Origin of the sequence: Microbacterium sp. KUDC0406, assembly GCF_021582875.1 — a bacterium.
In the GTDB taxonomy this organism is placed as follows: Bacteria; Actinomycetota; Actinomycetes; order Actinomycetales; family Microbacteriaceae; genus Microbacterium.
The window spans coordinates 3,122,642-3,178,935 of sequence record NZ_CP091138.1; the positions used below are offsets into that span (position 1 = coordinate 3,122,642).

Sequence of the window (56,294 nt, forward strand, 5' to 3'; positions counted from 1 at the left end):
GTCGCCGTCGAAGCCGGCACGCTGCCAGGCCGCCATCATCGCGGCGAGCTCGGGACGCCGCGCGGATTCGAGCCGCAGCTCGAACAGCGCGAGGGTCACCTCCCGCTCGGTGGAGAGGCGCCGCACGATATCGCGCACGTAGTCGGCGAACAGTGCGCGGCTGGGCGTCTCGGATACCCGGCGGGCCAGGTCATCGGGGGTCGGGGCCAGCCGTGCGCCGATGCGCTCGAACAGCCCGGCGATCAGGGCGTCGCGGCTGCGGAAGTAGTTGGACGTGGTGCCGATCGGCACGCCGGCGCGTTCGTCGACGGCGCGATGGGTGAGCCCGCGAGATCCCTCGGCCGCCAGCAGGGCGATGCCGGCATCGGCGAGGGCGTTGCGTCGTGACTCGTTCTTGGCCATGGGAAAAGGGTAGCTGAACCACTGCACCTGTTGTACTCTTGAACCACTGCACCTGTCGTGAATGGAGAACGAGATGCGTGAACTCACCTATTACGTCGCCGTCAGCCTCGATGGTTTCATCGCCGGACCTGGGGGCGAGTTCGACTTCTTCCTCGCGGAAGGCGACCACCGGGACACGATCAACGAGCGTTTCAATCAGACGATCCCCACACAGATCAACGAGGCGCTGGGCATCCCGACCGACGGAGAGCTGTTCGACACGGTCCTGATGGGCTGGAACACCTACGCCGTCGGGCTGCCGACGGTGCCCAGCCCGTACCGGCACCTGCGGCAGGTGGTCTTCACCAGTCGCACGCCCGACCCCGTGGACGGTGTCGAGTTCACCGATCGCGACCCGGTCGAGGTCGTGTGCGAGCTGAAGTCCGAGCCGGGAAAGGGCATCTGGCTGTGCGGCGGCGGCGCGCTCGCCGCGGCGCTGGCCGAAGAGATCGATCGCCTGGTGCTGAAGATCAACCCGGTGCTCGCCGGCGCGGGCATCCCGCTGTTCGGCGAGCGGCGCTACGCCCCGAAAGCCCTCGCGCGCACGGCGACGACGGCGTTCGAGTCCGGCGTCGTGCTGGCCGAGTACGAGCGGGCGGCCTGACGGCATCCTCGGAGGTGCTTTTCGCTGCCCCGCCGGCGTCGCGGCGCCGAAAAGCATCCCTGGCTCGGAGGGGCGGACCGGAGAACATCAGGTCGGCGGCAGTCGCAGCACCTGCGATTCGCCGCCGGTCACGTCATCGGCGATGCGCAGGCTGCGGGCGAGATCGTCGAGCGCACTCTCGAGCGTGCCGAAGCGCTCCCGGTCGCCGCACACCGCGTTCAGTGTGATCAGGTGCGTCCCGGTGTCCCAGGTGTAGGTCGCGAACGGGGGAGTGCCCGGCTTCGGCGGCAGCGGCATCGTCAGCTTCTCTCCGACGCCCAGCGGGGTGGCGAAACTCACGGTGTCGTCGTACTCCATCGGCATCATCGCCCGCGCGGTGCGCAGCTGCGGCGTGAGCTCCTGCGTGGTCGCGATGGCGACCACGAGATCCGGATCGGCCCTCCACGTCCACGCCAGCACCCGGCCGTCGGCCTTCCGCATCGCGAACGGCACCGCCTGGCTGGCCAGCCAGGATCCGAACGCCGAGCCGGGACGGGCCTCCGCGCCGAAGGCCGCGTTACCCTGGCCCAGCAGCATCCGGATGGCCGCCTTGCGATGGCGCCGTCCCTTCCAGCCCAGCGAGCCGGTGACGGGGATCCAGAGCCCGGGGTCGGCGGAGGAGACGAGGCGCATGACACGAGGGTAGAGGATGCCCCTCGGTGCTGGCTCCGAGCGAGCTAGGCGTCGTACGGCTGCGCGCGCACCCAGGGGATTGGGAGCAGGTCGGCCGGTGAGACCACGCCGATCTCGCCCCCGTGATCGACGATCACACGGAGGCGCTCGCCGTAGCGCGGCACGAGCTCTCGGCACACCCCGCACGGGTTGATCACGCGAGGCGTGCCGGCGGAGTCCATCCCCACGGCGACGATCGTGTGCAGCGCGTCTTCACCGGCGATGGCGGCGTTCGCGATCGCGCTCGGCTCTGCGCAGATGTTCACACGATCCGAGGCGAGGTGCAGCCCGAGATGCACGTCCCCCGAACCGCCGCGGACCGCGGCGGCCACCCGGTGGTCTCGCTCGTCGTAGGCGCGTAGCAGGAGCTCGGATGCCGCGCGCACGAGCTCCTCATCATCGGTCGTCAGCGATTCCACCGCGTTCACTCCACTCCGGTGTAGGTGGTCTTCTCCCAGGTGTAGAACTGGGTGGCGGTGTGCCCCTGCTCGCGGAACGTGTTCGAGGAAGACTCCTTGACGCCGCCGAAGGGCACGTGAAGGTCGAGCCCGGATGTCGGACGGTTCACCTTCACGACTCCGGCCTGCACACGATCCGCGAAATCGCTCGCGTGCTTCAGAGAGGTCGTGCAGATGCCGGCGGTGAGGCCATAGGGCGAGTCGTTCAGCGCGGCGAGGCCGGCCTCGTAGTCGGGGACGTCGATCACGGCGACGACGGGCCCGAAGATCTCGTCCGTGGCGATGGGCGCGGAGTGGTCGACGTCGACGGCGACGACGGGAGCGAAGTTCAGGCCGTCGGCATCCGCTGCCCCGGTGAGCAGACGCGCGCCGCCGTCCAGCGCCCCCTGCACGGCCGAGACATCGTTCCTCAGCTGGTCTTCGCTCACCACCGGGCCCATCGTGGTCGCCGCGTCCAGCCCGTCACCCGGCGCGTAGCCGCCCGCCAGATCCACGAGCTCATGCAGGAAGGCCTCGCGGATGCCCGGGGTCACGTAGACGCGCGACGTCGCAGTGCAGGCCTGGCCGGTCAGCGAGAAGCCACCCGCCGCCACCACCTGCGCGGCACGGCGGGCGTCGGCGTCGTCGACCACGAGCACTCCGTTCTTCCCGCCCATCTCCAGCTGGACGCGGGCGCGGCGCGCCTGCAGCGTCTTCTCCAACCCGAGTCCCACCGCGGTGGAACCCGTGAACGACAGCGCACCGATGCGGGGGTCGCGCGCGATGGCGTCGCCGACGATGCGCCCGCTGCCGTGCACGACGTTGAACACCCCGTCCGGCAGGCCCGCCTCGTGCAGCGCGACCGCGAGATGCGTCGCAGACATGGGGGTCAGCTCGGCGGGCTTCATGACGACGGCATTCCCGCTGATCAGCGCGGGAGCCGTCTTCCAGGCCGGGATCGCGATCGGGAAGTTCCACGGCGTGATGAGGCCGACGACGCCGATCGGCTCGCGGCGCGTCGTCACCGTCGTGCCCGGGATGGCGCTGCCGAAGATGCTCCCGGTGGACGCCCATCCGAGCGAGCCGAAGAACTGCAGCACGCCGATCGCTCGCCCGACCTCGCCGGTCGCCTCGGCGATCGTCTTGCCCTCTTCGCGCACGAGATCGGCGGCGACCTGCGGCGTCCTCTCCCGGAGGATCTCCGCCGCCTTGAGCAGGATCGCACCGCGCGCGGGGAGGGGCATCCGGGCCCAGGCGGGCTGCGCGGCGACGGCCGCGCTGATCGCGGTGTCGACCTCGGCTGCGGAACCCGACGGCGAGAGCACCGCCACTTCGCCGGGATGCGCCGGGTTCCTGCGCTCCTTCTCCGGGTCGCCGAGGAGCGATCCGCCGATGAGGTGCTTCGCGAGTGCGGGAGTGGTCATGAGAGTCCTTTCGAGGTCACAGCGAACGGACGAGTCCGCCGTCGCATCGCAGGGCGATGCCGGTGATATAGGAGGCCGGGGCGCTGCACAGGAACGCACCAGCCGCGCCGAACTCGGCGGGGTCGCCGTACCGCCCGGCAGGGATGCTCTGCTCCGAGCGCTGCCGGACCTCGTCGACGTCCAGGCCCATGCGGGCCGCGGTCGCCGTGTCGAGCGCTGCGACCCGGTCGGTGGCCATCCTGCCGGGGAGCAGCAGGTTCACGGTGACGCCGTCGCCGGCGACTTCGCCGGCCAGGGTCTTGAGGTAGCCGGCGAGCGCGGCCCGGCCGAGGTTCGAGGAGGCGAGGTTGTCCAGCGGCGCCGCGACCCCGCTGGAGCCGATCGCGAGGATCCGTCCCCATCGCCGGGCCCGCATCGCGGGAAGCGTGCGGGCCACCAGGTCCTGCCCCGGAGCGACCAGCTGGGCGAAGGCGGTCTCGACGTCCGCCGCGGTGAGGCCGGCGGCCGGTGAGGCCTTCGGTCCTGGACCGTTGATGACCAGGATGTCGATGGGGCCGAACGCCTGCTCGGCGGCCGCGATCGCCGCACCGCGGGAGTTCCGATCGAGCAGGTCGACCTCCAGGCCGATCGCAGAGGGAAGGTCGGCGGCGATGGCGACGGCCTGCGCTCCCCGTCGGCCGGTGATGACGACATTCGCGCCCTCCCGGCCGAGGGCCTCCGCGACGGCGCGACCGAGGCCGGCCGTCGAGGCGCCGACGAACGCCGTGCGACCGCGCAGTCCGAGGTCCATGTCAGCCCACCTTCTCGCCGAGCAGCGACTCCGCACGCACGAGATGCGCGGAGGCGAGCGGACCGAGTTGCTCCGGGAACGGCGAACCGGGAGCGCGCACGGTGCGCTCGGTGAAGAAGCCTCGTCGTGCGAACAGATCCTTGCGCAGCGCGAGAGCGATCCGCGGCTGCTGTTCGTAGTTGACCAGGGGCAGGAAGGGGGCGAAGGCACGGTACGCATCGTCAGCATGCCCGGCGAACCACGCGTCGACGCAGGCGACCAGCGCCTCGGGAACGGAGAATCCCGTCATCGCACCCGCGGAACCTGCCGCGAGTTCGTCGAGCAGACTCTGTCCGCCGAGCCCGCCGAACACGGATGCCGACGTGACCGCGGAGATCTTCGCGATCGCCGCGGCCGTCGGCGGCGCCTCGGCCTTGACTGCACTGATGAACGGGCAGCTCTCGACGACGCGCAGCAGGTCCTCCGTCGTGATCGTCACGCCGCTGGCGACGGGGTAGTCCTGCAGCACCACCGGAACGCCGGTGCTCTCGTGGATCCGACGGAGGTGTTGCACGACCGGTTCCGGTCGGGGCGAATTCACCTGCACCATGGCGGCGACCATCCTCGAGCCGATCGCCTGACGGGCCGCCTCGATCTCGTCGATCGCGGGCGCCGTCGCCAGCGAGGTCACCCCGACGACGATGGGCAGCGACGTGTGCTCGGCCGCTGCGCGCAGGACGACTGCGCGCTCCCGGGCGGTGAGGGTGCTCGCCTCGCCGAACACTCCGAGCACGGTGAGGCCAGTGGCGCCCACGCTCTCGTAGTGCCGGACGAGCCTGGCGAGGCTCTCGACGTCGACTGCGCTGTCCTCGCCGAGGAAGGGGTCGCGACGACGCCCCAGACGCCACGGGCGAGCGGTGCAGCGGCCGTCATGAGGTGGCCGCCCATGACGGAAGACGCTTCTCCTGGAATGCCCGAACGCCCTCGTCCTGCTCCGAGGAAGCGAGCGAGGTCATCAGCGCGGGCAGCCGGGCGTCCCGTGCTTCGGCCGCCGTGAGGTGGGCGGTGCGGTTGACCATCTGCTTGACCGCGCGGACCGAGGTCGGTGCGCAGAGGAGGATCTGCGCGACCCAGCGCTCCACGGCATCGGACAGCTCGTCGTGGGGAGCGATCTCGTTCACCAGCCCGAACTGCGCCATCTCCGCCGCGGGCGCCTTGCGGCCGGTGAGCAGCATGCCCATGGCCTGGGTATGGGGGATGCGGCGCACCAGCTTCGGTATCCCGCCGTCCAGCGCCAGCCGGCCGACTCGTGGCTCCGGCAGAGCGAACTGCGCGTTCTCGGAGGCGACGACGATGTCGGCGCCCAGCACGATCTCCATGCCGCCGCCGAGTGCGTACCCGTTGACCTTGGCGATGACGGGCACGTCGAGCGTGCTCCGAAGACTGAGGCCGCCGAAGCCGTTCGGGTCGTAGTCCGCCCAGTACTCCACACCGGTCTTCTCGACGCTGCTCGCCGTCATGTCGGCACCGGCGCAGAACGCACGATCGCCCGCGCCGGTGATGACCACCGCGCGGATCGACTCGTCGGATTCCAGCTGCGTCCAGATCTCGTTGAGACGTGCGAGGGTGCGGCCGTCCACCGCATTGAGCACGTGCTGGCGGTCGATCGTGACCGTCGCCACCCGCCGCTCGTCGATCGTCAGGCGGACCTCGTCGATCCGTTCCGTGTTCTCGGTCATCGCAGCACTCCCAGCTCCTGCAGTCGTGAGATCGTGTCGTCGTCGAAGCCGTTCTCGCGCAGCACCTCGACGTTGTGCTCGCCCAGGCGCGGTGCGACCCGCCGGACTGCGGCCGGCGTCCCGGACAGGTGGATCGGCGCATCCAGCATCCGGAACGTCCCGCGGTCGGGTGCTCCGCCTCCAGGATCATGCCGTTCGCACTGGTCTGCGCGTCATCCAGCGTCTCGGCCAAGGTGCGCACGGGGGCGTTGAGCACCCCCTCGGCCTCGAGCCGTGCCGTCCAATGCGCAGTGGTGTCGGTCGCGACCTGCGCCGCGAGCACCTCGTGCAGTCGGACACGATTGGCCATCTGGTCGTCGAACGTGGCGAACTCCGGGCGGTCGGTGAGGTCCTCGTCGAACTCGAGCGCACGGGAGATGTGGGTGAGGGGGTCGGGCGTGAAACCGCCCACCATGCAGACCGCTCCGTCGGTCGTCGCGAACACCGCCGAGAGCGGCATCCGTCCCCAGTTGACCTCGTATCCGCGGTTGAGCTGCATGCACGCCTCCTGCATCTGCATATGCAGCATGGAGTCGTACATCGTCACCTCGACCTTCTGCCCTTCGCCGGTCGCTTCGCGGGCGCGCAGCGCGAGCAGGATCCCCTGGAAGAGGTGCATGCCCGTCGTGTAGTCGCAGAGCGTCGTCGGGTAGATGGACAGCGGATCGTCGGTGCCGCTGCGGCGCCACATCACTCCGGAGTACGCCTGATTCACGACATCCTGTCCACCGAGGCCGGCGTAGGGGCCGGATGTGCCGAACCCCGTTCCCGACGCCCAGACGAGCCCGGGGTTGGTCGCGCGGAGCTCCTCGTATCCGAAGCCCATGCGCTCCATGACGCCGGCCCGGAAGTTGCTCACCACCACATCCGCATCGGCGATGATGCGGCGCAGGACGTCCCGCCCCTCCTCGCTCTTGGTGTCGATCGACAGCCCGCGCTTGTTGCGGTTGATCGACTGGAAGATCGGGTTGTCCTGGCCATCCCGGTCGGGATAGGAGTTGCGCGAGGTGTCGCCCGTCCCCGGCTTCTCGATCTTGATGACGTCGGCGCCGAAGTCCCCGAGCAGCTGCGTGCAGCTGGGGCCCATGAAGACCTGGGTGAAGTCCACGACGGTGATGCCGTCGAGGGGGAGGGCGGCCGTCATACCAGGGCCTCCTCGATGATCGTCGCGTTGGCAGAGGGACGATCGCCGGGATCGGCGTTGTGCCGGCGCATGCCCGCCTGGATCTCGACGGCGTCGACGTCGCGGACGAGCCTGCCCTGCGACAGCGCCAGCGCTGCGGCGACGCCCGTCGCCTGTCCCATCGCCATGCACGGCGGGATCTCGCGGGACGACTTCTGCGCCTCCGACGTCGCCGAGTAGTGGCGGCCGGCGACCAGCAGCTGATCCACGTTCTTCGGCAGCAGCGAGCGGTAGGGGTAGTAGTAGTCGCGGCCGCGGGCGACGCTGTCCGCGAAGTGGCGGCGCTGCACGACGTCATCCTTGGTCATCACGTACTCACCCTGCAGCAGACGGGTCTGCCGCACGCCCATCTGCGGCGCGGTGTCGAGGACATAGGCGTTCTCGAAGCCGGGCAGGTTCTCGCGGACGTAGTCCACGGCCTCGGCGATGCGGTCGCGTGCGGTGAACTCCGCCTCGGTCAGCGAGATCGGATCGGTGCCGTCGAATCCCCGCATGTGCGGGGCGTTGCACCAGACGACGCCCGGAAGCGGGGTCTTCAGCCACCACAGCTCCCATGCTCCGCCGAGGATGCGCTTGGCCTTGCGGTTGATCGCCCGCGCCGCCTTCGGGTCCTGCTGCTCGAACTCCTCTGCGCGCGCCGTGTCGACACCGCCGAGTCGGAAGACGAGGGTCGTGAGATAGCTGCCCTGGGTGTAGTCCGCACCGGCTCTGGATGCCACGTCGATGTCGCCGGTGGTGTCGATGACGATGTCGGCGAGGTAGGCCTGCGGCCCTGCCTTCGTCTCCACGATCACGCCCTTCATGACGCCGCCGTCGACGATGGGGCGGGAGAACACCGAGTGCAGCGCGAGTTTCACCCCTGCCTCACGGACGAGGTCGTTCGAGACCCGCTTCCAGCCGTCCGGGTCGAACGCCGCGGCGTAGCAGACGGGCTTGGGCTGGGTGTGGCTGTGGAAGTCGAAGGTGCCCCAGCGGCCCCACTTGTTCCACAGCTCCTGCGACTGCCGGCGATCCTCCTTGGGCGGGACGACGGCGAGACCGAGCTTCTGAAGGCGCTCGATGTACTCGGACACGATGCCGGTGACGGTGATCTCCTGGCCGTTGATCATGTCGTCGAGGACGAGGACCATGCCCCCGGCGGCGAGCCCGCCGAGGGAGGGATAGCGCTCGATGAGGGTGACGGACACGCCGGAGCGGGCGGCGGTGACGGCCGCGGCGACTCCGGCCGGGCCTCCGCCCACGACGACGACGTCGGAGCGGGAGACGATCGGCGCCTGCAGGTCGTCGGTGGTGACGGCGAGTTCGGTGCTGTTCAACATTGCGGGGATCACTTTCCGAGGTGGATGCCGTTGACACGGCGGGCGACGAGGTAGAGGACGACGCTGAGGGCGCAGAGCACCGCGACGTAGGTGGGGAACAGCCAGTACAGGCCCAGGGTCTGGAACCAGACGAGCAGGTAGGAGGCGGTGCCGCCGAAGATCGCGACGCCGAGACCGTATCCGAGGGATGCGCCCGCTCCGCCGGTAGACCTTCGGCATGAGGGATGCGGAGACGACGTTGTAGAGCGTCATGTTGAGCACCAGCACCACGGACCCGCCCAGCAGCACCGCGGCGAAGCCGCCCAGTCCTGGCTGCACGTAGAGGAGCATGATGAACACCGAGGGGATCGCCAGCAGACGGGTCACGATGAACCAGCGCGACAGCGAGCGCCCATCGGTGAGCCTGCCGACGATGAGGCTGCCGAAGACCATGACGAGCCCGAGCAGCGTGGTGAACCCGAAGACGGCGCTGGAGTCCTCGTGCATGGTGGTGCGCGCGGCGTTCGGGAGTCCGACGTTCCAGGCGTAGTTGTAGGCCTGGACGGCGCCGACCACGAAGACGATCGCCAGGACGCTCAGCCAGCTCCGCCGGACGCCCGTCCACACGGATCCGGTCGAGGTGTCGGTCAGCTCCTCCTTCGTCATCGTCTCAGGCAGGGTGCGACGCAGATAGATGATGACCACGCTCAGCAGGGCGCCGACGAAGAACGGGATCCGCCAGCCCCACTCGGACATCTGCGGTTCGGCGACGGCGAGGGTGACCAGCCATGTCACCAGCGGCGCGCCCACGATGCCGATGTTCACGAAGAAGGAGATGATGCCGGCGACGAATCCCTCGCGCCCTTCCGAGACGAGCTCGACGGCGTGCGCGGTCGACAGCGGCGCTTCCACTCCGGTGGAGATGCCCTGCACGACGCGGCAGAGCAGCAGGATGATCCCGGCCCAGGCCCCGATGACCTCGTAGGTCGGGACGACGGCGATCACGAGCGTGCTGATCGCCATCAGGACGATCGAGAGCATCATCACCTTGCGACGGCCGATGCGGTCGGCGGCCGTGCCGAGGACGATGCCGCCGAGCGGGCGGAAGAAGAATCCGACGGCGAACACCGCGAGGGCGTTCATGGTCGCGGCGACGGGGTCCTCGGACGGGAAGAACTTCGGGCCGAGGTATGTGGACAGGAGTCCGAAGATCATCCAGTCGTACCACTCGAGGGTGTTGCCGAGGCCCAGGCCGAGAAGACCTCTCTTCGCCTCGGGCGTCAAGCGATGGATCGTGCGGGAGGGGGCGACGGTTGTGTCTGTCATGATGCTCCTTGCCAAGCGGCTCTGCTTGCAGGGCTCTCCGGGCATGCCGAAGGGTCCGGGTATGAACGAATGAGACGGTGAGTGCTCAGGCAGCAGCGACGTCAGCGCGGCTGCGGTGTTCGAGTGAGGCTCCGGATGCCTCAGTGCGGTGATTTCAGCTTACTGAAGAAATTTGAAATATCAAACAAGATCTTCACTGAATCGACTTGTCTGTCTTCATGGTGCTGATTCTGGCGTCGTCGTACCCGAGTTCTCGGAGGATCTCCTCCGAGTGCTCGCCGAGCCTCGGCGGTGCGTGGCGGACGAGTGCCGGCACATCCGACAGGGTGATCGGCGGTGCGATCGTGCGGACGGTGCGACCGTCCTGATCCTCGAACTCGAGGATCATCCCGTTGTGCGCGGTCTGCGGATCCTGGAGCGCCTCGGTCAGTGTGCGGACGGGGCCGCACAGGACGTCTTCGCGTTCCAGGGCGGCGAGCCAGTGCGCGGCGGTGTCCTCTCGCAGGCGATCGCCGATGATGCCGCGGATCTCCCGGCGGTTCTGCTTGAGCTCGTCGAGCGTGCCGAAGCGCTCCTCGGCGGAGAGGTCCGGGAGGTCGAGCGCTCGACAGATGTCCGCCAGCGGGTTCTCTTTGAAGGCGCCGATGATGACGATCTCCGCATCGCTGGTCGGAAAGCAGCCGCTCAGGGGCATCAGCGCCCAATTGAGCTCCTGGTCGAACATCAATCGTGTGGTGGCTTCCTGCATCTGCATGGCCAGCATCGAGTTGTACAGGCTCACCTCGACACTCTGGCCGACGCCCGTGCGCTCGCGGTGCAGCAGCGCGAGCAGGATGCCCTGAACGAGATGGAGTCCGGCGGTGTAATCGGCGATGGGTGTCGCATAGATGGTCACCGGGTACGAGGGATCCGCGAGGCGCTTCATGACTCCTGAATAGGACTGCCCGAGGATGTCCTGCCCGCCCTTGTGCGCGTAGGGACCGGACGAGCCGAATCCGGATCCGCACGCCCAGATCGCCCGAGGGTTCAGCTCGGCGACGGCGTCCGCCCCGAAGCCGAGACGCTCCATGACGCCCGGGCGGAAATTGCTCACCACGACATCCGCGCTCCGGATGAGGTCGGTGACCGCCTCCCGCCCCGCGGTGGTGGTGAGGTCCACGACGATCCCCCGCTTGTTGCGGTTGAGGGCGAGGAAGACGGGATTGTCGCCACCCGTGTCCGCGAGGACTCCTGTTCGGGACAGGTCTCCGCCCCGGGGCGCTCCACCTTGATCACGTCGGCGCCGAAATCGCCCAGCATCTGGGTGCAGGACGGGCCGAGCATGACCTGTGTGAAGTCGACGACGCGGATGCCGTCCAGGGGGCGGGTGGAGTCGGGCATGGTCACCAGGTCGGAGGCGTGTTGACCCAGACGGCGACGCACTGCTCGGACGAGGTGTTGCGGAACCAGTGCGGCTTGGTGGAGTCGAAGCGGATGGAATCGCCGGCGTTGAGCAGGAAGAGCTCTCCGTCGACGCAGACCTCCTTCTGCCCCGAGATGATGAGGCCGAACTCCTCGCCGCCGTGGGTGAACGGCGTTGCGCTGGTGTCGTGCCCCGGGCCGGAGACGACCCAGTGGGCTTCGAGCGCTCCGTTGAGGTCTGGCACGAGGAGCTCGTACACCGCGCTGCCCATCCCTTCCGGAGTCGCTCCGCGCAGATCGCGCCGCTCCTCCCGGCGCACCACCGGCGATTTCGTCGACTGGTGCGATGGCAGCAGTCGGCCCACCGGGATGTCCAGGCCGTGCGCCAGCTGCGCGAGTGTGGTGAACGACGGGTTCGCCAGGCCGCGTTCGAGCTGACTGATGATCGCGGGGCTCAGCCCCGTGGCGTCGGCGAGCTCCGCGAGCGTGAGCTTCTTCTTCTTGCGCAGCGAGCGGACCGTGTCGCCGATGCCCTCGAGGAGGTCGGCGACCGCCGGCCCGGACGATGTGGACGTCGTACCCATGACGCAATTATAGTGAATCTTTTACTGAGGCCCACGATCGTGAGGATGCCGTTCGGTGCGGGCTCCACGGTCGCTGCAGGCCCCTCGGGTAGGGTGGGGTGCGCCCGACCGGGCATCCATCCGGCCGCACTGGGAGCGACTACTCCGTGACATCCTCCGACGATCATCGCGTGGAGCCGGCGACCCCGGCAGCCCGCCCGCTGACCATCCTCATCGGCTGCGACACGTTCTATCCCGACATCAACGGGGCCGCCCGCTTCGCCGAACGGCTCGCCGCCGGCCTGGTCGAGCGCGGGCACGACGTGCACGTCGTCGCGCCGAACACCCGCTACCGCCGCTCCGAGGCCCGCACCGAGGTCATCGAGGGGCAGCCCCTGACCATGCACCGGCTGCCGTCGGTGCGCTGGCTGCCGCACGACTGGCTGCGGTTCGTCTGGCCGTGGCGCTCGAAGCACTACGCCCGCAAGGTGCTCAGCGAAGTGCAGCCCGACGTGGTGCACATCCAGTCGCACATCGTGATCGGCCGCGGGCTCGCCCGCATCGCTCGGCAGCGCGGCATCCCGATCGTCGCGACCAATCACGTCATGGCCGAGAACATCCTCGACCACACGACCATGCCGGACTTCGTCAACCGCCCGGTGCTGAAGCTGGCCTGGGACGACGCCGAGCGCACGCTGCACATGGCTCGCGCGGTGACGACGCCCACGCGCAAGGCCGCGGACTTCCTCGAGAAGACGATCGACGTCACCGGCGTGGTGCCGGTCTCGTGCGGCATCGACCGGCGCAACTACACTCCTGTGCTCGCTCCGCGCACGAAGAACCGGATGCTGTTCGTGGGCCGGCTCACCGGTGAGAAGCAGGTCGACGTGGTGCTGCGCGCGATGGCGCAGCTCGACCCCGCGCTCGACGTGCACTTCGACATCGCCGGAGGCGGCGACCAGCGCAAGAACCTCGAGCACCTCGCCGAGAAGCTCGGCCTGTCCGAGCGCGTCACCTTCCACGGCCGGGTGAGCGATGAGGAGCTGCGCGACCTCTACTCCCGGGCATCCGTCTTCGTGATCGCGTCGATCGCCGAACTGCAGTCGATCGTCACGATGGAGGCGATGGCCTCGGCACTGCCGGTGGTCGGGGCGGATGCCGTGGCGCTGCCGCACCTGGTGCACGACGGCGAGAACGGGTACCTGTTCGAGCCCGGGAACGTCGACGACCTCGCCGAGAAGATCACGCGCGTGCTCACCGCGACTCCGGAGGAGTACGAGCGGCTGCAGCGCGCGTCGCTCGACGGCGTCGCGGTGCACGACATCAACCGCACTCTCGACACCTTCGAGGCGCTCTACCGCGACGAGCCGCTCCCCGCGTAGCCGCGCACCGGTCGTTGAGCGAGGCAGCCTGCGACCGAGACGAAACGCGTCACGTCCGCCAGGCACGTCACGGCGTTTCGTCTCACTCGTTCCTCGCTCGCTCAACGACCGAGGTGAACACGAACGGGGCGGGAGGGCCGAAGCCCTCCCGCCCCGTTCGGCGTGCGGATGCCGGCTACTCGCGCGCGAGCGCGGCGAGAGCCTCGAGTTCGAGGTCGAGGTACTGCTCCTCGCTGACGTCCACGCCCACGCCGAGCAGCTTGCCGCCGGTGAACGGGAAGCCGTCGCTGTACTGTCCGCTGACCGCATCGCCGCTGTCGTAGCCGATGCACAGTCCGTCGCCGGCCAGCGTGAACTTGCCGACCTGGGCGCGCATCGGGCCCGAGGCTGCGACCTGGTCGTCGACGTAGAGCTTCGCGGTGCCGATCGACTCGCCGTGCTCGCCCGCGCTCTCACGGATGAACTCCACGCCCAGCGCGTGCTTGCCCGGGGCCAGGGGCTCCGACGTGAACGTCTGCTCCGGCGGGATGCCGAGGAAGTTGTACACGTAGTTCAGCCTGTTGTCCTTGATGAACAGCGAGTGGCCGCCGAACCGGGAGCCGTGTGCGAACAGCACGCCCTCGGCGCCCTCCTCGAGCACGACGTCGGCGATGATCTTGTAGGACCGGCCGCGCACGTTCACCGCGACGCTCTCGGCCACCGCCGTGGTATCGGGGTAGTAGATGTACCGGGTGCGCGGCGGCTCGGCCTGCGGGCGCTCGATGGTGAGCTGGTCGCGGGCTGAGCGGTCGTCCAGCGGCAGCACGTTGTTCTTCTCGGCCTCCTCGAACCAGGCGTCGATCAGCTCCTGCAGCTTCTCCGGATGCTCGGCGGCGAGATCCTTCGACTCGGATCGGTCCTCGGCCACGTGGTAGAGCTCCCAGCGGTCCTCGTCGAACCGGCCGTGGCCGGTGAGCGGCGCGTGGATGGCGGCGGCCTTCCAGCCGTCCTTCCAGATCCGGCGGGTGCCGAGCATCGCGTAGTACTGCACCTTCTTCTCGGTCGGAGCGTCCGGCGTCGCGTCGAACGAGTACCGCATCGAGACGCCGTCCAGCGGGCGCTGCTCGACACCGCGGAACACGTCGGGCATCTCGACGCCGATCACATCCAGCACGGTCGCGACGATGTCGGTGGAGTGGTGGTACTGGTGCCTGATCTCGCCCTTGGCCGTGATGCCGGCGGGCCAGTGGATGATCATCGGATCGCACGTGCCGCCCGAGAACTGCGAGTACCGCTTGAACATCTGGAACGGGGTCGAGAACGCCGTCGCCCACCCGGTGGGGTAGTGGTTGTACGTCTCGGGGCCGCCCAGCACGCCGATCTTGTCGAGGTTCTCCTTCAGGTCGTCGGGGAACCCGTTGAAGAACTTGTTCTCGTTGACCGAGCCGTCGGGTGAGCCCTCGCCGGAGGCTCCGTTGTCGGCGCAGTAGAAGATCAGCGTGTTGTCGAGCTGACCGGACTCCTCCAGGTAGTCGATGATGCGGCCGATCTGCACGTCGGTGTACTCGCTGAAGCCGGCGAAGACCTCGGCCATGCGGGCGAACAGGCGCTTCTCGTCATCCGAGAGCGTGTCCCACGGCTTGACGAAGTCGGCCGCGTTCGCCTGGTCCTCCGGCATCGGGTTGATCGGCGTCAGCGCCGTGTCGGCCGGCAGGATGCCGCGTTCGACCATGCGGCCGAGCACCCACTCCCGATAGGCGTCGTAGCCGTCGTCGAAGACGCCCTTGTACTTGTCGATGTAGTCCTTGGGCGCGTGGTGCGGCGCGTGGTTCGCGCCGGGGCAGAACCAGGTGTACCAGGGCTTGGACGGGTTCGAAGCGTTCTGGTCGCGGATCAGGCGGATCGTCTGGTCGGCGAGATCCTTCGAGAGGTGGTAGCCCTCCTCGGGCGTGTACGGCGGCTCGATGAAGTGGTTGTCCTCGACGAGGTCGGGGTACCAGTTGTTCGTCTCGCCGCCGATGAAGCCGTAGAAGCGGTCGAAGCCCTGCGCGAGCGGCCACTGCTCCTTGCTGCCGCCGGTGGAGATGTCCTCTTCGGGCACGTTGTGATTCTTGCCGACCCAGAACGTGGAGTAGCCGTTCTTCTGCAGCACCTGTCCGATCGTGGCGCACGACGCCGGGATGTGGCCGGAGAGCCCCGGGAATCCGTTCGTGCCCTCCATGATGTTGCCCATGCCGTTGACGTGGTGGTTGCGTCCGGTGAGGAAGGTCGACCGCGTCGGCGAGCACAGCGCGGTGGTGTGCCACTGGGTGTAGGTCAGCCCGTTCGCCGCCAGGCGGTCGAGGGTGGGCATGTTGATCCGACCGCCGTAGGGCGACCACGATGCCATGCCGGTGTCGTCGTAGAGGATGACGAGGATATTGGGCGAGCCCTCCGGTGCGCGGGTGGGTTCGTAGGGTGCCCAGTCCGCGACGGAGTCGCGGACGTCGAGCTCGATCTTCCCCTGGAATTCCTTGGTCATGGTGCTCCCTTCCCTGGCGGATGCAGCCCCGACGGGCATCCGTCGGTGTCACGCTATCCGCAGCGGCATATCGAGCGATAGTCCCTCACCCGAGCCGGGTGAAGATCAGCCCCGCTCCTGTGCCTTGATCGCCTCGAGATGCTCCCGGTGCGCCGGCACGACGTGAGGGTCGTACTCCGGATGCTTCGGCAGCCACGCCTTCACGTAGGGACAGACCGGCACGATCGTCGCGCCGGAGGCGACGACGTCGTCCACGGCCGCGCGGACCAGCACCGAGGCGAGGCCTCTGCCGGAGTACTCCTCCGAGACGCCGGTGTGGAACAGCACGCGCTGCGTGCCGCCGTCCACAGCGACGTCGACGTAGGACTCCTCGCCGATCTCCTTGTCACCGGCGCCGTCCTCGCCGCGGTCGAGCAGCACGTACCGCGACTCCTCGGGGCGGTGCTGCACGATGTAGCGGTCCTGGGTCATCGGTTCTTCTCCTCGATCTACTGGCGCGGCCGCAGCCGGACGGTGGGCATGGGCGGTGCGGGCAGCGGAGCGCGCTGCCCGGGCGGGAATTCTCCGAACAGCGCCGGCTTCCCGGCATCCCGCGGATCGGCGGGGTCGAAGCCGAGCTCGGCCTGATAGCGGCGCCGGTACTCGACGATCTCGTCGTGGCTGCGGCCGACGAAGTTCCACCACATCACGATCTGCTCGCCCAGCGGGATCCCGCCGAGCAGGATCACCCGAGCGCCGTCCGGCCCGGCGGTGACATGCAGGGTGTCGGACCCGGTCGGCACGTAGCCGAGCTCGCGGTGCGCGACCGGAGTGCCGTTCACGTCGATCTCACCGGTCTCGGTCAGCAGCGCGTGCTCGAAGTCGGCGCGCACCGTCAGGGTCGCCGAGGCGCCCGGCTCGAGGATCAACTCGGCGCCGAGCAGATCGGGCGTGCGGGTCTCGACCGGCGAGGCGGAGCCGAGCAGCGAGCCGATGAACACCCGCGCGGTCATCCCCGGCACGACCACCGGCTCCGGGGCGTAGTGGTCGAAGTGGTTCGCGGTGAACCGGGTGCTCTCCGGCAATGCGTACCAGAGCTGCACGCCGTGCAGCGTGCGCGTGTCGGGCGTGCTGATCTCGGAGTGCGTGATGCCGCTGCCCGCGATCATCAGGTTCAGCTCGCCGGGCCGCACGGCGGCGGCGTTGCCGCCCGAGTCGAGGTGGTCGATCTCGCCGGTGAACAGCCAGCTCACCGTCGCGAGGCCGGTGTGCGGATGCCGCCGGCACCTCCATGCCGCCGGACACCGCGACGTCGTCGGGACCGTAGTGATCGAGGAAGCACCACGCGCCCACCAGGGAGCGACGCTTCTGCGGCAGCGTGCGGTACACCGTCATCGCGCGCGGGCCGCCGAGCGGCACCTCTCGCGGCTCGAGCACCTCGACGCCGATGCACGGCTGCCCGGGCTCGAGCACCTCGAGCTGTGGGTTCTTCTCGAGGTCGCTCACCTGATCACGTTCCCCTCCGCATCCCGAGGCCGCACCGGATGCTCGCTGAGGATCGAGACCCGGTTGAACAGGTTGATGGCGACCGCGACCCACTCGCGCGGCCGCGAACGCCTCGTCGCCGAGCACGCCGCGGGCGGCGGCCAGGTCGGCGGCCGAGTTCTCGCTGAGCGGCATCCGGGTGGCGGCCTCGGCGATCGCCAGCATCGCCGCCTCGCGCTCGGAGTACAGCTCGGCATCGCGCCAGGCCGGCAGCAGGTCGAGCTTCTGCTGCGTGATGCCCGCGGCCCGCGCCTCGCGCGCGTGCAGGTCGAGGCAGAACGGGCATCCGTTCAGCTGCGACGCGCGCACCTTGATGTACTCGGTCTCGGCGGGGGAGAGCCCGGCGCTCGCCGCGGCGTCGGCGATCGTCGTCGACATGGCCGCCGCCGCCTTCCAGACGTCGGGCGAGGTCTTGTCCAGGTAGGGGCGCGTCATCATCTCTCCTTCTCGTGGGTCAGGCATCGGAGGCCAGCCGGAAGCCGACGTGCGACATCCCGGTGTCCTCGGCCTGCGGCGACCTCGCCGCCGGCCGGAAGCGCAGGCAGTAGTCCGGCGAGCACAGGAACGACCCGCCCTTGAGCACGCGACGCGGGATCTGCTCGCCCTCGCGAGGACTCGCGGCGGCGAGCAGATTCGCCCGCTTGCCGGCATCCACCGGGCGGTCCGACGGCAGGATATGCCGTGGCGTGTAATAGTCGGTGGTCCACTCCCAGGTGTTGCCGATCATGTCGAACAGGCCGTAGCCGTTCTCGGGGTACGAGCCCACGGGTGCCGTGCCGCCGACACCGCGGTTGTCGTAGGGGAAGCGCCCCAGCCAGGAGTTCGCCAGCGAGCGCCCGCCCGGATACGGCTCGTCGCCCCAGGCGAACCGGGCGCCGTCGACGCCGCCGCGCGCGGCATACTCGTGCTCGGCCTCGGTGGGCAGGCGTCGCCCGGCCCACTCGGCGTACGCCGTGGCATCCTCGTACGCGACATGCACGACGGGGTGGTCCAACCGGTCGTCGATGCCGGAGCCGGGGCCGAACGGCGCGCGCCAGTGCGCACCGGTCTCCCAGCGCCACCAGTTGCGCCAGTCGCGCAGGTCGGTCGGGCCCTTCGTCGGGGTGAACACCATCGCGCCGGGCACGAGATCCTCGGCAGCGACGCCGGGGTACGAGGCCGGATCGAGCGGCCGCTCGGCGACCGTCACATAGCCGGTGTCCTCGACGAAGCGGGCGTAGTCGGCGTTGGTCACGGCGTACCGGTCGATGCGGAACGACTCCACGCGCCGCTCGTGCACCGGCTGCTCGTCCGGATAGAACTCGGCCGAGCCCATCCGGAAGGAGCCGCCGGGGATCAGGACCGTCTCGCGTGCATCGTCCGCCATGGCTCCACCGTAATGCGCGCAGCGGATGCCGGGCTCCGCGCTCACCCGTCGAGAGGAGGAGGCTCCCGGGAACGCGCCGGGTTCAGTAATCTGACGGAATCGGGATCGGAGGAGCCTCATGACCACCCTGCCCTCATGGCGCGACGGCATCACGCGCAAGACCATCATCGACTTCGTCGAGTCGGTCACCACCGGACCGGATGCCGTTCCCGTCGAGGAGCGGATCGCCGTGTTCGACAACGACGGCACGCTGTGGTCGGAGAAGCCGCTCATCGTGCAGCTGCACTACGTCATCGGCAAGTGGGCGGACGCGGCGAAAGCGGATCCGTCCCTGGCCGAGCGGCAGCCGTACAAGGCCGCCGCCACCGGCGATCTGTCCTGGCTCGGCGCCGCCGTCGACAAGCACTACGCCGGAGACGACGACGATCTGAAGGTGATCATCGGATCGCTCACCGGCCTGACCGACGGCGTCGATGTCGACGCGTACGCCGCCGACATCGGTGAGTTCTTCCGCACCGCGCGGCATCCGGTGCGGGACGTGCCGTACTCGGAGATGGTCTACGAGCCGATGCGCGAACTGATGCGGTATCTCGAGGCGAACGGATTCACCTGCTACATCGTCTCGGGTGGTGAGCGCGACTTCATGCGCGGCATCACCGAGAGCTTCTACGGCATCCCGGCCGAGCGGGTCGTCGGCTCCGCCTTCGGCCTGACCTACGACGAGGACTCGCGAGCCGTGCGGTACACCGCCGGTCTGGACTTCTTCGACGACGGCCCGGTGAAGCCGGTGCGCATCTGGAGCAGGATCGGCCGACGGCCGCTGCTGGCCTGCGGCAACTCCAACGGCGACCTGCCCATGCTGCAGTTCGCCGTCGGAGGCGCGGACGGGCGACGCGGGCTCGGCCTGCTCGTGCACCACGACGACCACTCCGGCCGCGGCGATGCACCGTATGACAAGGGGGCCGAGAAGGCGCTCGCCGCCGATGACGTCACCGTGATCAGCGTCGCGGACGACTGGTCGCAGGTGTTCCCCGCCCCGGGCGCCTGATGAGCGGGACGACCGCGACGGCGCGCGGATGGCTCGCCCCGACGCTGCACGGGTACCGGGGCGCCTGGCTGGGACGGGACGTCGTGGCCGGGCTGTCCGCCGGCGCGGTCGTCGTCCCGCAGGCGATGGCCTACGCGACCATCGCGAACCTGCCGGTGCAGATCGGCCTGTACACCTGCATGGTGCCGATGCTCGTCTACGCGCTGCTGGGCGGGTCCCGCGCGATGAGCGTGTCGACGACGTCGACCATCGCGACGCTGACGGCCACCACGCTGGTCTCGGCCGGTGTCGCGGCGAACTCCGACGATCCGGTGCCCGATCTGATGGCGCTCACCCTGCTGGTCGGGGTGCTGCTGCTGCTGGCCCGGCTGCTGAAGCTCGGCGGGGCGGTGGAGTACATCTCCAAGCCGACCATCATCGGCGTGCAGGTCGGAGTCGGCGCGACCGTCGCGGTCGGCCAGCTGCCGAAGCTGCTCGGCGTCGACAGCGAGTACACCGGGCACGGCTTCATCCGCTCGGTCCTCGGCGTCGTCGAGGCGGTGCCGGGCATGAACGTGCCCACGCTGCTGCTGTCGATCGGGTCGATCATCGCGCTCGTCCTGCTCAAGCGCTTCCTGCCTCGGCTGCCCGGCCCGCTGATCGTGGTGGCCGCAGGCATCGTGCTGGTCGCGTTCACCGGCCTGAAGGATGCCGGGGTCGCGCTGATCGCACCGGTGCCGCAGGGGTTCCCGCCGTTCGCGATCCCGTCGTTCGCGCACATCCAGGGAATGCTGCCCGGCGCCTTCGCGATCGCGGTGATGGCGTTCCTCGAATCCAGCGCCGTCGCCGGCGGCATCCGCGAGCCGGGTGAGACGCAGATCGACAGCAACCGCGAGCTTCTGGCGACCGGTGCCGCGAACACGATCGGCTCGTTCTTCCAGGTGCTGCCCGCCGCCGGCGGCTTCTCGCAGAGCGCGGTGAACAAGGACGCCGGTGCCCGGTCGCAGATCGCGAGCGTGGTGACCGTGGCGCTCGCGGTGCTGGTGGCGCTGTTCCTCGGGCCCGTGCTGAGCCTGATGCCGCAGGCGACGCTCGCCGCGCTGGTCTTCGTCGCGGTCGCCGGGCTCATCGACATCCCGGGCCTGAGCGCGCTGTGGCGGGTGAGCCGTCCGGACTTCTGGGTCGCCGCGGCGACCGCGTTCGTCGGCCTCACCGCCGGCCTGCTGCTGGCCGTCGCGATCGGCGTGCTCGGAACGTTCTACATCGTCTTCCGCGAACTGAACCGGGTGCGGATGGAGGTCGGCGAAGCGCGCGACGGCGTGCTTCCCGTGCGCCTGCTCGGGGCGCTGTACACCGCGAACGTGCTGCCGTACGAGAACGCCGTGCTCTCCGCGGCGGACGGCTCCGCCGGCATCCACGCCCTGGTGCTCGAAGCCGGGCAATTGCGAGTCGTCTCGGTCACGGTGCTCGACGCGCTGGGTGATCTCGATCACGAGCTGCGTGCACGCGGCATCGAGCTGCGGCTGGCCGGCATCCCGGAGTCGGGCGCCGCCGTGGCGAGGCGCGCGGAGTGGTTCTCGGGGCTGGAGCGCGAGGGCAGGGTGTTCCCGACGCTGGACGCCGCCATGCAGGGCTCCCCGGGCGCGGGCACGCCTCAGTCGTGACGGGTCTTCGCGGTCAGTCCCAGTGACCGGGCCGCGACAGCACGTGCGAGCTCACCGCCGCGCCGTCCGCGGACACCTCGGCCGTGGCGTACAGCAGCGACAGAGTCGGATAGCCGTGCGACGTGTTGTCGCGGATGATCGCGCGGTCGTCGTTCGGATCGAGTGCCGCGGTCTCCTGCAGCAGGGCGGTCCAGTCGTCAGGCTCGGCTGCCGTGAACCGCGGCAGCCAGGCGGCGATGCGCGCCGTCGCCGGGTCGTCGAGATCGTCGTGCGCGATCATGTGCACGCCGGAGGCGACGGGGGTCTCGCGCAGGGAGACGCCGTCCCAGGTGAGCACGCGAGCCCCTTCGGGTGAGACCTCGAGCAGGTTGAATCCGTGCGTGCGCGGAGCGCCCTCGGGGAGCGGCCGGCGACGGATTCCAGTACCAGGGAGCCCCGCGAGGCCAGCTGATCGGCGGGCACGTCGAGCAGATCGGCGCGGTTGAGCAGCACGGCGAGGCGCCGGGTCGTGGGGTCGACGGCGAGCCAGGCGCCGCCGGCGCGGCGGTCGCGGATGCCGATCACGCCCGGGTACCGCTCGGGCCACCAGGCGCCGAGGTCGTCCCACTCGCGCTGCGGGTCCTCGTCGCGGACGGCGAGCAGCCGGGCCGAGCCCGGCTCGGTGTCGATCACGACGGTGCACACGCGGCCAGTCTATTTCGCACACCGAACCCACCCGGGTCGTTGAGCGAGCGGAGCGAGACGAAACGTGGTGACGTGTCTGGCGGGCGCAGTGCGTTTCGTCTTCGCTCCTTCGTCGCTCCGCTCAACGACCGGCATGAGACTGCACCCTGTTCCAGTCCGTGCGGACCGGGCCGTAGCCGTCCCGGCGGAGTTCGACGACGGTGGCGATGAGACCCCACAGGGCCATTGCGCTGAGAAGGATCATGATGAACATGGCAGCAACGCTACGTCTGGTGGAAAAGTGCCACGAATGGCATGATGGTCAGCATTCGCAGGAAAACTGCCATCCTGAATCGAGCGCCCATGAAGACCGTCGCCTGCATCATCCAGCCCGGGTTCGCCCCCTTCGAGTTCGGCATCGCGTGCGAGGTCTTCGGCCTCGATCGAACCGACGACGGCGTGCCGAACTTCGACTTCCGCGTCGTCGCGGCCGACGCCGGCGAAGTGCGTTCGAAGCTGGGCTTCACCGTCGGGGGAGTGGGTGATCTGTCGTTCGCCCGCGATGCCGACGTGCTCGTGCTGTGCCCCTTCCCCGCGAGCAGTGGGACGCCGTCGATCCCCGCATCCTCGACGTGATCCGGCAGGCGGGCGCGCGCGGCGCCTGGATCCTCAGCGAGTGCAGCGGCGTGTTCGCGCTCGCCGAGTCGGGCGTGCTGGACGGGCGCCGGGCGACCACGCACTGGATGTACGCCGATGTGCTGGCCGAGCGATATCCCGCTGTCACCGTCGACCCCGACGTGCTGTTCGTGCACGACGGGCACATCATCACCAGCGCGGGCACCGCCGCCGGCATCGACGCCTGTCTCTCGCTGCTGCGCATCGAGCTGGGCGCCGAGCTCACGAACCGGGTCGCCCGCAGGATGGTCGTTCCGCCGCAGCGCGACGGCGGGCAGGCGCAGTTCATCGACCGTCCCATCCCGGTCGTCGCCGAAGTCTCGCTCTCGGGCCTGGCGAGCTGGGCGGTCGAGCACCTCGGGGACGACCTCCCGGTCGAGCGTCTCGCCGCCCATGCGCACATGTCGCCGCGCACCTTCGCGCGGCGGTTCAAGGCCGAGCACGGCGTCACGCCGGCGGTGTGGCTCACCAGGCAGCGGGTCATCCAGGCGCAGCGGATGCTGGAGCGCACCGATCACGGAATCGATCAGATCGCCGTGGAGTGCGGGTTCGGCTCGGCGGCGGTGCTGCGGCAGAACTTCGCCCGCATCGTCGGAACCAGCCCCACCGCGTACCGCGCGACGTTCAGCTGCGTGCCCTCCGGTCGTTGAGCGAGCGACGGTCGTTGAGCCTGGATCCACCGATGGGCCCTTGGCGGGTGGGGTCGGTGTGGTCGGCGTGGGGTGATCCTGTCGCGGGCAGGGGTGGGTTCCGGGCGTCTCATCCCGGTCGTCCACTTCGTTCTCGGTCGTGCCGTCGTCGCGGCGGTGGTCAGCTTGCCGCTGATGGTGGTGGCGCGTGCGTAGTGATGAACAGCCGGTCGAACGCGCTCTGCCAGGGCCAGGCCTCGGGCAGGTGCAGGGTGATCCGGCGCGCGGACCGTGCCAGCCGTGCTGGCACTGAGATGAGGGTGCGGCGGATCGTCGCGGTCGTGGCGGTGGCGAGCCGTCCGGCGTGGTCGGCGATGAGTCCGGCAGCGCGGGTGAGGTTGAATGCGATCGTGGCGAGGACGAGCCAGGCGCTGTTGGCGGCGAAGCGGCCGGAGGGCAGGTGCGCGAGGGGGCCGTTCTTCAGGTCGGCGTGGACGTGCTCGATGATCGCGTGGGCGCGGTGGGCCCGGTCCGCGGCGATGGTGTTCAGGCGGTCGGCGGTGACGGTGGTGAAGAACGCGTGGTAGCGGAACGTGTCGAACAGAGGATCCTGGTCTGGCCTGGGGCGGTGGGCTTTCACGCGGCGCACGATGAGCCGTCCGGTGATGCCGCCGTGTTTGGCGAATGCGGTGAACCGGGTCTCGGCGACCTCCGCGTCGCTGACCATTTCGTCGGTGTCGGGGTCGAAGATCGCGTTCGGGTAGTGGATCGGTGTCCAGTCGTTCTCGGCAATGGTCGCGATCGCGGCGGTCACGGCGGGGTTGCGTTTGACGGTGACCGACACGTCGGCGCCGGCGGCGAGTGCTCGGGAGATGGTGGGGTGGCCGTAGTAGGCGGAGTCCGCGCGCATCAGCACCGGCCCGGCGGTGCCGGTGCGGTGCAGCAGAGTGAGCGCGTCGCTGAGGAGCCGGTCCGCGCCTCTGGGCGAGTTCACCTGCCCGCGGCGCAGCCGCTGGGCCAGGATCACCGGCGCCGACGAGGCTGTCGACGCGGTCACGACCGCCGCGTTCAGGCCCCGCACCCGGGAGTAGCCGATCCCGGCGCCCTGCTTGCGGGCAGAGTGCACCTCGATGACAGTGTCGTCGATATCGACGAACACGAACCCCGCGCCCGCCGGCGCGGGGATGATCGGCGCCCGCGTGGCCAGGCCGGCCAGCACGCGAGCGGCGACCGCATCGAGCTGGCGGACATGCCCGAACGTGAACGCACGCAGGAACGAACCCAACGTCGACGGCGCATACACCGAGCCGAACAGCGACCGCATGCCGCCGTGACGGAGCACGTTCATGTCGTCGATCGAGTCCGCCCCGGCAAGCATCCCCGCCACCAGCGCCATGACCTTCGCACCGGCGTTGGCGCCCTTGTCTGTCGGGACTCTCAACCGCGATTGGGTGAGCTCGTCCAGGCCCGCGGAACGCGCGAGGCGGAGCATCGGGACCAGACCCGCAGCCGACACGAGATTCGGATCATCGAACACCGCGGACACAGCGGCCGGAGCATGCTTGAATTGCATCTACGAGATGCCTCTCGCTTCGGGGAACTAGAACCTTAGACCAGCTCTATTTTCCCTGATCCGGGAGGCATTTCCGCGTTACGGCACCCACTCAACGCCCACGCTCATCGGTGGATCGAGGTTGAGCGAGCGAAGCGAGACGAAACGCGGTGAGGTGCCTGGCGGACCTGCGAGCGTTTCGTCTCGCTCCTTCGTCGCTCGCTCAACGACCGGGAGTTCGCAACCCCGGGGTCGTTGAGCGAGCGAAGCGAGACGAAACGCGGTGAGGTGCCTGGCGGACCTGAGAGCGTTTCGTCTCGCTCGTACCTCGCTCGCTCAACGACCGACGAACTGCGGCAGACTTGAGGACGTGAACATCGTCGTCGGAGTCACGGGCGGGATCGCCGCCTACAAGGCCGTGCAGCTGGTCAGGCTGCTGACGAAGGGCGGCCATGACGTCACCGTGGTGCCGACCGACGATGCGCTGCGCTTCGTCGGACTGCCCACCTGGGAGTCGCTCAGCCGCAACCCGGTGACCACCAGCGTGCACGAGGACGTCGCCCGGGTGCGTCACGTCGCCCTCGGTCAGAACGCCGACCTCGTCGTGATCGCACCGGCCACCGCCAACACGATCGCGAAGATGGCCGCCGGCATCGCCGATGACCTGCTCGGCACCACGCTGCTCGCCACCGAGGCGCCGGTCGTGATCGCCCCCGCCATGCACGCCGAGATGTGGCGGCATCCGGCCACGCAGACGAACATCCGCACGCTGCATGAGCGCGGGGTGATCATCGTCGGACCCGCCGACGGCGAACTTGCCGGCGGCGACTCCGGCCCCGGCCGGATGTCCGAGCCGGAGGAGATCCTGGATGCGATTCATGCGGCGCTCGCCCCGCAGGACCTCGCCGGGCTCACGGTGGCAGTGTCGGCCGGCGGCACCCGCGAGCCGATCGACCCGGTGCGCTTCCTCGGCAACCGCTCCAGTGGCCGGCAGGGCGTCGCGCTCGCGGCCTCCGCCGCCGCGCGCGGCGCCGACGTCGTGCTGGTCGCCGCGCACGTCGAGCAGGATGTTCTCGCGGACGCCCGTCGGCCCGGCATCCGCATCGAGAGCGTGGGAACGGCGGCCGAGCTCGCCGACGCGATGCGAGCGGCGGCACGGGATGCGGACGTGATCGTGATGGCCGCGGCCGTGGCGGACTACCGGCCGGCCGAGGTGGCCGCGCACAAGCTCACCGAAGAGGTCGGCGTGCTCACGCACATCGACCTGATCGAGAACGAGGACGTCGTCGCCGGGCTGGCCGCTAACCGACCCGGGGAGCAGACCATCGTCGCCTTCGCCGCCGAGACCCTCACCGATCCCGAGCAGCGGCGCGAGCGCGCCCGCCGCAAGCGCGAGGGCAAGGGCGTCGACCTGCTCGCGGTGAACCGCGCGGATGCCGCCCACGGTTTCGAGCGTGCCGACAACGCCGTCGAGATCATCGGCGACGGGGGCCAGGTCGTCGCCGAGCGGACGGGTTCCAAGAGGGAGGTCGCCGACGCGATCTGGGACGCGGTGCTCGTGTACCGCGCAGAGTGAACGGGTACAGTTGCACGACCCGGGAACACCTGCACGAGCGGATGCCGAATCTCGGCGTGCATCCGTTCCCGCGTCGTGCATCCGTGCCGCGACGTGCGGTCGGGAGCGCTGGCGCGGTCGCGATTGCCGCGCTAAACTTTTCGTACTGTAGAAATCTACTTCCATGAAATGGAATCGCAAATGAATGCTCCGCTGCCCGCCCCGACTCCGCGCGAGATCGCGCCCGAGCTGGCCCGTTCCTGGCTGCTCGTCGCGGCGACGCGCCCCGAGACCTTCGACGCCGCCGCAGCGTCCCACGCCGACGCCGTGGTCCTCGACATCGAGGACGCCGTCGACGCCAGTCACAAGGACGAGGCCCGCGACGACGTCATCCGCTGGCTGAGCACCGAGGGCAACAGCGCCTGGGTGCGCATCAACGACGCCACCAGCGATCACTGGAGCGCCGACATCGAGGGGCTGCGCGCGGCATCCGGTCTGCGCGGCGTCATGCTCGCGAAGACCGAGTACGGCGGTCAGGTCATGGACACGTTCAACCGTCTCGGCGCGCAGGTGCCCGTGGTGGCGCTGGTCGAGTCCGCGATCGGCATCGAGAACGCCACCGAGATCGCCCGGGCCAAGGGAGCCTTCCGCCTGGCCTTCGGCAGCGGCGACTTCCGCCGCGACACCGGTATGTCGGCCGACCGCGAGGCGATGGCCTACCCGCGCGCCCGGCTGGTGATCTCCAGCCGTGCCGGCGGACTGCCGGGTCCGATCGACGGACCGACCGTGGGCTCCAGCCACCCGATCCTGCGCGAGCAGTCCGCGATCACCGTGTCGATGGGCATGACCGGCAAGCTCTGCCTCGCCACCGACCAGACGCCCGTCGTCAACGAGGTCATCAGCCCCACCCGCACCGACGTCGAGTGGGCCTTCGAGTTCCTCGAGGACTTCGACGCCCGCGGTCGCATCGTGCGTGACGGCAGCGACCTGCCGCGCCTGGGGCGCGCGCGCAAGATCATGCAGCTGGCCGAGGCGTTCGGCGTCGTGCCGGATGGCCGCTGACGCCCGTCGACGGGCTCAAGCCCTTCGACAGGCTCATGCCCTTCGACAGGCTCACGCCCGTCGACAGACTCAGGGACCCATACCCAGAAGAAGGAGTACACCGATGACCGAACGACTCTCCGCGGGCGACGTCGCCCCCGCGTTCACGCTGTCCGACGCTGACGGCGCCACGATCTCACTGTCCGACTTCCGCGGCAGCAACGCGGTCGTGTACTTCTACCCGAAGGCCGCGACGCCGGGCTGCACGACCGAGGCCTGCGACTTCCGCGACAGCCTGTCCTCGCTCGCGGCCGCCGGCTACGCGGTCGTCGGCGTCTCGCCCGACGAGGTCGCCGACATCAAGGCGTTCTCCGAGGCCGAGGGCCTCACCTTCCCGCTGCTCGCCGACAGCGATGGCTCCGTCGCGCGCGCCTGGGGCGTGTGGGGCGAGAAGACCATCGACGGGCGCACCTTCGAGGGCGTCATCCGCTCCACCTTCGTGCTGGATGGCGAGGGCGTCGTGCAGCGCGCCGAGTACGGTGTCGACGCGAACGGCCACGTGGCGCGCCTGCGCGAGGAGCTCGGCGTCTGAGTCCTCGCGTCGTGGAAGATTCTTGGCGGGAGGGGTTGACATCCCCCTCCCGCTCTCTGCATACTGAATTACACATGCTGAAAGAACAGTTCCGGGATACGGAATCGAATCTTCTCGAAGATTCCCGTATAGCCTTACACCCCGGATGCCAGCATGGCTTGAGGTACGAAGATGTCGCTCGAGGAGTTCAACGCACTCTCGCGTGAGGACGCCATCACCATCGTGAAGCCGGCGCTCGATGTCGCCCGCTGGATCGATGCGATCGTCGATTCCCGTCCGTTCGGATCGGTCGACGAGATCACCGCCGCCGCGGCAGCCGTGGCAGCCCCCCTCACCGAGGTGGAGATCGACGGCGCGCTGGCGCATCACCCCCGCATCGGCGAGCAGCCGAAGGGCACCACCGCCGAGGCCGCGCATTCACGCAGCGAGCAGGCCGGCGTGGATGCCTCCGCCGCCGCAGCCCTCGCCGAGGGCAACCGCGCCTATGAGGCGAAGTTCGACCGCGTGTATCTGGTGCGCGCCGCAGGACGATCGGCCGACGACATCCTCGCCCTGCTGCAGCAGCGGCTGGGCAACACCCCCGAGCAGGAGCTCGCCGTCATCGACCAGCAGCTGCGCGAGATCGCGGCGCTCCGTCTGGCGGCGGCCATCGAGACTGAAGGAGCACGCGCATGAGCGTCTCTCACGTGACCACCCACATCCTGGATACATCGATCGGGCGCCCGGCGCCCGGCGTCGCCGTCGAACTCGAGGCCCGAGTCGGCGACGGATGGGTCGGGATCGGTTCGGGCCTCACCGATGCTGACGGGCGGGTGAAAGAGCTGGGCCCGGAGCGGCTGGAGAGCGGTGCGTACCGCCTCCGGTTCGACACCGCGGCCTACTTCGCCGGCATCGAAACGGACACCTTCTTCCCGGAGGTGGTGCTGACCTTCCTGGTCGACACCGAGCAGGCGCACTATCACGTGCCGCTGCTGCTCAGTCCGTTCGCCTATTCCACTTACCGAGGAAGCTGAGTACGAAGATGACTGAAATCATTCTGGGCAAGAACCAGTACGGCAAGGCCGAGGTGCGGGTCGTCCGCATCACCCGCGACACCGATCGCCACGAGATCGAGGACCTCAACGTCACCTCGCAGCTGCGCGGCGACTTCGAGGCCGTGCACTTCGAGGGCGACAACGCGCACTGCGTGCCGACCGACACGCAGAAGAACACGGTCTACGCCTTCGCCAAGGACGGCATCGGCAGCCCGGAGCAGTTCCTGCTCCGCCTCGGGCGTCACTTCACCGGCGAGTTCGACTGGGTGACCGGCGGTCGCTGGGAGGCCGAGCAGTACACCTGGCAGCGCATCGAGGGCGAGAACGGTCCGCACGACCACTCGTTCGTCCGCGGCGGCACCGAGACCCGCACCTCTGTCGTGCAGATCGACGGCGACGACACGGTCGTCATCGCCGGGCTGCAGGACCTCACGGTCCTCAAGTCCACGCAGAGCGGCTTCGTCGGCTACCCGAAGGACAGGTACACCACCCTGCCCGAGACCGAGGACCGCATCCTCGCCACCTCGGTGACGGCCAAGTGGCGCTACAACCGCAACGACATCGACTTCAACGAGGTCTTCGCCGACGTGCGTCGCCGGCTGCTCGCGGGCTTCTCGAAGAACTACTCCTACGCGCTGCAGCACACGCTGAAGGAGATGGCGGAGGCTGTTCTCGAGGCGCACCCCGAGATCGACGAGATCCGCTTCTCGACCCCGAACAGCCACCACTTCGTCGTCGACCTGTCGCCGTTCGGCCTGGAGAACCCCAACGAGGTGTTCTTCGCCGCCGACCGCCCCTACGGCCTGATCGAGGCGGCCTTCCTGCGCGAGGGCGCCGACACCGACCACTGGTCGTGGGACGGCATCGCCGGCTTCTGCTGATCCTCGGCTGAGCACAAGGGGTCCGTCTCTGACGGGACGGACCCCTGGCTGCCGCATACCCGAAACCATCCATCACGCCCACCCCGAACAGCGGGTCACCGGACAAGGAGGTCCACCATGACTGCTGCACGCAGTTCAGCCAAGAGCAAGACCACGACAGAATCCGACCGCCCGGAGGACGAGAAGCTGAGCGTCGGCTCGGCCTTCACCTACGGGCTCCAGCACGTGCTGACCATGTACGGCGGCATCATCGCCCCGCCGCTCATCGTCGGCAGCGCCGCGGGCGTCGACCCCGCCATGATCGGCGTCCTGATCGCCGCCTGCCTCTTCGTCGGCGGTCTTGCGACGCTGCTGCAGACGCTCGGCCTGAAGCTCGGCTTCAGCGTCCCGCTTTTCGGCTCCCAGTTGCCGCTGGTGCAGGGCGTGTCGTTCGCAGGAGTCGCGACCATGCTCGCGATCGTGAACGGCAACAAGGCGACCGGGCTCACCGACATCTTCGGCGCGGTGATCATCGCCGGCCTCATGGGCCTGGTGATCGCGCCGTTCTTCGCGCAGATCGTGCGGTTCTTCCCGCGGTCGTCACCGGCGTGGTGATCACCACCATCGGTCTGTCGCTGATGCCGGTGGCAGGCAAGTGGATCACGGGCCAGAACCCCGAGGCGGAGGGCTGGGCCGATCCGGTCAACATCGGCATCGCCGCCTTCACCCTCGCCGTCATCATGCTGCTGAGCAAGGTCGGCAACGCCTTCATCTCGCGGCTGTCGATCCTCATCGCGATGATCGTCGGCACGGTGTTCGCGGTCATCATCGGCCGCGCCGACTTCTCGAAGGTGCTCGACGGCCCGGTCTTCGCCTTCCCGACTCCCTTCGCGTTCGGCGTGCCGACGTTCAACATCGCCGCCATCGTCTCGATGTTCATCGTGGTGCTGGTGATCCTCACCGAGACAACAGCCGACATCCTGGCCGTCGCTGAGATCACCGGCTCGAAGGTGGACCGCAAGCGCATCGCCGCAGGCCTGCGCGCCGACATGGTCTCGACCGCCGTCGCCCCGATCTTCAACTCGTTCACGCAGAGCGCGTTCGCCCAGAATGTGGGCCTGGTGGCGGTCACCAAGATCAAGAGCCGCTACGCGGTCGCCGCCGGCGGCGTCGTGCTGATCGTCCTCGGCCTGTTCCCGGTGCTCGGCCGCATCGTCGCCGCGATGCCCACCGCGGTGCTCGGCGGCGCCGGCATCGTGCTGTTCGGAACGGTCACCGCGTCCGGCATCCGCACGCTGGCGAAGGTCAAGTACGACGGCAACATGAACCTCATCATCGTGGCCACCTCGATCTCGGTCGGTGTGCTGCCCGAGGTGGTCCCCGGCATCTACTCGAACTTCCCGAGCTGGTTCCAGGTGATCTTCAACTCGGGCATCAGCTCGGCGGCGGTGATGGCGATCACCCTGAACCTCATCTTCAACCACTTCTCGAAGGGCACCCCGCAGAACCCGTCGGTCTTCGGCGCCGCTCCGGTCCGCTCGGTCAAGACCGATGTCATCCGGGTGCTGAAGGAGGGCGACCGCGTGCAGGGCGGCAGGCTCGTCGACGCGGACGGCAAGCACGTGCCGGTGCTCGACGACGAGGTCGATTCGTCGCGCCACTGACGCAGGGCGGGGCCGTCACCGGCCCCGTCCCGACAGACGCAGAAGGGGAGCGGGGTCCGCACGGCCGACGGCCTGGCGGACCCCGCTCTGCTCTTGACAGAGTCGCTGCTCAGGGCGCACACTGGTTTACGCATGATGAAAGGTTTCTTTCATATGATGAAAGAAGATGGAAGATCGGGTGAGGAGGTCCGTCGATGACCGGCTCGCCGCTCTGCGGATCAGCCCCGGCCTCCGTACGGCATCCCCGCCGCAGTCACCACCAGCTCGGCGATGTTCGCCTCCGGTGGCAGCTGCGCCATGAAGACCACCGCCCTGGCGGCGTCGGCGACGTCGAAGGTCGGCTCAACCAGGCGCGAGCCGTCGGGCTGCAGCGCTCCGGAACCCACGCCGATCTCGGTCATGATGCTCGTGGCCGCGTTGCCGATGTCGATCTGACCGCACGAGATGCCGTCCGCGCGGCCGTCCAGGTCGATGGACCTCGTCAGCCCGGTGATGGCATGCTTGCTCACCGAGTAGGCGACCGACTGCGGGCGGGGCACGCGCGCCGAGATCGAGCCGTTGTTGATGATGCGTCCGCCCCGCGGCTGCTGCGCCCGCATCACGCGCATCGCTGCACGGGCGCAGAGCAGCGCGCCGGTCACGTTCACCTCGAGCGTCGCGCGCCAGTCATCCGGTTCGACGTCGGCGGCGGATGCCGCCGGGCCGAACGCTCCGGCGTTGTTGAACAGCACGTCCACACGGCCCCATTCGGCCACGACGGCGGCGAATGCGGCATCCACGTCGGCGTCAGACGTCACGTCGGCCGGCAGCACCAGCATCCGCTCCCGATCCTGCGCGGTCTCGTGCAGGGCCGCCTCGCGGCGCCCCAGCAGAGCGACCCGGAATCCGGCGTCGTGCAGGGCGTGCGCGGTCGCCCGGCCGATCCCCGAACCCGCTCCGGTCACCACGGCGATGCGTCCGTCCACGCTCTGACTTTCCATTCCTACATCTAACAAGAAAGGCCGACCATGTATGCAGATCGCAGCACCGGCGCACTCGGCTCCGACACCACGGACCACGACCCCGAAGAGACCGCCGAATGGCTCGAGTCGCTCGATGCGCTGATCGCGCAGCGCGGTTCGGACAGGGGCGAGTACATCGTCCGCGAACTGGTCGATCGCGCCGGAATCGCCGCACCCGCTACCGGGCCGGCCGAGCCGAGCGCCACCACGGACTACGTCAACACCATCCCGGCATCCGCCGAGCCGGAATACCCCGGCGACGAAGACCTGGAGCGGCGCTACCGCGCCTGGATGCGGTGGAACGCCGCCGTGCTGGTGCATCGCGCGCAGCGCCCGGGCATCGGCGTCGGCGGGCACATCTCCACCTACGCCGGTGCCGCGACCCTCTACGAGGTCGGCTTCAACCACTTCTTCCGCGGCAAGGACCACCCGGGCGGCGGCGACCAGGTCTTCTTCCAGGGCCACGCCTCTCCGGGCATGTACGCCCGCGCCTTCATGGAGGGGCGTCTCAGCGAGGAGGACCTCGACGGCTTCCGGCAGGAGAAGTCCCGCGAGGGACACGCGCTGAGCTCGTACCCGCACCCGCGCCTGATGCCGGAGTTCTGGGAGTTCCCGACCGTGTCGATGGGCATCGGCCCGATGAACGCGATCTACCAGGCGCAGAACAACCGCTACCTGCTGGGTCGCGGCCTGAAGGACACCTCCGACCAGCACGTCTGGGCGTTCCTCGGCGACGGCGAGATGGACGAGCCGGAGAGCCGCGGTCTGCTGCAGCTCGCCGCCAACGACGGCCTCGACAACCTCACCTTCGTCGTGAACTGCAACCTGCAGCGCCTGGACGGTCCGGTGCGCGGAAACGGCAAGATCATCCAGGAGCTCGAGGGCTTCTTCCGCGGCGCGGGCTGGAACGTCATCAAGGTGGTCTGGGGGCGCGAGTGGGATTCGCTTCTCGAGGCGGACGCCGAGGGCGCCCTGCTCGACATCATGAACACCACTCGCGACGGCGACTACCAGACGTACAAGGCCGAGTCGGGCGGGTTCATCCGGGAGAACTTCTTCGGCCGCGACCCCCGTGCGCGCGCGCTCGTCGAGAATCTCACCGACGACGAGATCTGGGGGCTGAAGCGCGGCGGTCACGACTACCACAAGGTCTTCGCGGCCTACCAGCAGTCGCTCGCGCACAACGGCAGGCCCACCGTCATCCTGGTGAAGACCGTGAAGGGCTACGGTCTCGGCCCGCACTTCGAGGCGCGCAACGCGACGCACCAGATGAAGAAGCTCACCCTGCAGGACCTCAAGGACTTCCGCGACCATCTGCGCGTGCCGATCAGCGACGCGCAGCTCGAGGAGAATCCGTACCTGCCGCCGTACTACCACCCCGGCCAGGATGCTCCGGAGATCCAGTACCTGCAGGAGCGGCGCCGTGCTCTCGGCGGCTACCTGCCCGAGCGCCGGCCGAACGCGTCCGGCGAGATCGCCCTGCCCGACGCGAAGGCGTACGAGGTCGCGGCGCGCGGCTCCGGCAAGCAGCAGGCGGCCACCACGATGGCCTTCGTGCGCGTGCTGAAGGACCTCATGCGCGACAAGGAGTTCGGCAAGCGCATCGTGCCGATCATCCCCGACGAGGCGCGCACGTTCGGCATGGACGCGTTCTTCCCGACCGCGAAGATCTACAACCCGAACGGCCAGAACTACCTCGCCGTCGACCGCGAGATCGTGCTGTCGTACAAGGAGTCCGAGGCGGGCCAGATCCTGCACATCGGCATCAACGAGGCGGGGTCCATCGCCGCGTTCACCGCCGCCGGCACCAGCTACGCCACGCACGGCGTGCCGCTGATCCCGGTGTACGTCTTCTACTCGATGTTCGGCTTCCAGCGCACCGGCGACTCGCTGTGGGCGGCGGCCGACCAGATGACACGCGGATTCCTCATCTCGGCCACCGCCGGGCGCACCACGCTCACCGGCGAGGGCCTGCAGCACGCCGACGGCCACTCGCCGCTGCTGGCGGCGACCAACCCGGCCGTGGTGACCTACGACCCGGCGTTCGGCTACGAGATCGGCCACATCATGCGCGCCGGCCTGGAGCGGATGTACGGACCGGACTCCACCGACCGCAACCACATCTACAACCTGATGGTCTACAACGAGCCGATCGTGCAGCCGGCCGAGCCCGAGGGCGTCGATGTCGAGGGCATCCTCGGCGGCATCCACCGGATCGCCCCGGCGGCCGCGCCGAAGGCGCACCTGCTGGCATCCGGCATCGGCGTCACCTGGGCGCAGGAGGCGCAGCAGCTGCTGCGCGACGACTGGGGCGTCGAGGCGGACATCTGGTCGGTCACCTCGTGGACCGAACTGCGCCGCGACGCGGTCGCCGCGGAGGAGCAGGAGTTCCTCGGACAGGGCTCGCGGGTGCCGTTCATCCAGCAGCAGCTCGCCGATGCGCACGGCCCGATCGTCGCGGTCAGCGACTACGCGAAGGACTGGGCCGACTCCGTGCGGCAGTTCGTGCCGAACGACTGGGCGACCCTCGGCGCCGACGGCTTCGGCTTCTCGGACACCCGTGCCGCCGCCCGCCGGTTCTTCAAGATCGACGGTCCGTCGGTCGTGGTGCGCACGCTGCAGCTGCTCGCGAAGCGCGGCGAGGTGGATGCTGCGCTGCCGGCGCAGGCCGCGGAGAAGTACCGCCTGCTCGACGTGAACGCCGGCAGCAGCGGTTCCGACGCGGAGTGACGCCCACCGGTGGTCACTTCCCGGTCGTTGAGCGGAGCGACGCAGGAGCGAAGACGAAACGCGCTGCGTCCGCCAGGAGCGTCACGGCGTTTCGTCTCGCTCCGCTCGCTCAACGACCCGGCGGGTAGGGTGTCTCGCTCCGGTCGTTGGGCGAGGGAGCCTGCGACCGAGACGAAGCGCTTTCAGCTGACCTGAAGACGTTTCGTCTCGCTCCGCTCGCTCAACGACCCGGCGGGTAGGGTTTCTCGCTCCGGTCGTTGGGCGAGGGAGCCTGCGACCGAGACGAAACGCTCTCACCTGACCTGAAGGCGTCTCGTCTCGCTTCGCTCGCTCAACGACCCGCGGGGTGGGGCGTCGTATCGGCCTTCAGGCCGCGAGGTCGGCCGAGATGGCCTCGGCGGCGGAGCGCAGCAGGGGGATGGCGCGCGAAGCGAACTCCTCGGTGACGCGCGAGATCGGGCCCGACACCGACACGGCGGTCAGCGTCGGAGCATCCGGCACGGCCATCGCGTAGCAGCGCACGCCGATCTCCTGCTCCTGCTCGTCGATCGAGTATCCGCGCTCGCGGATGCGGTCGAGCTCGGCGATCAGGTCCTCGACCGTGCCGATGCTGAACTCGGTGGGCGTCGCCATGCCGGTGCGGCCGACGATGCCGCGGACAGTGTCGTTCGGCAGCTGCGCGAGGATCGCCTTGCCCACGCCGGTGTCGTGCACGTTGGCGCGGCGGCCCACCTCGGTGAACATGCGCATCGAGTGCTGGGACTGCACCTGCGCCACGTAGACGACCATGTCGCCGTCGAGCACCGCCATGTTGGCGCTCTCGCCGAGCTGGTCGACGAGGCTCTTCAGCTGCGGGCGCGCGAGCGCGCCGAACTGGCGGGCGGCGCCCTCGCCGATGCGGATCAGCCGCGGCCCGAGCGCGTAGCGCCGGTTGGGCAGCTGGCGGGCGTAGCCGAGCGCGACGAGCGTGCGCAGCAGGCGGTGGATGGTGGGGAGTGGCAGGTCGGTCGACGCGGAGAGTTCGCTGAGGGTGACGTCGCCGCCGGCATCCGTTATGAGCTCGAGCAACTCGAAGACGCGCTCTACGGACTGGACTCCGGACGCCGAGCTCTTGGCGGGCTTCGTCGCATCGACCATGGTCACTCCTCAGTATTCGTCTTGTAATTCCATCATGCGAAAGGTCTATGCCGGAAATTCGCGCGCGGTTCGGTATACCACTTGCATAAAACTTTCGCTAAGTAGATAATAGTCTCCACGATACGAAAATCAACAGCCCTCGAAGGGGAGGCATCATGGCGAACCCGGGTCCTGGCAACTCGATCACCCTGCGCATCGACGCGCCGTCCAACTTCAGCGTGACCAGTGAGCTCGCGGCGACCGCCGCTGCCGCGGGTGCTGTCATCACCGCGCTCGACGTCGTCGAATCGCACCCGACGACCATCGTCGTCGACCTGACCTGCAACACCGTCGACGAGGCCCACGCGGAGAGCATCCGCGACGCGGTCCAGGCTCTCGAGGGCGTGCATGTCCGTCAGGTCAGCGACCGCACCTTCCTGATGCACCTCGGCGGCAAGCTCGAAGTGGTCCCCAGCGTTCCGCTGCGCAACCGCGACGATCTGTCCCGCGCCTACACCCCGGGCGTCGCCCGCGTCTGCATGGCGATCGCCGAGGACAAGAGCAAGGCCCGCAAGCTCACCGTCAAGCGCAACACCATCGCCGTGGTCACCGACGGCTCGGCCGTGCTCGGTCTGGGCAACATCGGCCCCGAGGCCGCACTGCCCGTCATGGAGGGCAAGGCCGCCCTGTTCAAGCAGTTCGCCAACGTCGACGCCTGGCCGGTCTGCCTGGACACCCAGGACACCGAGGAGATCATCAAGATCGTCAAGGCGATCGCCCCGGTCTACGGCGGCGTGAACCTCGAGGACATCGCCGCCCCGCGCTGCTTCGAGATCGAGGCCCGCCTGCGCGACGAGCTCGACATCCCCGTCTTCCACGACGACCAGCACGGCACCGCGATCGTCACCCTGGCGGCGCTGCACAACGCGCTGAAGGTGGTCGACAAGAAGATCGAGGATGTCCGCATCGTCCTCTCCGGTGTCGGCGCAGCCGGCAACGCCATCGCCCAGCTGCTGCTCGAGCAGGGCGCCGTCGACATCGTCGCCTGCGGCCGCAACGGCGCGATCAACCGCGACGACGAGTACACCGACGCGCACCGCATCGAGCTCGCCGCGACCACCAACCCGCGGGGCTTCAAGGGCACTCTGAAGGAGGCCGTCGTCGGCGCCGACGTGTTCATCGGCGTCAGCGCCCCGAACGTGCTCGACGAGGCGGACATCGCCGCGATGGCGGACGACGCGATCGTGTTCGCGATGGCCAACCCGACCCCCGAGGTCGACCCGGTCATCGCCTCCAAGCACGCAGCCGTCGTGGCCACCGGTCGCAGCGACTTCCCGAACCAGATCAACAACGTGCTGGCGTTCCCCGGCTTCTTCCGCGGTCTGCTCGACGCGGGCGTGTCCGACATCACGCCGCCTATGCTGGTCGCAGCCGCCGAGGCGATCGCGAGCCGCGTCGACGATGAGGAGCGCAACGCCAGCTTCATCATCCCCAGCGTGTTCGACCCCGAGGTGGCGGGCGCCGTCGCCGAGGCGATCGTGCGTGTCGTCAAGGCCGGCAAGGAGTGAACGATTTGACCGTCAACGGAACCCTCGGCGAGCAGGACCTCGCAGACGTCGACACCGCACTCAGCGGCACCGACACGCTGCTCGCGACCGAGTACCCCGGCGATGACGGTTCGCGTCAGCCCGTGCACACGCTGTACGTGCCGGCCGACCGCTTCACCCCGGAGCTGACCGCACAGCTCGGAACGGATGCCGCGGATGCTGCATCCGCGTTCGGCGGCGTCGCCGCACTGGCCGAGGCCGTCGGTCTCGGCCACCTCGCGGGCGAGCTCGCCCCGCTGGTCGAGGCGAAGCTCGCGAACGAGCCGGTCGAGGACCTGCGCCTCGACTTCGAGGACGGCTACGGCGCACGCCCCGACGACGAGGAGGACGCCGACGCGGTCCTCGCTGCGGAGCGGGTCTCACAGGCGGTCGCCGCCGGTGTCGCGCCGCCGTTCATCGGCATCCGGTTCAAGTGCTTCGAGGCGCCGACCCGGCGCCGCCGGCATCCGCACTCTCGACCTGTTCCTGACCACGCTTGTTCGACGCGGCGGCCTGCCGGACGGTCTCGTCCTGACGCTGCCGAAGGTCACGACGATCGAGCAGGTCGAGGCGATGGTCTCGCTCTGCGAGATCTTCGAGGAGCGGCTCGGCCTTCCCGCCGGGCGCCTGCGCTTCGAGGTGCAGATGGAGACCCCGCAGCTCATCGTCGCCGCGGACGGCACCGTGCCGGTCGCGACCCTGCTGCACCGGTCGAACGGCCGCGTCACCGCGCTGCACTACGGCACCTACGACTACAGCGCCTCGCTGCAGATCGCCGCGGCGTACCAGTCCATGGAGCACCCGGCCGCCGACTACGCCAAGCAGGTCATGCAGGTCGCGGTCGCCGAGACCGGTGTCCGCCTCTCCGACGGGTCGACCAACGTCATCCCCGTCGGCGAGAACGCGGAGGATGCCTGGAAGCTGCATGCCCGCCTGGTGCGGCGCTCGCTCGAGCGCGGCTACTACCAGGGCTGGGACCTGCACGCCGCGCAGCTGCCCACCCGGTATCTCGCGACCTACGCGTTCTACCGCGAGGGCTTCGCCGCCGCCGCCAAGCGCCTGGACAACTATCTGCACGGCAGCGACGCGACGATCATGGATGAACCTGCCACCGCCCGCGCTCTGGCGCGGTTCGTGGTGCGCGGCGCCGAATGCGGCGCGATCACCGAAGACGAGGTGCGGTCCGCGACGGGTGCTGAGCCCGCCGAACTCGTCCGCCTCGCTTACCCGAAGCTCGCAGCCAAGGAGAACGCATGAGCTATTACACCCCCGCCGGCGGCCTGCCCCCGCAGACCGACCTGCTCACCGACCGCGCGATCGTCAAGCTGGCCTACACGGTCATCCCGAAGGGCGTGCTGCGCGACATCGTCACCAGCAGCCTGCCCGGCTTCACGAACACCCGCGCCTGGATCATCGCCAAGCCGACCCCGAGCTCCGCGATGACCTTCTCGCAGCTGATCGTCGAGATCGCCCCCGGCGGCGGGGCCGAGAAGCCCGAGGTCGAGGCCGGCGTCGAGGGCGTGGTGTTCGTCACCACCGGTCGCCTGACTCTGACCCTCGAGGGTGAGGAGCACATGCTCGAGGAGGGCGGCTACGCCTTCCTCGCGCCCGGCGCGAACTGGTCGCTCAAGAACGAGGGCGACGAGATCACCAGCTTCCACTGGATCCGCAAGGCCTACGAGTGGATCGACGGCGTCGATGCTCCGGCATCCTTCGTCACCCGCGATCAGGACGTCGAACCGACCCCCATGGTCGGCACCGACGCCTGGCTGACCACCCGCTTCGCCGACTCGAACGACATGGCGCACGACATGCAGGTGAACATCGTCACCTTCAAGCCGGGCGGCTCGATCCCGTTCGCCGAGACGCACGTCATGGAGCACGGCCTGTTCGTGCTCGAGGGCAAGGCCGTCTACCGCCTCAACGACGACTGGGTCGAGGTCGAGGCCGGCGACTACATGCTGCTCCGCGCGTTCTGCCCGCAGGCCTGCTACGCCGGCGGCCCCGGCGACTTCCGCTACCTGCTGTACAAGGACATGAACCGCCAGATCAAGCTGACCTGAGTTCAGGTTCTCGTGTCGAACGCCGTCCGCCGTGCTGGTGGGCGGCGTTCGTCGTCTTCGAGTGGAGGATGCTCGGATGCGACCGTCGGGGTACACTCGATGCAGCCCGCCCCCGCTGGGGAAGGGAAGTAAAAGCCGGGACTCCCGCCCCTCTGGACGGGACCCGGCTTTCGCGTGTCTAGAGGTCGATGCGGTCGACGGTCAGCGACGGATTGAGGATGTCGAACCAATCAGTGCGTCCGCTGCTCAGGTGTTCGCCTACGGCGCCGAGCACTTGATCGGCGATCCAGAGCATTGGCTCGGCGTTGGGCCCACTGGGCCTGCCGTGCTCGATGCGCAGCCCGTTCGGAAGTGCGTGCTTGCCGCCGGAGAGCGTCGACCGTACGGAGATCTCGTTTCATCAGCTGGAGTGGACGCGCTTCAAGCGTGAGCAGCCGCACGCCCAAGTCGTCCAAGTGCCAGGCAAGTCGTTCCAGGCAGAGTGCCCGCGCGCGTTCCTGTCGTCTCGGGTCCACAGGCGCTGCGACGACGACGATGTGGAAGGCGTCGAAGCCCGCGATCCGTGTGATCGCCTCGCGTCGCGACCGATCTTCCTGATCGCGCCAATGAAGCTTCGGTCCGCGGCGGGGAGCCCGAGCATTTCCTTGCGCATCTCATCGCTTTCGGACGCATCAGCGACGACGGCGCCCAAGAGATACGACGGTCGGTCGACCCGGACCGTGCGCATGCTCTCATCGCCCCACGCCTGCAGCATCGTTCACCGCTCCCGCGATCCGCTCGTCGGATCGGGGAGCGGGTATGGACCCGTAGCCGGTTGAGCGGGAGCGTAGACGTGTGCATTCATCTGCTCAGATAAGGAGACCGGTTCTGAGCAGTGCCTCAGCGTTCTGATTCGAGGCCGTGACCTCGCCCGTCTCCGGCTTGAACTGGAACAGTGACATTCCGACGGCGTCGGCGAAAGACTCCGCCTGAGCCGGGAAACCGCCGGAACAAAAGAAGAGCAAGCGCGGCGCTTCGCTGAGCACCGCGGCCGCTCCTACGAGTTCGCGGATCTCGGCGATCGCAGCCGGAGATGAATAGAGCTTGACTTGTGCGACATAACCTGTGGCGACTATGTCGATCCCGCCGTCTCCCGACACCGGCGTGGTGGTGGCATCCGCCGCGCCCATGTGAATCATCCAGTCGCAAATCCAGCGTTCGGCTCCCGCGGGTGAGATGCCGTACGGCTGGGGTGCTGGGGCTGGGTGCAGGCCTTGCCACTCCTCGAGGGAATGGTCAGTTCCCGGGAGGGCTTCAGTCGCATCCCGTCGGGCGAGTTCTTCCGCTACTTCGGTTCGGTACTTTTGCTCGGTTGCGTACGCTTCGGCGACGCCGTCGAGGAAGTCAGGAATGGAGACTTCGTCCCACCCAGTGCTGTCGAATGGGATTTGGCCCTTTGCTTCTTCGAGTGCCTGGTCCATGGCGATGTTGAAAAGGACAGTTCGGATCACCTGGGATGTCGGCCGTGCTGGGAGTCCTTCGTCATCGGTGAAATCCCACCCGCCGCTGGTGAGATCGATGGAGTTCGCGAGCGTCAGGCAGATGCTGTCGAGCATGGCGACGATGGCGCTCGGGATCTCAGTGCCACCGTTCGCGACCCAAAGGTCAGCGAGTCCGGTGCCAACCGCGTGTACCAGAGTAAGGACATCGGCTCGCGTCTCGGGGGAAACCCGACTTCGTCGAGTCGAACCAGCAGGTACTGGCCTGAATACGGAGGCATCCCAGCGCTCTGTCTCGACTGGTCGTCTTTCGCGGCCAAGTAGGCGTCCGCAGTCTCGGTCAAGAACGAGGCTGATGAGAAGTCAGCCCAACCCTGCCCATCGAAAGGGATTGCGCCGGCCGCGATCTCAAGGGCATCATCGATCGCCGTGTCGAGCAGGACCGACTGAATAGACGATCTCGCAGGGCGCTGCGGGAGACCCTTGCCGTCGACGTAGTCCCAGTCGCCACGAGCGAGGTCTAGTTCATCTGCAACCGCAGCACAGACATTCTCGATCACTTCGGTGACTATGGGGGCAACACTGGCCCACCGCTTCTGATCCAGAAGCTAGAGAGAGTCGCGGAGAGGGCTCGCACGAGGTAAAAGACGTCAGACTTGGACGCTGTCGGCGACACTGTGGCCACTTGTTCCAAGAGGAATGCTCCTGAGTATGGAGGTTCTCCATACTTCTTCCGTTTCAGGTCCTCGGCATGGTGTCGTGCCTCGAGAGCGGTTTGAAGCTCAGAGCGGCGATGTTCCGCTGCCTCGGCGTGGTCGGCCGCCCGGCGCGCTGCGTCTTCGTCGCGCAGCCGTCGCGACCGAGAGATCAACTCCTCGTAGACCTGGATCTGGAGCTCGTCATCATCCAACCCAGTGAGGCGATACTCGGTGCGCAACGTTGCAGCGACCGTAGCGGTGCGGTGCTGAGCGAGTTCTATGACGTCGGTCGTGAGGCCGGTGTTAGGACGCCAGATCGACGCTACTTCGGCCGCGGCCTGGTCCATGGACGAGTTGACCGCGGGCGGAAGAGGAAACGTGAGCACGCGTTCATGATGGCACGACGGTCCGACACCGTACGACGTGTCGGAATCGGCGCATTACTGCCGTAGGCGGGCTGGCGCGCGGGAACAGGACGTCTCGCGAGAACAGGACAGATCCCGGGCATCCGTCCTGTTCTCGCACGTTGTCCTGTTCTCGGTGAACGGATGCCGGGGATCGGATGTCGCAGCCGTTGACATCCCGGGCATCCGCGCGTACTATTTCATACAACAGAACTTTTCTTCCATAATCCGAAATCAGGATCAGGAAGACGAACCGCGAACGAATCAAGGGTGATCACATGAGCTACACCGTCAACGCCTCGATCCTGCTGACCGATCTGCCGGTGAACGAGCGTCCGGCTGCCGTCAAGGCCGCCGGCTTCGACGCCGTCGAGTTCTGGTGGCCCTTCTCGACCGCCGTCCCGGCGGCATCCGAGGTCGACGCCTTCGTGACCGCGATCCAGGACGCCGGCGTGCAGCTCACCGGCCTGAACTTCTTCGCGGGCGACATGCCTGCCGGCGACCGCGGGCTGGTTTCGTGGGTCGGCCGCGAGGACGAGTTCCGCGCGAACGTCGACGTCGTCGTCGCGATCGGCGAACGCACCGGCACCAAGGCCTTCAACGCCCTGTACGGCCTGCGCCAGGAGGGCGTGTCCGAGCAGGAGCAGGACGACCTTGCCGTCGAGAACCTCGCGATCGCCGGGCGCGCCGTCGCCGAGCTGGGCGGCATCGTGCTGCTCGAGCCCGTCTCCGGCGCCGACGCCTATCCGCTGAAGACCGCCGCCGACGCGCTGGCGATCATCGAGCGCGTCAAGAACGAGCAGGGCGTCGACAACGTGAAGCTGCTCGCCGACTTCTACCACCTGGCCGTCAACGGCGACGACGTCGCCGCCGTGATCGCCGGCCACGCCGCCGAGTTCGGTCACATCCAGATCGCGGATGCTCCGGGCCTCGGCGAGCCCGGCACCGGCGACCTGCCGATCGCGCAGTGGATCGCCGACGCGCAGGCCGGCGGCTACCAGGGCGTCATCGGCCTGGAGTACAAGGCCACGCAGGCCGACCCGTTCGCCTGGACCGCGGTCACCGCGCAGGCCTGATCCCATCACTTTCCGCGAAGGAGCGAAGACATGACCAACATCGCATTCATCGGACTCGGCATCATGGGCCTGCCGATGGCCAAGAACCTCGTGAACGCCGGCTTCGACGTGACCGGCTTCAACCGCAGCCAGGAGGCGATCGACAAGCTCGTCGCCGCCGGCGGCAAGGGCGCCACCAGCATCGCCGACGCGGTCAAGGACGCCGACGTCATCGTCACGATGGTCCCGGACTCGCCGGATGTCGCGGGCGTCGTGCAGGGCCCGGACGGCGTGTTCGCCAACGCCAAGGCCGGTGCACTGTGGATCGACAACTCGTCGATCCGGCCGGACGTCGCCAAGGAGCTCGCCGAGGAGGCCGTGGCCGCCGGCTTCGGCGCCGTCGACGCCCCCGTCTCGGGTGGCGAGCAGGGGGCCATCGACGGCGTCCTCTCGATCATGACCGGTGGTTCGCCCGAGGACTTCGCCAAGGCGGAGCCCGTGCTGAACGCGGTCGGAAAGACCATCGTGCACGTCGGCCCTGCCGGTGCGGGCCAGACCGTCAAGGCCGCCAACCAGCTCATCGTCGCCGTCAACATCCAGGCGCTCAGCGAGGCCATCCTCTTTCTCGAGGCCTACGGCGTCGACACGGATGCCGCACTCAAGGTGCTCGGCGGGGGACTGGCGGGCTCGAAGGTGCTCGACCAGAAGGGTCAGAAGATCCTCGACCGTGACTTCACCCCCGGCTTCCGCCTGGCCCTGCACAACAAGGACCTGGGCATCGTCACCGCCGCCGCACGACAGGCCGGCATCTCCGTTCCGCTCGGCTCGGCCGTCGCGCAGCTGGTCACCTCGCTCGTCGCCCGCGGCGACGGCGGGCTCGACCACTCCGGTCTGTTCAAGCTCACCGCCGAGCTCTCCGGTCGCGAATAAGCGCGATCTCCAGCACACTTTCTAAGGACACGAAAATGACTCGCATGCGCGCAGTGGACGCCATCGTCCAGATCCTGATCAAGGAGGGGGCCGACGAGGCCTTCGGCCTGCCGGGCGCCGCCATCAACCCGCTCTACTCCGCGATGCGCGCCAACGGCGGCATCCGGCACACCCTGGCCCGCCACGTCGAGGGCGCCTCGCACATGGCCGACGGATACAGCCGTACCGGCGACGGCCGCATCGGCGTCTGCCTCGGCACTTCCGGCCCCGCCGGCACCGACATGATCACCGGCCTCTACGCCGCGATCGCCGACTCCATCCCGATGCTGTGCATCACCGGCCAGGCGCCGGTGGCGAAGCTCGACAAGGAGGACTTCCAGGCCGTCGACATCGCGTCGATCGCGAAGCCGGTGACGAAGTTCGCGAAGACCGTGCTCGAGGGCGCGCAGGTCCCCGGCGTCTTCCAGAGCGCGTTCCAGATCATGCGCTCCGGCCGCCCGGGCCCGGTGCTGATCGACCTGCCGTTCGACGTGCAGATGACCGAGATCGAGTTCGACATCGACACCTACGAGCCGCTTCCGGTGGTGGGGCCCACCGCGACCCGCGCGCAGGCCGAGAAGGTGCTCGACATGCTGACCGCGTCGAAGCACCCGGTGATCATCGCCGGTGGCGGCATCGTGAACTCCGGAGCATCCGACAAGCTCGTCGAGCTGGCCGAGACCCTCGGCGTGCCCGTGGTCCCCACCCTGATGGGCTGGGGTGCCATCGCCGACGACCACCCGCTGGCGGCCGGCCTGGTCGGCATCCAGACCTCGCAGCGCTACGGCAACGCGAGCTTTCTGGAGAGCGACTTCGTGCTGGGCATCGGCAACCGCTGGGCCAACCGCCACACCGGCGGCCTGGACACCTACCGCAAGGGCCGCACCTTCGTGCACGTCGACATCGAGCCCACCCAGATCGGCCGCGTGTTCGCGCCCGACTACGGTGTGGTCTCCGACGCCGGCGCGTTCATCGACGCGCTGCTCGAGGCCGCTCGCGATCGCGTCGCCGAACTGCCCGACTACAACGGCTGGGCACAGGAGTGCCGCGACCGCAAGGCGCGCCTGCAGCGCAAGACCAACTTCGACGACGTGCCGATGAAGCCGCACCGCGTCTACCAGGAGATGCTGTCGGCGTTCGACCGCGACACCACCTTCGTGACCACGATCGGCCTGTCGCAGATCGCGGGTGCGCAGCTGCTGCACGTCTACGGCCCCCGCAAGTGGATCAACGCCGGTCAGGCCGGCCCGCTGGGCTGGACCGGCCCCGCAGCCCTCGGCGTCGTACGCGGCAAGCCGGGCGAGCAGGTCGTCGCGCTCTCGGGCGACTACGACTTCCAGTTCATGATCGAGGAGCTCGCCGTGGGCGCGCAGCACAAGCTGCCGTACATCCACGTCGTGGTGAACAACAGCTACCTGGGCCTGATCCGTCAGTCGCAGCGCGGCTTCGAGATGGACTACGAGGTGTCGCTGGCGTTCGACAACGTCAACACCCCGCAGGACTCGTCCTCGATCGCCACGGGCTACGGCGTCGACCACGTCAAGGTGGCCGAGGGCCTGGGCTGCAAGGCGATCCGCGTCGAGCGTCCTGAGGACCTCGCCGCCGGCTTCGCCGAGGCCGAGCGACTGAAGGACGAGTTCCAGGTGCCGGTGGTCGTCGAGGTCATCCTCGAGCGCGTCACCAACATCGCGATGGGTGCCGACCTCGACACCATGAACGAGTTCGAAGACCTGGCGACGACTGCGCAGGACGCCCCGCGGCGATCTACGCGCTGCTCGACTGACCCCGGCCTGCTCTGATCATGCGCATTCTCATCGCGTCCGACAAGTTCAAGGGATCCGCGACGGGGGCCGAGGTCGCCGCCGCTCTCAGGGACGGGATCCGGTCGGTTCGTGAGGATGCCGTGATCGAGCAGGTGCCGGTCGCCGACGGCGGCGAGGGGACGGTCGACGCTGCCCTCGCCGCCGGATTCACGGCGGATGCCGCAGAGGTGACGGGGCCCGTGGGGGACCCCGTCACCGCGCGGTTCGCAGTCCGCGGCCGGCAGGCCATCATCGAGATGGCCGCGGCGAGTGGACTGGATGTCCTCCCGGGCGGTGTGCGCGCCGCCCGGGCGGCCACCAGCCGTGGCACCGGAGACCTGATCCGCGCCGCGCTGGACCGCGGCTGCATCTCGATCGTGCTGGGCATCGGCGGCAGCGCCAACACCGACGGCGGCGCGGGGATGCTGCAGGCGCTCGGCGTCTCGCTGACGGATGCCTCGGGGAGGAGCTTTCCGGCGGTGGCGCGGCGCTCGCATCCCTGGCGACGGTGGACGTCTCGGGTCTGGACCCGACGGATCGCAGAGGCCGAGATCGTGCTGGCCAGCGACGTGGACAACCCGCTGCTCGGTGAGCGCGGCGCCGCCGCGATCTTCGGCCCGCAGAAGGGGGCATCCGTCGCGGATGTCGCCGAGCTGGATGCCGCACTCGCGCACTTCGCCGAGCTGCTCGAGCAGCAGCCGGGCGTGCGGCCGTCGATCTCCGCTGCGGGGTCGGGTGCCGCCGGCGGCGTCGGCTATGCGGCGCTCGCCGTGCTCGGCGCCCGGCGGGAGCCCGGCGTCGAGGTCGTGCAGCGTCTGACGGGTCTCGCCGACCGCGTGGTCGGCGCCGACCTCGTGATCACCGGCGAGGGCAGCCTGGACGACCAGAGCCTCGGCGGGAAGACGCCGCTGGGCGTGGCCGCCGTCGCCCGCGCGGCGGGCGTGCCCGTCATCGCGGTGTGCGGCCGGTCGACCCTGGATGCCGGGGCCGTGGCATCCGCCGGTTTCGCACGCGTCTACGCGCTGAGCGAGATCGAGCCGGATTCCGCGAAGAGCATCGCGAACGCGAAGAGCCTGCTGGTCGACGTCGGGCGCAGGATCGCCGCCGACCTCTTCTGACGCTGACTCGGCGGGGCGGGGACAACGGCGTCCGCCTCCCGTCGTCCTCATCTGCGCCGCCCGGTCGTTGAGCGAGCGAGGTACGAGCGAGACGAAACGTCGTGACGTGTCTCGCGAGCTTGTGGACGCGTTTCGTCTCGCTGCGCTCGCTCAACGACCGAGGGAGGCGTGACCATCCCGGTCGTTGAGCGAGCGACGGAGGAGCGAGACGAAACGTGGTGACGTGTTTCGGAATCAGCGCCCCGCCCTCGCTGCTCTCTGCCGCCTGCTCCATCCGACGACCGCGTCGAGACCTCCGGTCATGAACGCCTCGCGTTTCGCATGGCCCCAGCCCTGGATCCGCTTCTCCCAGGCGAACGCCTCTGCGATGTCGCGGAACTCCTCTGACCAGGCCAGTTCGACCGGAAGGCGCCGCCGGGTGTACGCGCTGCCCATGCCTGCAGCGTGCTGCTCGAGGCGCCGCTGGAGATCGACTGTGCTGCCGACGTAGTACGTGCCGTCGGCGCACCGCAGGATGTAGGTGACTCCTCTCATCCTCGGACGGTACTGGGAGCATCCGACGTCAAGCCATCGGGGATACCTGGACGCGTTTCGTCTCGCTGCGCTCGCGGGTGATCATCCGGGTCGTTGAGCGAGCGACGAAGGAGCGAGACGAAACGTGGTGACGTGTCTCGCGGGCTTGTGGGCGTATCGACTCTGCGTTTCGACTCGCTGGCGCTCGCTCAACGACCATCGCTCGCTCGACGACCGGGGGCGGCATGCCAGGATGTTGCCGAGGAGGTCGGCGATGGCGCAGACCAGGAAGAAGCGTGACGTCTTCGACGTGATCGCGGTGTTCGTGCTGTCGATCACGGCCGTCGTCACCGCATGGTGCGGGTTCGAGGCGTCCAAGTGGGGCGGTGACATGTCGATCGCCTTCAGCCAGGCGTCCAGCGCCCGGGTGCAGGCGACCGCCGCCGAGGGACAGGCGAGGGACGCCCGGCAGTACGACCTCACGATCTGGACGCAGTACGTCCTTGCCGAGGCCGACGGGAACACTCAGCTCATGACGTACATCGAGCAGCGCTTCACCCCGGAGTTCCGCACCGCGTTCGAGGCCTGGAACACAGGCGACCGGGTCGAGCAGGGACCGTTCGCCATGAAGGAGTACGTGCCGCCGGGAACGGCCGAGGCGAAGAAGCTGTCCCAGCACGCCGACAAGAAGTTCGAACAGGCGCTCGCGAGCAACCAGCGCGGCGACGACTACACGCTGCTGACCGTGCTGTTCGCGCTCGTGCTGTTCCTCACCGCGATGTCGCAGCGCGACCTGGTGCCGTGGGTGCGCTGGACGCTGCTGTCGCTGGCGATGGTCGTCGGTGCCGCCGGGATCGTCATCATGCTGACCTTCCCGATCCTGATATGACCCGATCCTGATCTGACGCGACCGGAGGGTGCGCTTCTCCCGTTCCGGTCTCACTCGTTGCGGGTGTCGGCACCCGTGGACCCGCATCCGTTGAGACCGGAGCAGTGGGGGAGGCTATTCGCGGGACCAGTCGCCGGACTTGCCGCCGGACTTCGCGAGCACCTGGATGTCGGTGATCACCGCGCGGTTGTCGACCGCCTTGATCATGTCGTAGAGGGTCAGTGCGGCGACGCTCGCGGCGGTGAGCGCCTCCATCTCGACCCCGGTGACGCCGTTGGTCACGGCGGTCGCAACGATGCGCACGCGGTCGTGACCGGGCTCGAGATCGACGGCGAGCTTCGTGAGCGGCAGCGGGTGACACAGCGGGATCAGGTTCGAGGTCTGCTTGGCGCCCATGATGCCGGCCAGGCGAGCGGTGCCCAGTGCCTCCCCCTTGGGCAGCGTGCCGTCGGCGATCGCGGCCACGACCTCGGGCGTGGTGATGAGCACGGCCTGTGCCTTGGCCTCACGGCGGGTGACCGCCTTCGCGGTCACGTCGACCATGTGCGCCGAGCCGTCGGCGCGCAGGTGGGTGAGCTTCGGCTCGGTCTCAGTCATCGATCCTCCAGTAGTCGACCTCGGCGCCGGCGGGCAGGGAGTCCACCCCGACCGGAAGGTGCACCAGCGCGTTCGCGGTGGCGTACGCGTGCAGCAGGTGGGAGCTCGGCGCGCCGACCTCGATGCTGCCGTCCGGATGCACCGTGCCGCGCCGCACCTGATGCTTCGCGGCCGGCGACGTGACGGCATGTGCGAGCACGCCGCGCTCGGTGCGGCGGTGCGCCGGCAGCCCGGCGAATCCGCGCAGCAGCGGGCGCAGGAACAGTTCGAAGGAGATCAGCGCCGACACGGGGTTGCCCGGAAACGCCAGTACCGGCATCCGTCTCCCGCTCGGCAACGCGGCCGTGCCGAGGCCCTGCGGGCCGCCCGGCTGCATCGCGACGGGCCCGAACTCCACGCCGAGCGGCGCGAGCGCGTCGCGCACGACCTCGAAGGCGCCGGCGCTGACACCGCCGGTCGTCACGACCAGGTCGACATCCGGATGCTGCTCGATCGCGTCCACGACCGCCGCGGCGTCGTCCGGTGCCGACGCGGTCACGGCGGTCGCGTCCCCGGCCGTGACGGCCGCCGCCATCATCGCCGAATTGGAGTCGTAGATCGCACCGCTGTCCGCGACCGGATCGAGACGGATGCCCGGCATCCGCAGCTCGTGTCCGGTGGAGAGCACTGAGTACGCGGACCGGATCCTGCACGCGCACGAGCGGCACGCCCGCGGCCGCGAGCGAGCCGAGCTGCGCCGGTCCCAGCCGGGTGCCGGCGGTCAACAGCGGCGCGCCCTCCTGGATGTCGGTGCCGACGGACCGCACGAAGGTGCCGGCCTTGACAGGCGCACGGAACGCGACGGTCGTGCCCTCCGGGGCGTCGTGCGCACCGCCTCCGATGCCGACGAAGTGCGCGGGGTCGCACTGCTCGATCGGCACCACGGCATCCGCGCCGTCCGGCACGGCGGCGCCGGTCATGACAGGGGAGGCCGTACCAGGAGTGAGCGTGCCGACCGGATCGCCCGCGGCGCTGGTCGGCCCGACCGGCAGGCGCACGGGCTTGTCAACGGATGCCGACGGCGAGATCTGCCGCGCGCACGGCGTAGCCGTCCATCTGAGAGTTCGCGAAGCGGGGGAGCGAGACCGGAGAGGTCACGTCCTCGGCGAGGAGGCGGCCCAGCGGAAAGTTCTCCGGATCGACGGGCCAGATGCCGGAGCGGGCCGGATCAGCCAGCCGCTCAGCGAGCGGTGCGAGCAGCTCCGCCGCCGCGGCGGCGTGCTCGAGGTGCGTGCGCACGGTCATCCGCCCGCGAACGGCGGCAGCACGTCGACGCTCGCCGAGATCGGGGAGGCGGGATCGCGGCGGACGACCCCGTCGACGAGGAACGACCCTGAGCGCAGCACCTTCTCCATCGCAGTGCCGTAGCGCTCCTGCAGGGCGTCGCGCAGCGCGCCGACGGTCGCGCCGGCGTCGAGATCGAGCTGCTCCTGCTCGCAGCCCGCGGCATCTGCCGCCGCCGCGAAGTACCGCACCGTCACCATCGCCATGTCTCCCATGCTACCCGCGATGCGGAATCCAGCATCCGAGTGGTGGAAGGGAATATCCGCCTGACGGACAGCGAAAGCGTACACTGGTACCATGTCTCCGCTCGTCGAGCCGGGTCCGCCGCTGGACCCCGATCGGGTCTCCCGCTACAGCCGTCAGCTCATGCTGCCCGGGTTCGGCGAGAGCGCGCAGCGGCGGCTGCAGAGCGCCCGGGTGCTGGTGATCGGCGCCGGCGGGCTCGGCAGCGCAGTCGTCCCGTCGCTGGCTGCGGCCGGCATCGGCACGATCGGGATCATCGACGACGATGACGTCGAACTGTCCAACCTGCATCGTCAGCTCAGCCACGGCGTCGCCGACATCGGCAGGCCCAAGGTGGACTCGCTCGCAGAGACGGTCGCCGCGATCGACCCGGAATGCCGGGTGATCACCTATTCGATGCGGGTGCGCAGCCCGCAGCTGAATCTGATCATGAACGGCGCCGAGCGGTGGGATCTGCTGATCGACGGCAGCGACAACTTCCCCACCCGCTACCTGACGAACGATGTGTCGGTGCTCGAGAGCATTCCTCTCGTCTGGGGTTCGATCCTGCGGTTCCACGGCCAGGTCGGTGTCTCGTGGCAGGGACACGGCCCGACCTATCGTGATCTGTTCCCCGCACCTCCGCCCGCGGACGAGGCGCTGTCGTGCGAACTGGGCGGAGTGCTGCCGACGCTGTGCACCGCCATCGGTTCGTTCATGGCGACCGAGGCGATCAAGCTGATCACCGGCATCGGCGAGCCGCTGCTCGGCAGGGTGCTGTTCTACGACGCGCTGACAGCGCGCACCCGCGAGATCCCGTACGGCGCATCTGACGACGCTCCTGAGATCACCGAGCTGATCGACTACGACCTGTTCTGCGGAATGCAGGACGACGATGACCTGGCATCCGTCTCGGCTGCCGAGCTGCTCGGTCGCCTCCGTGCCGGCGAGCAGCTGCGCCTGCTGGACGTGCGCGAGCCGCACGAGGCCGACGGCCGCCGCATCGACGGCAGCACGCTGCTGCCCATCGGCGACCTGCGTGGTGGTGCGCAGCCGGATGCCGGAGACGGGACCCTCGTGGTCTACTGCGAGAAGGATCCGCGGTCGCGCAGCGCCGCGCGCATCCTGCTCGAGAGCGGCGTCGACGACGTGGTCTACCTCGCCGGCGGCATCCAGGCCTTCGCTTCTGTCGGCGGCGACACCGTATCCAGCGTGCGGGAGGCACTGTGACTTTCGACCTGATCTCCGAGACCCCCTCGACGAGGCGGCCATCCGGCGGGCCGTCGAGGCCGATGCCAGCGGCGCGGTCGTGATGTTCTGCGGTGTGGTGCGTGATCATGACGGCGGAAGGCCGGTCAGGTCGCTGGACTACCGCGCGCACCCGGACGCGGCGCGCTTCCTCGAGGCGTGCGTCACCCGGATCCGCGAGGAGACGGGGTTCGCGGTGGCGGCATCGCACCGCGTGGGAGACCTGCGCGTCGGCGATGTGGCGCTGTTCGCCGCGGCATCCGCCCCGCACCGTGCCGAGGCGTTCGACGCGTGCGAGCGCCTGGTCGAGATCATCAAGCACGAGGTGCCGATCTGGAAGCGCCAGCACTACGACGACGGCGTCTCGGAGTGGGTCGGGCTCTGACCGGGCCTCAGCCCCCGATGTAGCTCATCTCGATGCGCTTGCGGTGCTCGCGCAGTTCTGGCGTGAGGCTGGAGCGGATCTCGGAGTAGCGGTCCTCGCGGGCACCCAGATGGATGCCATCGCGGTGGACAGCTCGTCATCGGATGCTCCGCCGCGCAGCAGCGCGCGCAGGTCGTGCCCCTCCGAGGCGAACAGGCAGGTGAACAGCCTGCCCTCGGTGGAGATGCGCGCGCGGTTGCAGGTTCCGCAGAAGGCGTTCGTCACGCTGGAGATCAGGCCGATCTCGCCGGTACCGTCGGCGTACCGCCAACGCTTGGCCGTCTCGCCGTGCACCGCCTCGTCGAGTGGCTCGAGCGGGAACACCTCATTGATACGTGCCACGACCTCGGACGACGGCACGACCTCATCGAGCGACCAGCCGTTGGTGTTGCCCACGTCCATGTACTCGATGAACCGCAGCGTGTACGGCGTGCCCTTGAACCGGCGGGCCATGTCGACGATCTCGCCGTCGTTGAGTCCGCGCTTGACGACCATGTTCAGCCGGATCGGCCCGAGGCCCGCCTCGTGTGCGGCATCGATGCCGGTCAGCACACGGTCGACCGGGAACCGCACGTCGTTCATCCTCTGGAACAGCTCGTCGTCGAGGGAGTCCACCGACACGGTCACCCTGGTGAGGCCGGCAGCCTTCAGCGCCGCAGCCTTGACCGCCAGTGCGGAACCGTTCGTGGTCAAGGCGATGTCGAGCGGGTCGCCTTCGGGCGTGCGCAGCTCGGCGAGCTGCGCGATGAGCTCCTCGATGCCGCCGGCGCAGCAGCGGCTCGCCCCCGGTGAGGCGGATCTTGTGCACGCCATGGGCCGCGGAGATCCTTGCGATGCGGGTGATCTCCTCGAAAGAGAGCAGTTCATTCCGATCGAGGAATGCGTAGTCGCGACCGAATACTTCTTTGGGCATGCAGTACACGCAGCGGAAGTTGCAGCGGTCGGTGACCGAGATCCGCAGGTCGCGCAGCGGGCGGCGGAAGCGGTCGGTGAGGGCGATGGGCATGCCGGTGGACGGCAGCCTCGCGGCGCCGCTCGGCCCGTCGATGCGCGTGATCGTCATCCGTCACCCCCTTACGGATCGCAACGGTAGCACCGCTTGGTGGATGTCGGATGCGCCGGCGGCCGGATCTTCTCCGCCGGGCGGGTCAGGCCCGGCGCACCGAGACGTCGTCGGGATGCACGGTGAAGCGCAGACGCACTCCCGGGGCGACGCCGGCGGCGACGGCCACGGTTGACGGGCAGTCCACCGCGATCTCCGGATGCTCCACGGTGCGCAGCCGCATGCCGCCGGGCAACGGTTCGAGCGTCACGACGGTGCCCTCCCACGCGTTCGAACCGACGGATGCTGCGGATGCCGGGGCATCGGCTCGCTGTATCCGTACGGAGCCAGGCGCGAACGCGACGGTCCCGGCGGCTCCCGTCGGCACGGCATCGCCGATGCCGCACCAGAGGATGTCATCACCGCGAACTGTGTCGTCCGCGGAACCGTCTCCCGACACCAGGTTCACCCCGGCCAGCGCGGCGACGAACGTCGACCGAGGATGCCCCAGCACCTCCGTGGTCGGGCCCTCCTGCACGATCCGGCCGTCGTGCACGATCGCGGTCCGCGCGGCGAGCACGACCGCGTCGAGCGGGTCGTGCGTGACCAGGACCAGCGGGATGCCGGCGCTGTCGCGCTGCTCGGCCACCAGCCGTCGCGCCTGGGAAGCGGTCTCGACGTCGAGCGCGGCGAACGGCTCGTCGAGCAGCAGCGCGTCCGGTCGCGCTGCGAGCGCCCGCGCCAGCGCGACGCGCTGCTGCTGCCCACCGGAGAGCTGCGCGGGCCGGTGCGGGGCGAGGTCGCCGAGGCCGACCCGATCGAGCCAGCCCTTCGCATCCCGGCGCGCTGCCGCGGAAGACACCCCTTGGGCGCGTGGACCGAACGCGACGTTCTCGAGGGCGGACAGATGCGGGAAGAGCAGCGCGCGCTGGCCGAGCAGGCCGACGCGGCGCTGTGCCGGCGGCACGTGCACGGCGCGGCCGCCGGCAGCCGTGTCGTCGAGCATCCGTCCGTCGAGCGCGATGCGCCCGTCGTCGATCGGCAGGTGCCCGGCGAGCGCGGCGAGCAGCGTGGACTTGCCGGAGCCGTTGGGTCCGAGCACGGCGAGCACCTCGCCGGGCGCAGCATCCAGCGCCATGTCCACGTGGAACACGCCGGCACGTGCCCGAAAGTCGGCGGAGAGCGTCATCGAGCGCCTCCGACCCGCGCCGAGCGAACCAGGCGCCGCCGACGGAACCACGTGCCGTCGAGTGAACCACCTGCGGACGTCGATACCTCGTGCACTCGTCGGGTGCTCTCGGCCTGCGAAGCGGGCGGGCGAGATTCTGCCGTGAGCGTCATCGCACCGCATCCGCTCGCCAGCCGCGCATCAGCACGAGCACCGCGATCGCGACCAGGATGAGCATCAGTGAGAGGGCGATCGCGGTGTCCTCCCCGACGCCCGCGCCGTTGAACGCCGTGTAGATCGCGAGCGGCATGGTGCGCGTGACCCCGCGGCGTTGCCGGCGAACAGGGCGGTCGCCCCGAACTCGCCGAGTGCCCGGGCGAAGCACAGCACCGTGCCCGCGATGAGGCCGGGGGCGACCAGCGGCAGGGTCACCCGGCGGAACACCGTGAACTGCCGAGCGCCGAGCGTCGCCGCCACCAGTTCGTGCGCGTCGCCGCCGGTGCGCAGGGAGCCTTCGACCGAGATCACCAGGAACGGCATCGCGACGAACGTCTGCGCGATCACGACGGCGGCGGTCGTGAACGGGATGCGGATGCCGATCTCGCCGAGCAGATCGCCGAGCACGCTCTGCCGCCCGAGCAGGGAGAGCAGCGCGATGCCGCCCACGAGCGGCGGGAGCACGAGCGGCAGGGTGGTCAGGGTGCGCAGCACCGCGGCCAGCCAACCCGGAGCCCTGGCGATGAGGATCGCGAGCGGCACGCCGAGCAGCAGGCACAGCGCAGTCGCGATCGCCGCCGTCGAGAGCGACAGGACGAGCGCCTGCAGCGCGGCATCCGACGTGATCGCCGCCGGCACGCCCGCCCAGTCGAGCCGGGTGAGGAGGGCTACGAAGGGCAGCACCAGCAACGCCGTGCCCAGTGTCGCAGGCACGATCAGCCACACGGGAAGCCGTCGGCCGGCCCCGAAATCAACCGGGTTAATCGGGCCATCGACCGTGCTCATGACGCCTCGCCTCCGAACGTCGCGCGTCCCACGGGACCCTCGAGGCGGGCGGACAGGGACCGGCCAGGGCCGGCCTCGCGCCGGGCTGCCAGCCGAGCCGGGCTCCGGCGTGCGGTGAGAGCACTCACGGCGCCTCGAATCCGAACTCCGCGAGCACTGCGCGGCCCTTCGCGCCGGTGATGA

The 56,294-nt window shown here is 69.0% G+C and carries 48 protein-coding genes and 11 pseudogenes (2 of these 59 running past the window's edge); 23 read left to right on the plus strand and 36 right to left on the minus strand.

The window, feature by feature from the left end; genetic code table 11:
* Positions 1-402: the 5' portion of a TetR/AcrR family transcriptional regulator gene (locus L2X99_RS15395; RefSeq protein ID WP_236125985.1), read on the minus strand. It extends 168 nt beyond the left edge of the window; the window shows 402 of its 570 coding nt (coding positions 1-402); it begins with the start codon at positions 400-402; its stop codon lies beyond the left edge, outside the window.
* A 73-nt stretch (positions 403-475) separates the two neighbouring features.
* Here L2X99_RS15395 and L2X99_RS15400 point away from each other — a divergent pair, with 73 nt between their 5' ends.
* On the plus strand, positions 476-1,045 hold the full coding sequence (locus L2X99_RS15400) for a dihydrofolate reductase family protein (RefSeq protein ID WP_236135360.1): 570 nt from the start codon (positions 476-478) through the stop codon (positions 1,043-1,045).
* 87 nt (positions 1,046-1,132) lie between these two features.
* Here L2X99_RS15400 and L2X99_RS15405 read toward each other — a convergent pair whose 3' ends face one another.
* From L2X99_RS15405 to L2X99_RS15455, 12 genes and pseudogenes are all read right to left on the minus strand, one after another.
* Positions 1,133-1,717 carry a hypothetical protein gene (locus L2X99_RS15405; RefSeq protein WP_236125984.1) on the minus strand — a complete coding sequence of 195 codons (585 nt, stop codon included), beginning with the start codon at positions 1,715-1,717 and terminating at the stop codon, positions 1,133-1,135.
* Positions 1,718-1,761: 44 nt separating this feature from the next.
* Positions 1,762-2,175, minus strand: a complete 414-nt coding sequence (locus tag L2X99_RS15410) for a cytidine deaminase family protein (RefSeq protein WP_236125983.1) — start codon at positions 2,173-2,175, stop codon at positions 1,762-1,764.
* Between the two features lie 5 nt (positions 2,176-2,180).
* Entirely contained in the window at positions 2,181-3,617 is a 1,437-nt protein-coding gene (locus tag L2X99_RS15415) for an aldehyde dehydrogenase family protein (RefSeq protein WP_236125982.1), read from the minus strand.
* Between the two features lie 16 nt (positions 3,618-3,633).
* A complete protein-coding gene (locus tag L2X99_RS15420; protein WP_236125981.1) occupies positions 3,634-4,407 on the minus strand; it encodes an SDR family oxidoreductase in 774 nt (257 codons plus the stop codon).
* Position 4,408: 1 nt separating this feature from the next.
* On the minus strand, positions 4,409-5,200 hold the full coding sequence (locus L2X99_RS15425) for a dihydrodipicolinate synthase family protein (protein ID WP_236125980.1): 792 nt from the start codon (positions 5,198-5,200) through the stop codon (positions 4,409-4,411).
* Positions 5,201-5,315: 115 nt separating this feature from the next.
* Positions 5,316-6,125, minus strand: a complete 810-nt coding sequence (locus L2X99_RS15430) for an enoyl-CoA hydratase-related protein (RefSeq protein WP_236125979.1) — start codon at positions 6,123-6,125, stop codon at positions 5,316-5,318.
* Positions 6,122-7,308 (minus strand): annotated as a pseudogene (locus L2X99_RS15435) (CaiB/BaiF CoA transferase family protein). Before L2X99_RS15435 ends, L2X99_RS15430 begins: the two are co-directional and overlap by 4 nt.
* Positions 7,305-8,666 carry an FAD-dependent oxidoreductase gene (locus tag L2X99_RS15440; RefSeq protein WP_236125978.1) on the minus strand — a complete coding sequence of 454 codons (1,362 nt, stop codon included), beginning with the start codon at positions 8,664-8,666 and terminating at the stop codon, positions 7,305-7,307. The pseudogene L2X99_RS15435 and the gene L2X99_RS15440 overlap by 4 nt, the downstream one beginning before the upstream one ends.
* A 267-nt stretch (positions 8,667-8,933) precedes the next feature.
* Positions 8,934-10,016: pseudogene (locus L2X99_RS15445) on the minus strand (MFS transporter); the annotation flags it as partial.
* Positions 10,017-10,164: 148 nt separating this feature from the next.
* Complete coding sequence (locus L2X99_RS15450; RefSeq protein WP_268928581.1) at positions 10,165-11,280, minus strand: CoA transferase; 1,116 nt, start codon at positions 11,278-11,280, stop codon at positions 10,165-10,167.
* A pseudogene (locus L2X99_RS18695) lies at positions 11,220-11,351 on the minus strand (CoA transferase); the annotation flags it as partial. The pseudogene L2X99_RS18695 and the gene L2X99_RS15450, both read right to left, overlap by 61 nt.
* A 2-nt stretch (positions 11,352-11,353) precedes the next feature.
* On the minus strand, positions 11,354-11,956 hold the full coding sequence (locus tag L2X99_RS15455) for a helix-turn-helix domain-containing protein (protein ID WP_236125976.1): 603 nt from the start codon (positions 11,954-11,956) through the stop codon (positions 11,354-11,356).
* Positions 11,957-12,126: 170 nt separating this feature from the next.
* On the opposite strand from L2X99_RS15455, the gene L2X99_RS15460 reads away from it, so the two are divergent.
* Complete coding sequence (locus L2X99_RS15460) at positions 12,127-13,317, plus strand: glycosyltransferase (protein ID WP_236135361.1); 1,191 nt, start codon at positions 12,127-12,129, stop codon at positions 13,315-13,317.
* Positions 13,318-13,492: 175 nt separating this feature from the next.
* On the opposite strand, the gene L2X99_RS15465 is transcribed toward L2X99_RS15460, so the two are convergent.
* From L2X99_RS15465 to L2X99_RS15485, 5 genes and pseudogenes are all read right to left on the minus strand, one after another.
* The gene (locus tag L2X99_RS15465) at positions 13,493-15,817 is read right to left on the minus strand and encodes an arylsulfatase (protein WP_236135362.1); all 2,325 of its coding nucleotides are present in this window, start codon (positions 15,815-15,817) and stop codon (positions 13,493-13,495) included.
* Between the two features lie 105 nt (positions 15,818-15,922).
* Positions 15,923-16,288, minus strand: coding sequence for a GNAT family N-acetyltransferase (locus tag L2X99_RS15470; RefSeq protein ID WP_236125973.1), 366 nt, complete (start codon positions 16,286-16,288; stop codon positions 15,923-15,925).
* Positions 16,289-16,305: 17 nt separating this feature from the next.
* A pseudogene (locus tag L2X99_RS15475) lies at positions 16,306-17,302 on the minus strand (pirin family protein).
* Between the two features lie 243 nt (positions 17,303-17,545).
* Positions 17,546-17,803, minus strand: a pseudogene (locus tag L2X99_RS18700) (carboxymuconolactone decarboxylase family protein); the annotation flags it as partial.
* Entirely contained in the window at positions 17,796-18,707 is a 912-nt protein-coding gene (locus tag L2X99_RS15485) for a formylglycine-generating enzyme family protein (RefSeq protein WP_236125971.1), read from the minus strand. The pseudogene L2X99_RS18700 and the gene L2X99_RS15485, both read right to left, overlap by 8 nt.
* A gap of 118 nt (positions 18,708-18,825) precedes the next feature.
* Between L2X99_RS15485 and L2X99_RS15490 the strand changes: the two genes are divergently transcribed.
* Together L2X99_RS15490 and L2X99_RS15495 are read left to right on the plus strand one after the other, a co-directional pair.
* Positions 18,826-19,755, plus strand: coding sequence for an HAD family hydrolase (locus L2X99_RS15490; RefSeq protein ID WP_236125970.1), 930 nt, complete (start codon positions 18,826-18,828; stop codon positions 19,753-19,755).
* The gene (locus L2X99_RS15495; RefSeq protein WP_236135363.1) at positions 19,755-21,398 is read left to right on the plus strand and encodes a SulP family inorganic anion transporter; all 1,644 of its coding nucleotides are present in this window, start codon (positions 19,755-19,757) and stop codon (positions 21,396-21,398) included. The genes L2X99_RS15490 and L2X99_RS15495 overlap by 1 nt, the downstream gene beginning before the upstream one ends.
* 13 nt (positions 21,399-21,411) lie before the next feature.
* On the opposite strand, the gene L2X99_RS15500 is transcribed toward L2X99_RS15495, so the two are convergent.
* From L2X99_RS15500 to L2X99_RS18025, 3 genes are all read right to left on the minus strand, one after another.
* Positions 21,412-21,735 carry a hypothetical protein gene (locus tag L2X99_RS15500; protein ID WP_236125968.1) on the minus strand — a complete coding sequence of 108 codons (324 nt, stop codon included), beginning with the start codon at positions 21,733-21,735 and terminating at the stop codon, positions 21,412-21,414.
* On the minus strand, positions 21,675-22,082 hold the full coding sequence (locus L2X99_RS15505; RefSeq protein WP_236125967.1) for an NRDE family protein: 408 nt from the start codon (positions 22,080-22,082) through the stop codon (positions 21,675-21,677). The genes L2X99_RS15500 and L2X99_RS15505 overlap by 61 nt, the downstream gene beginning before the upstream one ends.
* Before the next feature lie 121 nt (positions 22,083-22,203).
* The gene (locus tag L2X99_RS18025) at positions 22,204-22,335 is read right to left on the minus strand and encodes a hypothetical protein (protein ID WP_268928529.1); all 132 of its coding nucleotides are present in this window, start codon (positions 22,333-22,335) and stop codon (positions 22,204-22,206) included.
* Positions 22,336-22,424: 89 nt separating this feature from the next.
* Between L2X99_RS18025 and L2X99_RS15510 the strand changes: the two are divergent.
* Positions 22,425-23,386: pseudogene (locus L2X99_RS15510) on the plus strand (GlxA family transcriptional regulator).
* A gap of 160 nt (positions 23,387-23,546) precedes the next feature.
* Here the strand turns inward: L2X99_RS15510 and L2X99_RS15515 are convergent.
* Positions 23,547-24,938 (minus strand): IS1380 family transposase, encoded by a 1,392-nt coding sequence (locus tag L2X99_RS15515; protein WP_236125346.1) that lies wholly within the window; start codon positions 24,936-24,938, stop codon positions 23,547-23,549.
* Between the two features lie 349 nt (positions 24,939-25,287).
* On the opposite strand from L2X99_RS15515, the gene coaBC reads away from it, so the two are divergent.
* From coaBC to L2X99_RS15550, 7 genes and pseudogenes are all read left to right on the plus strand, one after another.
* Positions 25,288-26,493 (plus strand): bifunctional phosphopantothenoylcysteine decarboxylase/phosphopantothenate--cysteine ligase CoaBC, encoded by a 1,206-nt coding sequence (coaBC, locus tag L2X99_RS15520; RefSeq protein WP_236135364.1) that lies wholly within the window; start codon positions 25,288-25,290, stop codon positions 26,491-26,493.
* Between the two features lie 168 nt (positions 26,494-26,661).
* Positions 26,662-27,534 carry an HpcH/HpaI aldolase/citrate lyase family protein gene (locus tag L2X99_RS15525; RefSeq protein WP_442923458.1) on the plus strand — a complete coding sequence of 291 codons (873 nt, stop codon included), beginning with the start codon at positions 26,662-26,664 and terminating at the stop codon, positions 27,532-27,534.
* Between the two features lie 103 nt (positions 27,535-27,637).
* On the plus strand, positions 27,638-28,105 hold the full coding sequence (gene bcp / locus L2X99_RS15530; protein WP_236125966.1) for a thioredoxin-dependent thiol peroxidase: 468 nt from the start codon (positions 27,638-27,640) through the stop codon (positions 28,103-28,105).
* Positions 28,106-28,276: 171 nt separating this feature from the next.
* Positions 28,277-28,780, plus strand: a complete 504-nt coding sequence (gene uraD, locus L2X99_RS15535; RefSeq protein WP_236135366.1) for a 2-oxo-4-hydroxy-4-carboxy-5-ureidoimidazoline decarboxylase — start codon at positions 28,277-28,279, stop codon at positions 28,778-28,780.
* On the plus strand, positions 28,777-29,118 hold the full coding sequence (gene uraH, locus L2X99_RS15540) for a hydroxyisourate hydrolase (protein WP_236125965.1): 342 nt from the start codon (positions 28,777-28,779) through the stop codon (positions 29,116-29,118). The genes uraD and uraH overlap by 4 nt, the downstream gene beginning before the upstream one ends.
* Positions 29,119-29,126: 8 nt before the next feature.
* Entirely contained in the window at positions 29,127-30,020 is an 894-nt protein-coding gene (pucL, locus tag L2X99_RS15545) for a factor-independent urate hydroxylase (RefSeq protein ID WP_236125964.1), read from the plus strand.
* 117 nt (positions 30,021-30,137) lie between these two features.
* Positions 30,138-31,663: pseudogene (locus L2X99_RS15550) on the plus strand (nucleobase:cation symporter-2 family protein).
* A gap of 218 nt (positions 31,664-31,881) precedes the next feature.
* On the opposite strand, the gene L2X99_RS15555 reads toward L2X99_RS15550, so the two are convergent.
* Positions 31,882-32,643, minus strand: a complete 762-nt coding sequence (locus L2X99_RS15555; RefSeq protein ID WP_236125963.1) for an SDR family oxidoreductase — start codon at positions 32,641-32,643, stop codon at positions 31,882-31,884.
* 27 nt (positions 32,644-32,670) lie between these two features.
* Here L2X99_RS15555 and aceE point away from each other — a divergent pair, with 27 nt between their 5' ends.
* A complete protein-coding gene (gene aceE, locus L2X99_RS15560; protein ID WP_236125962.1) occupies positions 32,671-35,394 on the plus strand; it encodes a pyruvate dehydrogenase (acetyl-transferring), homodimeric type in 2,724 nt (907 codons plus the stop codon).
* A 366-nt stretch (positions 35,395-35,760) separates the two neighbouring features.
* Here the strand turns inward: aceE and L2X99_RS15565 are convergent, their stop codons facing one another.
* Positions 35,761-36,531: an IclR family transcriptional regulator gene (locus L2X99_RS15565; RefSeq protein ID WP_236125961.1), complete on the minus strand. Its 771-nt coding sequence runs from the start codon at positions 36,529-36,531 to the stop codon at positions 35,761-35,763.
* Positions 36,532-36,686: 155 nt separating this feature from the next.
* Here L2X99_RS15565 and L2X99_RS15570 point away from each other — a divergent pair, with 155 nt between their 5' ends.
* The 3 genes and pseudogenes from L2X99_RS15570 to L2X99_RS15580 all read left to right on the plus strand — a co-directional run bounded on the left by L2X99_RS15570 (position 36,687) and on the right by L2X99_RS15580 (position 40,159).
* Positions 36,687-38,078 (plus strand): NAD-dependent malic enzyme, encoded by a 1,392-nt coding sequence (locus L2X99_RS15570; RefSeq protein WP_236125960.1) that lies wholly within the window; start codon positions 36,687-36,689, stop codon positions 38,076-38,078.
* Between the two features lie 5 nt (positions 38,079-38,083).
* Positions 38,084-39,353 (plus strand): annotated as a pseudogene (locus L2X99_RS15575) (DUF6986 family protein).
* Entirely contained in the window at positions 39,350-40,159 is an 810-nt protein-coding gene (locus tag L2X99_RS15580) for a bifunctional allantoicase/(S)-ureidoglycine aminohydrolase (RefSeq protein ID WP_236125958.1), read from the plus strand. Before L2X99_RS15575 ends, L2X99_RS15580 begins: the two are co-directional and overlap by 4 nt.
* A gap of 848 nt (positions 40,160-41,007) precedes the next feature.
* Here L2X99_RS15580 and L2X99_RS15585 read toward each other — a convergent pair.
* Positions 41,008-41,754 (minus strand): restriction endonuclease, encoded by a 747-nt coding sequence (locus tag L2X99_RS15585; protein ID WP_236125956.1) that lies wholly within the window; start codon positions 41,752-41,754, stop codon positions 41,008-41,010.
* 1,263 nt (positions 41,755-43,017) lie between these two features.
* Between L2X99_RS15585 and L2X99_RS15590 the strand changes: the two genes are divergently transcribed.
* Genes L2X99_RS15590 through L2X99_RS15605 form a run of 4 tightly spaced genes read left to right on the plus strand, consistent with a single transcriptional unit; the run spans position 43,018 to position 47,683 of the window.
* Positions 43,018-43,815, plus strand: a complete 798-nt coding sequence (locus L2X99_RS15590; protein WP_236135367.1) for a hydroxypyruvate isomerase family protein — start codon at positions 43,018-43,020, stop codon at positions 43,813-43,815.
* 30 nt (positions 43,816-43,845) lie between these two features.
* Positions 43,846-44,724 (plus strand): 2-hydroxy-3-oxopropionate reductase, encoded by an 879-nt coding sequence (locus L2X99_RS15595; RefSeq protein WP_236135368.1) that lies wholly within the window; start codon positions 43,846-43,848, stop codon positions 44,722-44,724.
* A 35-nt stretch (positions 44,725-44,759) separates the two neighbouring features.
* On the plus strand, positions 44,760-46,562 hold the full coding sequence (gene gcl / locus L2X99_RS15600) for a glyoxylate carboligase (protein WP_236125954.1): 1,803 nt from the start codon (positions 44,760-44,762) through the stop codon (positions 46,560-46,562).
* Positions 46,563-46,564: 2 nt separating this feature from the next.
* Positions 46,565-47,683: a glycerate kinase gene (locus tag L2X99_RS15605; protein ID WP_236135369.1), complete on the plus strand. Its 1,119-nt coding sequence runs from the start codon at positions 46,565-46,567 to the stop codon at positions 47,681-47,683.
* A 234-nt stretch (positions 47,684-47,917) separates the two neighbouring features.
* On the opposite strand, the gene L2X99_RS15610 is transcribed toward L2X99_RS15605, so the two are convergent.
* On the minus strand, positions 47,918-48,217 hold the full coding sequence (locus L2X99_RS15610; protein WP_236135370.1) for a GIY-YIG nuclease family protein: 300 nt from the start codon (positions 48,215-48,217) through the stop codon (positions 47,918-47,920).
* Between the two features lie 253 nt (positions 48,218-48,470).
* Between L2X99_RS15610 and L2X99_RS15615 the strand changes: the two genes are divergently transcribed.
* A complete protein-coding gene (locus L2X99_RS15615; RefSeq protein ID WP_236125952.1) occupies positions 48,471-49,085 on the plus strand; it encodes a hypothetical protein in 615 nt (204 codons plus the stop codon).
* Between the two features lie 114 nt (positions 49,086-49,199).
* Here L2X99_RS15615 and moaC read toward each other — a convergent pair whose 3' ends face one another.
* The 5 genes and pseudogenes from moaC to L2X99_RS15635 all read right to left on the minus strand — a co-directional run bounded on the left by moaC (position 49,200) and on the right by L2X99_RS15635 (position 51,211).
* Positions 49,200-49,682 (minus strand): cyclic pyranopterin monophosphate synthase MoaC, encoded by a 483-nt coding sequence (gene moaC, locus L2X99_RS15620; protein ID WP_236125951.1) that lies wholly within the window; start codon positions 49,680-49,682, stop codon positions 49,200-49,202.
* The gene (locus L2X99_RS15625) at positions 49,675-50,322 is read right to left on the minus strand and encodes a molybdopterin-binding protein (protein WP_236135371.1); all 648 of its coding nucleotides are present in this window, start codon (positions 50,320-50,322) and stop codon (positions 49,675-49,677) included. Before L2X99_RS15625 ends, moaC begins: the two co-directional genes overlap by 8 nt.
* Before the next feature lie 127 nt (positions 50,323-50,449).
* Positions 50,450-50,719, minus strand: a pseudogene (locus L2X99_RS18030) (molybdopterin molybdenumtransferase MoeA); the annotation flags it as partial.
* Between the two features lie 7 nt (positions 50,720-50,726).
* On the minus strand, positions 50,727-50,966 hold the full coding sequence (locus L2X99_RS18035) for a hypothetical protein (RefSeq protein ID WP_268928530.1): 240 nt from the start codon (positions 50,964-50,966) through the stop codon (positions 50,727-50,729).
* Positions 50,963-51,211 carry a MoaD/ThiS family protein gene (locus tag L2X99_RS15635; protein WP_236125950.1) on the minus strand — a complete coding sequence of 83 codons (249 nt, stop codon included), beginning with the start codon at positions 51,209-51,211 and terminating at the stop codon, positions 50,963-50,965. The genes L2X99_RS18035 and L2X99_RS15635 overlap by 4 nt, the downstream gene beginning before the upstream one ends.
* A 91-nt stretch (positions 51,212-51,302) precedes the next feature.
* Here L2X99_RS15635 and L2X99_RS15640 point away from each other — a divergent pair, with 91 nt between their 5' ends.
* Entirely contained in the window at positions 51,303-52,457 is a 1,155-nt protein-coding gene (locus L2X99_RS15640) for a ThiF family adenylyltransferase (RefSeq protein ID WP_236125949.1), read from the plus strand.
* The gene (locus L2X99_RS15645; protein ID WP_442923530.1) at positions 52,414-52,860 is read left to right on the plus strand and encodes a molybdenum cofactor biosynthesis protein MoaE; all 447 of its coding nucleotides are present in this window, start codon (positions 52,414-52,416) and stop codon (positions 52,858-52,860) included. Before L2X99_RS15640 ends, L2X99_RS15645 begins: the two co-directional genes overlap by 44 nt.
* Positions 52,861-52,884: 24 nt before the next feature.
* Here the strand turns inward: L2X99_RS15645 and L2X99_RS15650 are convergent, their stop codons facing one another.
* The 5 genes and pseudogenes from L2X99_RS15650 to modA form a co-directional block, all read right to left on the minus strand.
* Positions 52,885-53,766 (minus strand): GTP 3',8-cyclase MoaA, encoded by an 882-nt coding sequence (locus L2X99_RS15650; protein ID WP_329608052.1) that lies wholly within the window; start codon positions 53,764-53,766, stop codon positions 52,885-52,887.
* Positions 53,684-53,962: pseudogene (locus L2X99_RS18430) on the minus strand (radical SAM protein); the annotation flags it as partial. The pseudogene L2X99_RS18430 and the gene L2X99_RS15650, both read right to left, overlap by 83 nt.
* Positions 53,963-54,047: 85 nt before the next feature.
* Positions 54,048-55,130, minus strand: a complete 1,083-nt coding sequence (locus tag L2X99_RS15660; RefSeq protein ID WP_236125948.1) for an ABC transporter ATP-binding protein — start codon at positions 55,128-55,130, stop codon at positions 54,048-54,050.
* A gap of 148 nt (positions 55,131-55,278) precedes the next feature.
* Positions 55,279-56,111, minus strand: a pseudogene (locus L2X99_RS15665) (ABC transporter permease).
* Positions 56,108-56,294, minus strand: the final stretch of a protein-coding gene (gene modA / locus L2X99_RS18705; protein WP_442923459.1) for a molybdate ABC transporter substrate-binding protein. Its footprint extends 728 nt past the window's final position; only the last 187 of its 915 coding nucleotides appear in the window; the start codon falls outside the window, past its right edge; its stop codon occupies positions 56,108-56,110. The pseudogene L2X99_RS15665 and the gene modA overlap by 4 nt, the downstream one beginning before the upstream one ends.

Bases quoted from the DNA above. Each gene is read 5' to 3' on its own strand.
- L2X99_RS15400 (WP_236135360.1), top strand. From the start codon at position 476: ATGCGTGAACTCACCTATTACGTCGCCGTCAGCCTCGATGGTTTCATC.
- L2X99_RS15405 (WP_236125984.1), bottom strand. From the start codon at position 1,717: ATGCGCCTCGTCTCCTCCGCCGACCCCGGGCTCTGGATCCCCGTCACC.
- L2X99_RS15415 (WP_236125982.1), bottom strand. From the start codon at position 3,617: ATGACCACTCCCGCACTCGCGAAGCACCTCATCGGCGGATCGCTCCTC.
- L2X99_RS15420 (WP_236125981.1), bottom strand. From the start codon at position 4,407: ATGGACCTCGGACTGCGCGGTCGCACGGCGTTCGTCGGCGCCTCGACG.
- L2X99_RS15430 (WP_236125979.1), bottom strand. From the start codon at position 6,125: ATGACCGAGAACACGGAACGGATCGACGAGGTCCGCCTGACGATCGAC.
- L2X99_RS15440 (WP_236125978.1), bottom strand. From the start codon at position 8,666: ATGTTGAACAGCACCGAACTCGCCGTCACCACCGACGACCTGCAGGCG.
- L2X99_RS15455 (WP_236125976.1), bottom strand. From the start codon at position 11,956: ATGGGTACGACGTCCACATCGTCCGGGCCGGCGGTCGCCGACCTCCTC.
- L2X99_RS15465 (WP_236135362.1), bottom strand. From the start codon at position 15,817: ATGACCAAGGAATTCCAGGGGAAGATCGAGCTCGACGTCCGCGACTCC.
- L2X99_RS15470 (WP_236125973.1), bottom strand. From the start codon at position 16,288: ATGACCCAGGACCGCTACATCGTGCAGCACCGCCCCGAGGAGTCGCGG.
- L2X99_RS15485 (WP_236125971.1), bottom strand. From the start codon at position 18,707: ATGGCGGACGATGCACGCGAGACGGTCCTGATCCCCGGCGGCTCCTTC.
- L2X99_RS15490 (WP_236125970.1), top strand. From the start codon at position 18,826: ATGACCACCCTGCCCTCATGGCGCGACGGCATCACGCGCAAGACCATC.
- L2X99_RS15495 (WP_236135363.1), top strand. From the start codon at position 19,755: ATGAGCGGGACGACCGCGACGGCGCGCGGATGGCTCGCCCCGACGCTG.
- L2X99_RS18025 (WP_268928529.1), bottom strand. From the start codon at position 22,335: ATGTTCATCATGATCCTTCTCAGCGCAATGGCCCTGTGGGGTCTCATC.
- L2X99_RS15515 (WP_236125346.1), bottom strand. From the start codon at position 24,938: ATGCAATTCAAGCATGCTCCGGCCGCTGTGTCCGCGGTGTTCGATGAT.
- L2X99_RS15525 (WP_442923458.1), top strand. From the start codon at position 26,662: ATGGAATCGCAAATGAATGCTCCGCTGCCCGCCCCGACTCCGCGCGAG.
- bcp (WP_236125966.1), top strand. From the start codon at position 27,638: ATGACCGAACGACTCTCCGCGGGCGACGTCGCCCCCGCGTTCACGCTG.
- uraD (WP_236135366.1), top strand. From the start codon at position 28,277: ATGTCGCTCGAGGAGTTCAACGCACTCTCGCGTGAGGACGCCATCACC.
- uraH (WP_236125965.1), top strand. From the start codon at position 28,777: ATGAGCGTCTCTCACGTGACCACCCACATCCTGGATACATCGATCGGG.
- pucL (WP_236125964.1), top strand. From the start codon at position 29,127: ATGACTGAAATCATTCTGGGCAAGAACCAGTACGGCAAGGCCGAGGTG.
- L2X99_RS15555 (WP_236125963.1), bottom strand. From the start codon at position 32,643: ATGGAAAGTCAGAGCGTGGACGGACGCATCGCCGTGGTGACCGGAGCG.
- aceE (WP_236125962.1), top strand. From the start codon at position 32,671: ATGTATGCAGATCGCAGCACCGGCGCACTCGGCTCCGACACCACGGAC.
- L2X99_RS15565 (WP_236125961.1), bottom strand. From the start codon at position 36,531: ATGGTCGATGCGACGAAGCCCGCCAAGAGCTCGGCGTCCGGAGTCCAG.
- L2X99_RS15570 (WP_236125960.1), top strand. From the start codon at position 36,687: ATGGCGAACCCGGGTCCTGGCAACTCGATCACCCTGCGCATCGACGCG.
- L2X99_RS15580 (WP_236125958.1), top strand. From the start codon at position 39,350: ATGAGCTATTACACCCCCGCCGGCGGCCTGCCCCCGCAGACCGACCTG.
- L2X99_RS15585 (WP_236125956.1), bottom strand. From the start codon at position 41,754: ATGCTCGACAGCATCTGCCTGACGCTCGCGAACTCCATCGATCTCACC.
- L2X99_RS15590 (WP_236135367.1), top strand. From the start codon at position 43,018: ATGAGCTACACCGTCAACGCCTCGATCCTGCTGACCGATCTGCCGGTG.
- L2X99_RS15595 (WP_236135368.1), top strand. From the start codon at position 43,846: ATGACCAACATCGCATTCATCGGACTCGGCATCATGGGCCTGCCGATG.
- gcl (WP_236125954.1), top strand. From the start codon at position 44,760: ATGACTCGCATGCGCGCAGTGGACGCCATCGTCCAGATCCTGATCAAG.
- L2X99_RS15605 (WP_236135369.1), top strand. From the start codon at position 46,565: ATGCGCATTCTCATCGCGTCCGACAAGTTCAAGGGATCCGCGACGGGG.
- L2X99_RS15610 (WP_236135370.1), bottom strand. From the start codon at position 48,217: ATGAGAGGAGTCACCTACATCCTGCGGTGCGCCGACGGCACGTACTAC.
- L2X99_RS15615 (WP_236125952.1), top strand. From the start codon at position 48,471: ATGGCGCAGACCAGGAAGAAGCGTGACGTCTTCGACGTGATCGCGGTG.
- moaC (WP_236125951.1), bottom strand. From the start codon at position 49,682: ATGACTGAGACCGAGCCGAAGCTCACCCACCTGCGCGCCGACGGCTCG.
- L2X99_RS15625 (WP_236135371.1), bottom strand. From the start codon at position 50,322: ATGCCGGGCATCCGTCTCGATCCGGTCGCGGACAGCGGTGCGATCTAC.
- L2X99_RS18035 (WP_268928530.1), bottom strand. From the start codon at position 50,966: ATGACCGTGCGCACGCACCTCGAGCACGCCGCCGCGGCGGCGGAGCTG.
- L2X99_RS15635 (WP_236125950.1), bottom strand. From the start codon at position 51,211: ATGGCGATGGTGACGGTGCGGTACTTCGCGGCGGCGGCAGATGCCGCG.
- L2X99_RS15640 (WP_236125949.1), top strand. From the start codon at position 51,303: ATGTCTCCGCTCGTCGAGCCGGGTCCGCCGCTGGACCCCGATCGGGTC.
- L2X99_RS15650 (WP_329608052.1), bottom strand. From the start codon at position 53,766: ATGAACTGCTCTCTTTCGAGGAGATCACCCGCATCGCAAGGATCTCCG.
- L2X99_RS15660 (WP_236125948.1), bottom strand. From the start codon at position 55,130: ATGACGCTCTCCGCCGACTTTCGGGCACGTGCCGGCGTGTTCCACGTG.